Source organism: Streptomyces sp. CNX435 (assembly GCF_059570575.1).
Genome location: NZ_JCANTA010000025.1, coordinates 1 through 57417 on the forward strand (window position 1 = coordinate 1; position 57417 = coordinate 57417).

Consider the following 57417-nt stretch of genomic DNA (forward strand, 5'->3'; position numbering starts at 1 on the left):
CTGCGGCTGACCGCCTTCGCCACCAACACCACCGGCATCCCCATCGCCGCCCTCGAACTGCGGCACCGCCAGCGCGCGAGGGCCGAGGACCGCATCCGCGCCGCCCGCGCCACCGGCCTGCGCAACCTGCCCCTGCACGACACCACCCAGAACCAGATCTGGTTGGAGATCGTCCAGATCGCCCTCGACCTCCTCGCATGGATGCCCATGCTCGCACTGAAAGGCGAAACACGCAGGTGAGAGCCCCGCCGGCTCCGGCTCCGCCTCTTCTCCGCCGCCGCCCAGATCGTCACCACCGCCCGCCGCCGGCACCTGAGATTCACCCGCCACTGGCCCTGGACCAACGTGATCACCGACGCCCTGGCACGACTCGAAGCTCTCCCGAACCCCGGCTGACCAGCACGTTCCCATCCCCGCGAGCAGCACCACCCGACCGGAGCCGTGGAACCCGGCGCCCACCCGACGCGACAGCCGGGCCATCAGCCTCACTACCACCAGCCCGAACACCGAAACGGCCCGCCGAACAAACCGACGGACCGTCACGAAAGATCGAGGCTAACTAATGGTGCGCCCTGCTCACCGCATCGAACGGTGCGCTGAATTCAGGGTGATCCGCCAAGAGGGTCGTGATGACGACGGCTTCTGTTCTGTCAAGGGTGGCAGTCCGGGCACCGCTCAGGAATTCTGCGCGCCCTGACCGCGCATGGCGTCCGTGCCGACCTCGTCATAGGTCTCGGAGGGTTCGCTGAGCACGGCGTTCTTTGCGGCCCGGCCCGACGTCCAGGGCGTCGAGGACCAAGCCCTCATGGGAACGCACCAGTGTGGCGTTCAACCTTTCGGCTGAATCCGGTTCATTCGCCGCCGCCGCTGCCTGTCTGGGGCCCATCGCCCGGCCACACTCCAAGCGGGTAGACAGCCTTTCCGCAGGCGTCGACCCGCCCCGCGGTCCGAACGCTGCTGAGAGGAATGCGTCTTGTGATGGTGCTGATGATGTTCCTGGGAGGGGTCGGCGGAGCCGTATTGCGTTTCGGCCTCGAAAAGGCGCTCTTCAAGGTGTGGGCCGCTGATCCGCTTCCGTGGGCCGCATTCGTGCTGAACTTCAGCGGCTGCTTCGCGCTCGGTTTCCTCCTGGGGGACCTGATCACGAGCAACCAGCCCAGTTCGGTCTATGTGCTCCTGGGCGGATCAGTAACAGCTTTCAGCATCTTCGGGCACGAACTTCTCAGGTTGACGCAGAGCGGACTGTATGGAATTGCCGGGCAGAGAGCGTTCACCGGCTGGCTGGTGGGCACTGGGGCAGCCACCGCTGGTGTGCTGACGGGGATGTAGGCGGCTTGACGCCTGGAGTCCTGACCCTGCCGTCACAGCGGGCAGCCGCCGGCGCGACGAGATGACGGATGCCGCGGCAGGACACCTGGGTGGGGCCGACACCGCTGCCTACTCCTCGTCGGAGGTGGTGGGGCGTGTTCGGCCGGGTTCTGGAAGCTCGCCCATCTGGGCCCGGAGGTGGAGCACGTCGCCGATGAAGAGGTCGTAGACCAGTACCCCGATCACCCCGCCGACGAGGGGCCCGACGATTGGAATCCACCAGTAACTGCTGAACGCCCCGGACAAGCTGCCCGGAAACGCCAGATCCTTCCAGCCCGCCATCCAGGTGAGCAGGCGCGGGCCGAAGTCGCGGGCCGGGTTGATGGCATAGCCGGCGTTCGCCCCGAACGACATGCCGATGGCCGCGACGGCGAACCCGATCAGCAGCGGACCGAGGTTCGCCTTCACCGCCGTGTTGCGCAGGTCGATGAGAGCCACGACCAGCATGACCAGGAAGGCGGTACCGACGATCTGGTCGATCAGCGGGCCCCAGATGCCGCCCTGGAAGTACGGTGCCGGGAAGGTGGCGAAGATCGAGAACGAGGCGAGTGTGTGCCCGCCCGTCTTGGGCCCCTCCATGGCGTCGTCGAAGGCGTTGATGGCGTCGTGGTACACGGCGTAGACCAGCGCCGCCCCGGCCAAGGCGCCGAGCACCTGTGACGCCCAGTAGGGGACGACCTTGGCCCAGGAGAACCTGCGGCGCACTGCGAACGCCAGCGTCACCGCCGGGTTGATGTGCGCTCCGCTGACCCCGCCGGCCACGTACACCCCGAAGACCACGGCCATCGCCCAGCCCCAAGTGATCAGCAGCCAGTCCCCGGCTCCGAGGAAGAACGTCGTGGGCCCCTCGGTACGGCCCGAACCGGGCAACGCCGCCACCGCCACCGCCACCACGCCGCAGCCAAAGGAGATGAGGACGAAGGTCCCCAGGAACTCCGACAGGCATTCACCCCACAGGCCCGCGCGGCGTCTGAGCCTAGAGGGTTTCACCAGAGGTCTAATCTCCACGGCCATGCGAGCCTCCTAGGGTTTTCTGCAGTCACGTCCGAACGCAGTAATCACGTTGTAACGCGGCTTGCAAGCCGCGGCAACGCGAAGGGGCCTTCGAGGCGCATGCAGACGGGGGAAGGGCAGGTCTACCAATCCGCACGTGACAAGACCATCAACACCTACCGGTGACGAGGCATGGATGAGTCATCTGACCCACTGAGTGGTGAGGTCCACCTATACGGGAAGGCGTACCATTCCACCCGGGATCAGACCGTGGCCCACTTCAACCTGCACATCGGCACTGCGGCAGGGCGGACTGCCTCCGGGGAAATCGATCCTGCCCGTGCGAAGGAGAAGTCCGATCCACGACTTGAACCGTAGAGTGCGGCACTGACAAGTACCGCGCGGTCTCGGTGCGGCCGAGTCCATTGCGACTTTTCTAGCCCGACGCGGCGGAGGTGCGCGCCCGGCTGGCAAGACCGCGCGGTGGTGTCCTGCGCCTGGCCTACGTTCACCGCGAGGCCACCGCGGGCGGTCTCCCTGTACTTCACCTACAACACAGCCGTGGGCTCAGACTACGGGTTCACTCGAGTGGCCGGACTTGGGGGTGGCCGGACGCCTTTGGAAGGGGTAGACAGTACTGGAAGAGTGGGACGCCGTGTCGGCCCTAAGCCAGTGAAATACACCCTTTGGGGTAGTTAGCGCTGGGCTCGTGAGACCGCTGGGACGGGGTGTCGTGATCACCCTTGAACGTGTCACCCGCCCGTGGTCGACCCAGGAGCGGCTGCTCGACGCGGCCGAGGACCTCTTCGCCACCCGCGGCTGCGCCGCCACCTCGCTTCGGAACGTCACCGAGACGGCCGGCGCGAACGTAGCCGCCGTCAACTGCCACTTAGGCTCCAAGGAGAAGCTGCTGCGCGCGATCGTCGAGCGCGCCATGGACTCCGTGAACGCCGAACGCTGCGACTGCTGGACGAGGTGTAGGTGGGCGGGCGGCGGACGAGTGCGGAGGAAATTCGTGCGCGCCTTCGTGTCGACCGGAGACCGGATCGGGGAGAAGGCAGGGGAGCGCGGACCGGCGGTGGCCCGGTTTCTCGCGCGTATCATGTGCGAACCCGACCCGGCCATCCGGCGTCTCTTCGGCAGCGAGGTCGGCCGGGGCGAGGGGCAGTACCTCGACGCTTTGATTCGCGGCCCTACCTCGCGTGCCGCGTGACGAGGTCGCGCTCCGCTATCGCGCCATGGTCAGGCTGCTTGCGCTGCACCAGTCGGGGAGTCTCGCCGACCTCGCACCGGGGGAGCGGCCCGAGTCGGAGGTCGGCGGCGTCGAGAGTGGCCCGGAGCGCCTGATCGCACTGCTGACCGCGGCCGTCAGCGCTTCGGCGTCGTCAGGAGCGCGTCCAGCCGCGGGGTGAACTCCTCGTGGCTGACCTCGCCGCGGGCGTATCGGTCCTTGAGGATTTCCACGGCAGGCTCGTCGGGTGCTATCTGCGGCGCGGCGGCGGGCCTCGCCGTATGGGGCGGGCGCAGCAGGGGAGCGAGGGCCAGTCCGGGCACCGGCCATGCGGAGAGCGTGCCGCCGCACGCGCCATCTCAGCTCGCCGCCTTCCCCGCGACGCCGATGATGCACGGACTCGCGGGCTGCGGGCGGCCGTTGATGAGGAAGTCGAAGCGCCGGATGTGCTCGATGGTGAAGCCGCGTCCTTGATGGCCTGTTCGGAGTCGCGGGTGAGGTTGCAACCGCCGCCGAGCAGCGGCCAGACGATGTTGAAGCGGCGCTGCTTGCGGGCGAAGCGGGGGTCGGCGGAACGGTCGACCAGGCACCGAACTCGGCGGGCATTTCCCGCCACTGCCCGCCTCCGAAACCGCCACAGCACCCCCTCGAACTGCTGCCGCAGCCGCACCGGGTACGGGCCGTACTCGCCGATCGACAGGTGCGGTTTTCGATGAACTCCCATTCCACGTCGGCCAGTTGCGCACATGTCACGCAAGACGATCTATCGGATCGAAGATCAGCGCGAGGGGAAAACCCGCTCATTGATCACTACCCGATACGCACCCTAGCCCAGGGCCAGCCGCGTGTAGTGAGTGACGGCGCGGGCGTAGTGGTCGACTCGCCCCTCGGACACAGACCTCCCCCGAATGCTGCGGATCCAGATCGGCCCCGACCCGCCCCCATAGGCGTTCGGGCGGGGATCTGATTCGAGGCGGGGGAAACGTCGCTCTGGAGCCAGGATCGCCGGACCGCCTACCGGACCGCGTGAACCGCGGCGAGGCCGAGCCCGCGGCCATCGAGCGGTCGCAGCAGCGCTTCGACAACCACTACGGAGGCGGTGCCAGTGCAGGTCAGCTTCGTCAGGAGGGGGCTGGGGCTCGTCCCGGCCCTACCGGCCTGCTCGCGGCGCCGCTGACCGGCTGACGCCGGGCTGGATCTACGGGTGACCCGCCATGGCGATCCTGACGCACGGCGCGCCCCTCAGTCCGCCGGGGCGGTGGAGCACGCCGTGTAGTGGGAGAGGAAGACGTCCACTCCGGCGGCGACCGTCTCGTCCAGATCGGCGTCGTCGACCTCGCGGTCCGGCAGGAAGGTCCGGATGAGCTGGGGTGCCCCGATGGTCATGCCGACGAGCTGGCGCATGGCTCGCTCCGGGTCCGGGACGGTGAGCACACCCCGCTTGTCCAGCTCGGTGAACGCCTCGATCAGGGGGGTGTCCATCATCTCGTGGGTGATGCGGTACCACAGCGCCCCGAGCTGCGGAAAGCGGTTGATCTCGCCGATGACGAGGCGGCGCAGCGGCATGATGTCCTCGCACAGCACGCGCCGGGCCCACGGGCCGATGTAGTCGATCAGTGCGCGACGCAGGTCCGGCGCCTCGGTGATCTTCGAGCTGTGCGGCTCCAGACCGGTGTACGCGTTGATGAGGATCCCGCCGTTGACAGCGAGGAAGAGCCGCTCCTTGTTGCCGAAGTGGTTGTAGATGGTGGGCTTGGACACCCCGGCGCGCCGGGCGACGGCGTCGACGGAGGTGGCAGCGTATCCCTCGCGCAGGAACTCCGCCGCAGCCGCGTCGATGATCGCCTGCCGCTTGCGTTCCGAGGAACTCACCGGTGTGGCGAGGATCGGGATGCCGTACTCGTCGAGGTCGGGGGCGGGTGTCTCGGCGGCGTTCTCCGCGGTGCCAGGAGGAACCATGGTGCCAGCATAAACTAAACCGTTTGGTTTCTGCCGGTGCGCGCTGCCGCCCTGGTGACCGACATCGTCGCAAGCGGGAAGAGAGCCGCGGCCCCCAGGGCCGGGGCGAGTCCCACGACGGGTGTCAGCATGGCCAGCAGCGCCGGGCCGACCACGCTGCCGAACTGGAAGGCGAGGTTGAACAGGCCGATCGCCTGCGTCCGCAGCGGGTGGGGCAGGGTGGCGGTGGCGGAGGCCACCAGGACGCCCTGGGCCGCCGCCGCGGCGAACGCGCCCGCCGCGGCCCCCAGTAGCAGCACCGGAGCGGCGGGAGCGAGGCCGGCCAACAGGGCGGCCGTCGCGGCGGTGACGGTCAGCGCGAGCGCGGTACGTCGGAAGCCGAGCCTGAGGTGGACCCCCGCCATGGCCCAGGAGAGCGCGGCGCCGGTCACGGCGGCAGGAACCAGCACCGTGCCGACACGGGTCGGCGCCCATCCCGTCTGCGCCGCAAGCAACTGCGGCGCGGCGTAGATGAGCGCGAAGTTGATGGTCGCGATGCTCAGCACCAGAGCCGAGGAGACCACGAACGGGCGGTTTCCGATGACCGGCGCCGGCAGGAATCCACGCGGCCGGGCGCGCACCCGGAAGGCCAGCGCCACCACGGCGCCGAGCCCGATCGCCGCGACTGCGAGCAGAGCCGGCGCGGACAGGCCGCCCGCGGGTCCCTGGAGCGCGAGGAAGACCGCGGTCACGACCGCCGTGAGCAGACCGGCGCCGGTCGCGTCGAAGCGTTCGGAGGCGGGGGCGGGCGCACCGCCGGCATGGCGCGCGATGGCCGGGGCGGCGACCAGGCTCAGCGCCGGGAGCGCCAATGCGACCCGCCACGAAGACGCCTCGGCGACCGCCGAGCCGATCAGCGGGCCGGTCGCGCCGGACATGCCGATGCCCGCGGTGATCAGCCCGAGGCGGCGTTGCCGCGCCCGCTCCGGCTCCATCTCCCGGGCGATGCCCATGGCCAGGACGACCGTCGCGCCCGCTCCGGCGGCCAGCGCCGCGCGGCCGGCCACCACCGCGGGCAGCGGCGGTGCCGCCAGTACGAGGCCGGCACCGAGCGCCAGCAGCGTGCAGCCCGCCGCCAGCGCGACGCGCCGGCCCAGCCTCCCGGCCAGCGCGGCGAGCAGCGGCATGCCCATCGCCATCCCCCAGCCGTAGATCGTGAGCAGCCAGGTGGCCGCGCCGATCGAGGTGCCCAGGTCGTCGGCGGCAGTGGGCAGCAGCAGGCTCGTCGCGGAGATGCCCAGCGAGACCGGCAACGCCATCCCGACGAGCGCGACGACGCCGGCCGACGGCGAACCCGGCGTGGCGTGCGAGGCGGAGGTCGTGGAGCGGGCCGTGCCGGCCGGGCGACCTGGGCGGTGAGCGGCGGACGTCATCATGCACAACCAAACTATACGGTTCAGTCAGATGATTGAACTATACGGTGTGGTTGCTCTCTTTTACCACACGGTTTAGTGTGGTTCGCATGACCGGAGACATCACTCCCCCCTCATCGACGGGCGGCCTGCTGACCCTCGACGCAACGCCGGCGGCCATCGGCGTCGTCGCGGCGCGTACGGCGGTCGTCGTAGTGGACATGCAGAACGATTTCGGCGCCGAAGGAGGCATGGTCGACCTTGCCGGAGACGACCTCTCAGTGCTCCGCGCGACGATCGGCCCCACCGCCCGCGTCCTGGCCGCCGCGCGCCGAGCCGGCATACAGGTCATCTACACCCAGCACGGGTATCGGCCGGACCTGTCGGACATGGGTCCCCAGGACTCCAAGAACTGGATCATCCACGAGGCCCTGAACGTCGGGAAGCGCGTCACCGAGCCCGACGGCTCGGACAGTCGCATCCTCGTCCGCGACACCTGGAATACCCGGATCGTGCCCGAACTCGCCCCCGAGGACGGCGACATCGTGCTCGGTAAGACCCGCTTCAGCGGGTTCCACAACACCGAGCTGGACGCCACCCTCCAACGCCTCCGCGTCCGCAGCCTGCTGGTGGCCGGATGGACCACCAGCGACTGCGTCGAGGCGACCGTCCGGGACGCGATGCTGCGCGACTACCGGACCATCCTGCTGGCCGACTGCACCGGCGAACCGCACGGACCGGCCCACTACGCGTCAACCGTCGGCCTCATCGCGAAGATGCACGGATGGGTCTCGGACTCGACCAGCTTCCTCAAGGCGCTCCGGGAGCGAGACGAAGCCACGGCCAACGGACCAGGACACCGTGAAGCGGCACGACCGGTTGCGGGATCACCGGCGGGGCCGGAAGCGTAATGGCGGCGTCCCGATTCACGTGTGCGCCGCCTCGGAGAGCAACGGCGCCACGGCGTAGCGGGTGTTGGCCCACACCACGTACAGCAGCGGGGCCAACGCCACGAGCAGGCCGACGACCGGCTGCAGCAGCACGACGGCGGTCGCGAGGCCCAGCAGGGCCACGTTGGCGACGGCGAGGTACCAGCGCCGCGCGACCACGGCCAGGCACGGCCACAGCAGGCCGCGCAGCCGGGGAGCCGCGCCGGCCGGCCGCGCCGCGAGCACCGTGACGACGGCGATCACCGCGGCGCCTACCAGCACCGCCGAGGTGGCGAACAGCGGTACCAGCGCCGGCCCCCAGGCGGTTCGCGCCAGCACCACGGCGTCCGCGACCAGCACCCCGGCCAGTCCGGTGCCGAGCACCCAGACCGCGACCGCGCGCCCGCCCGCGCGGCGGTACGCGCCCCAGAACGGGCGCAGCACCACCGGCGAGCCGTCCTCGTCCAGGGCGGCGAAGCAGCCGAAGACACCGGCCAGCGCCGGCGCGCACAGACAGGAGAGCACGGCGAAGAACGGCCAGGACGCGAGCGGGTCCCGTACGACCGCGAGCGCCGCCAGCAGCGGCGCGATCGCCAGCGCGAACTGGACGTTGGCCACCAGGCCGACGTAGACGACGCCGAAGACCCGGTCGTACGTCGCCTGCGCGGCCGGGCGGAACATCCCGCGCGTACCCGGGCGGGCGGTGGGCCGGCTCATGGCGCTCACCCCTTCATTCCGGTGGTGGCGATGCCGCGGATGAAGTATCGCTGGCCCAGCAGGAAGATGACGACGACGGGCAGCACGGAGACCACCGCCCCGGTCATGATCATCGCGTACCGGGCCTCGTACAGGCCGATGAAGGAGCGCAGGCCGAGCTGGACCGTCCACAGGTCGTTGCTGGAGAGGTAGATGAACGGGCCCATGTAGTCGTTCCAGGTGTTCACGAACGTCAGCAGGGCCAGGCTCGCCAGCGCCGGCTTCGACAGCGGCAGCATGATCCGCCAGTAGATGCCGTACTCGCTGAGCCCGTCGATGCGGGCCGCCTCCACCAGTTCGTCCGGGATCGACATGTAGTACTGCCGCATGAGGAACACGCCGAAGGCGCTGAACGCCTGGAGCAGGATGATCGCCCAGAACGTGTTCGTCAGCCCGGCGTCCTCCATCATGATGTACTGCGGCACCATGTACGCCTGCCAGGGCACCGCGATGGTGCCGATGTAGGCGAGAAAGAGCGCGTCACGCCCCGGGAAGCGGACCTTGGCGAAGCCGTAGGCGGCGAAGCTGCCGGTGAGCACCTGCAGACAGGTGATCACGACGGACAGATACGCGGAGTTCTTCAGATACTGCAGCATCGGGATCTCGTCCCAGATCTCCGAGTAGTTCGACCAGCGGAATTCCTCGGGTATCCACTGGACGGGGATGGCGAAGACCTGGCTGTCGCGCTTGAGCGACGAGGAGATCATCCAGACGAACGGGACCAGGACCAGCGCGGCCACGGCGAGCAGGCCGGCGTAGGCCGCGACGGTGCGGACCACCCGGCGGGCGGACCGGCCGCGGCGCGGCGGCGCGGCGGGGGCTTCGGGAGGGGCACCGGGCGACGCGGCGGTGCCCAGCAGGGCGGTCATCGGGCGTCCCTCCGTTCGTTGAGGCGGAACTGGACGACGGTGATGGTCAGCACGATGACGAACAGCACCAGCGCGATGGCCGAGGAGTAGCCGTAGTCGCCGTCCCTGATGCCCTCGCGGTAGACGAGTTGCGCGAGGACGAGGGTGCTGCGCCCCGGTCCGCCGTCGGTCATCACCACGATGAGGTCCAGGATTTTGAAGCTCTGGATCGTCAGCATGACGAGGACGAAGAAGGTGGTGGGGCGCAGGCCGGGCAGGGTGACGTGCCAGAAGCGCTGCCAGGCGTTGGCGCCGTCCACCCGGGCGGCCTCGTAGTACTCGGTGGGGATGGTCTGCAGGCCGGCGAGGTACAGCACCATGTAGTAGCCCATGTCGCGCCAGACGCTCGTGATGATGACGGCGGGCATGGCCCAGTCGGTGTCGGTCGTCCAGCCCGGCGGGTTGGCCGCGCCCAGCGCTTCCAGGCCCTGGTTGACCGGCCCGGTGGTGGGGTTGAAGAGCATGTTCCACACCACCGCGACGGCCACCAGCGAGGTGATGTAGGGGAAGAACGCCACGGTGCGGAAGAACTTCGCGCCGCGGATCTTCCGGTTGAGCACGATGGCGAGCGCCAGCGACGCGACGAGCGTGAGCGGGATGTGGCCGCCGGCGTAGAAGAGGGTGTTGGTGAGGGCGACCTGGAAGTTCTCGTCGTCGAGCATGCGCTCGAAGTTGTCCAGGCCGACCCATTCCGGTGAGCTGACGGCGTCCCACTCCAGGAACGCCAGCGCGAAGGCCGCGACCACCGGAACCAGCGTGAACAACGCGAACCCGATGAAGTTGGGCAGGATGAAGCTCCACCCGATCAGCGTGTTCCGCCAGGTACGGCGCCGCTGGATGCTGCGGCGGGACCGGCCGGCGGGGGCCGGTGTCGTCTTCTGCGGGGATGCTAGAGCCATGATCGTGGTCCTCGTCCTGGGGAGCGGCGGGCCCGGACCCGGCCGGGCCCCGCGCGGCTCGGGCCGGCTAGTCGAGGACCTCGTCGCGGACGCGGTCGCTCATCGAGCTGATCCCGTCCTCGATCGACTTGTCGCCCACCATGATCAGTTCGTGCTCCTCCATGAGGATCGTGTCGACGTCGGCGGTGTACTCGCTGACGGGCATCTCCAGGGCGACCTCGTCGGGCTCGAACGCCTCGGCCGACAGCTTGTCGGTGGGCATGCCGTCGAGTTCGAGGTACGCCTGCGTGAGCTCGGTGGACTGCAGCGCCGGCACCACGCCGACCTCGGTGATCGCCTCGGCGCCAGGCCGGCCGGCGGCGAACTCGACGAACTCCCGGGCCACCTCGGAGTTCTCCGCCTTGCTGTTGACGCCGAACGCGGTCGGTGAGCCGAACGTCGTCGTCGAGGTCGCACCCGTGCGCTGCGGCAGCGGGGCCATGCCCCACTCGACGTCGCTGTCGCCGTTCTTCTTCGCCTTCATGACGTGCGCGGCGAACCAGGTGCCCATGGGGAGCATGGCGGCCTTGCCGGACTCGAACATCGTGTTGTAGTCAGCCTGCTGGGCGGTGGCCGTGCCGAAGTCGAGGGTGGTTCCGGAGTCCTGCAGCTCCATGGCGGTCTCGTACTGCTCGGTGAAGAAGTCGTAGTCGCCGCCGAGTTGGTCGCCGCCGTTCTGGGCGGCGGCGACGGCCTGGACGACCGAGCGCCAGACGTGCTGGTACGTGCCGTAGACCTTCTCCCCGCCGCTGCCCTCGGTGAGCTGCTCGGCCAGGTCGACGTACTCGTCCCAGGTGAGGTCCTCCGGGTAGTCCACCCCGGCCTCGTCGAAGAGCTTCTTGTTGTAGTAGAGCAGCCAGAAGTCCTGCCGGTAGGGCAGGGCGTAGTACGAGCCGTCGCTGTCGAACGCCTCCAGGCCGGCGAGGTCCTTCTCGCCGCCGGCCGGCATCGCGTCGGTGACGTCCTGCAGCTGGCCGCGGCTGGACCAGCGGGCGTAGTCGGTCACGTTCTTGACGGTGATCACGTCGGTGCTGTCACCGCCCGCGAGCATCGTGGTCACCTTGTCGGGATAGTCGTCCGCCAGGATGTCCACCGGTTCGATCGTGACCTTGGGGTGCGTCTCCTCGAAGGCGTCGAACAGCGCCTGGAACTCCGGGGTGTCCTTCAGGTTCCACACCGACACGGTCAGTGTGGTCTTCCCGTTCCCGTCGCCGGAGTCGCCGCCCGAGCCGCAGCCGGTCAGGACGAGGGACAGCGCCGACAGCACGCCCAGGCCCCTGACCAGGTGTCGCGGCCCTCCGGCCGCCCTTCCCCGTGTCCTTGGAATCCTCATCGATCCGTTTCCTCTCCACAGGTCCCGTCCCCGAGGCCCGCCCCCGAGGTCCCGAGTCTTGATGGGGTGCCCTGCCGCCACGGCCCTTCGGGGGCCGGCAGGTCGATCTCGGTCCGGCTGCCGTCGGGCCAGCCGATGTGCACGGCGCCGGCGGTCAGCCGGACGTGCGGCGGCGCGGCCTCGCCGGTGCCGGTCAGCCCGTACAGCCCGATCGCCGCGGCGTGCCAGCGGCCCGGCGCCACGGGGCCGGTGAGCCAGGGCGTCAGGCTGTGGCCGCCGAGCGGGCTCGCGTCGTCGTCGGCGCTGGTGCCGGCGTCGTCGAAGCCCTCGACCGCCTGGGCGACGGAGGCCAGCCGTGCGGTACGCGCCTGGGCCCGACTGCCCGGCTTCGCACGCCCGTCGATCGCCTCGCCGGCCAGCGGCCAGCCGCCGACGCGCAGCCGGACGGCGGCGGTCAGTGCCCCGGGTACGTCGGGCAGCGGATCGACGCGCACGCAGCGCACCTCCCAGGCGCCGCGCAGCGCCGAGAGGGTCGTGACGGCCGCGGCGTCGGTCGCCGCCCCGGGCCGGCCGGAGCCGTGGTCGCGGCCTCCGGGCTCGGGTTCGAGCCAGTGCGCGCGGGCCGTCGAGGCGCCGATCGCGACGTCGCCGATCCGGCCGGTGTGCAGCATCCGCATGCCCGTTCTGTGGGTGGCCCGGCGGCCGGCGTCCAGCAGGACGACCGACTGGTCGACCGGTGACGTCCACGCCTCCTCCGACAGCAGCGGCGCCGTCCCGGTCGAGTAGCCGAGCCGGGCGTAGAGCGGTGAGTCGCCGTCCCGGGAGCCGGGCAGGGCGTGGTCGGTGCCGTGGTTGACCACGCGCACCAGCCCGTCCCGCCGGGTGCCGCTGACCAGCCAGCCCGGGGCGCGTACGACCCGCGTACGGTCCTCCCGCTCCACCGGCAGCGGCTCCTCGGCGGCGCGCCACACCGGATGGTCGGGGCCGAGCGCGATACCGAGCATCCCCTTGGCCGCCCAGTACGGCGAGGACGGTCCGGAGTAGCTCTGCGCAAGCCGCCGCCACTCGTGGTGCCAGCCGCAGGTCAGCAGGCCGCGGTGGTCGGGGACGCCGTGGGCGTCGAAGTGCGCCATGATGCCGGAGGCGGCGCGGCGCAGCTGTCCGGGGCGTACGGTCCGTACGCCTGCCAGCGCCCCCGCCCACAGCGGGGCGGCGGCGGCGAACCGGTAGATGAGGCTGCGCCCTTGGACGAGCGGGGAGCCGTCGGCGCCGACGAGGTGCAGGTAGTCGTCGAGGAACCGCTCCAGCCGCAGCCGGTCGGTCTCGCCGCGCGCGGCGGCCTGCTCCGCGCCGCCCGCCATGCGCGCCCAGAGCACCGGGTAGAGGTGCAGCGCCCAGCCGCCGTAGTGGTCGAAGCCGCGCTCGTCGCCGTCGGCGAACCAGCCGTCCCCGCGGTAGAAGGAGTCGTGCGCGGCGAGGTCGGCCTCGATGTCGGCGGCGGACCAGGGGCCGCCCACGGAGCGCAGGAAGGTCTCGACGACGATGCGGAACCAGACCCAGTTGCAGCGGGGGTAGTCGTCGTCCCCGACGACGGGGGCGAGGTAGTCGACGATCCGCTCCTGGACGCCGGCCGCGAGCCGGTCCCAGAGCCACGGCCGGGTCATGTCGAGGATCAGGGCGAGGGCGGCGGCCTCGACCTTGGCCTGCGGGTGCTCGTCCGGCCGGGGCCAGCGCTCCGCGGCGCCGGGGTCGGTGCCGGCGTCGAGGCCGCGGGCGTACCACTCGGCCAGCCCGTCCGGGTCGCGGCCCTGCTCCCCCGCCAGCCGGAAGCCGGCCAGCAGGAAGGTGCGGGCGAAGCCCTCCAGCCCGTCGACGGCGGTGCCGTAGCCGCCCGGGGGGCCGGGGAGGGTGAGGCGGGCGTGCCGGGGTGAGGCGTAGGGGCGTACGGCGTGCAGCATGCGGTCGGCGAGCGCCGTCCAGCGCTCGCGGGTCCAGCCCGTGAGGGGGGCGAGGGCGGCGTCGGTGGCCCGGGCCGGGGTGCTCATGCGCTGGCCGCGAACTCGTCGGGGTTGACGGGCGCGTGCGGCGGCCGTCCGGACAGGAAGCGCTCCAGCTCGTCCAGGGCGCTCTCGCTCATCCGCCGGGTCTCCGCGCCGAGCGAGCCGGCGATGTGCGGCGTGATCATGACATTGGGCAGCTCGTACAGCACCGAGTCGGCGGGCAGCGGCTCCGGTTCGGTGACGTCGAGGATGGCGTCCAGCCGGCCGGAGGCGCACTCGCGCTCCAGGGCGGCGGTGTCGAGCACGGCTCCGCGCGCGGTGTTGATGACGGTCGCCCCGTCGCGCAGCAGGGCGAGTTCGGCCGCCCCGATGAGGTGCCGGGTGGCGGGCAGCGACGGCACGTGCAGGGTGAGGACGTCGCAGCCGCGCAGCAGTTGCGGCAGCTCCACCAGTGCGGCGCCGGCCGCGGCCACCTCGGCGGCGTCGGCGTACGGGTCCGCGACCAGGACGTCGACTTCGAGGTCGCGCAGCCGCTCCAGCACCCGGCGGCCGACGTGCGAGAGGCCGACGACGCCGATCGTGCGCCCGCGGTTCGACAGTTCGCCGCGGCGCTCGCGGTAGGCCCAGTCCGCGCGGTGCGTACGGGCGTCCTGGGCGAGGAACGGCGCCTTCTTCCCGGCGAAGACGACGGCGGCGAGGGTGAACTCCGCGACGGGCACGGCGTTGTGCTCGACGGCGTTCGTGACCAGCAGCCCGCGTCGCCACACCTCGTCGGTCACCAGCTCCCGCACGCTGCCCGCGCAGTGGAAGACCGCCCGCAGCGACGGCGCCGCGGCCAGCCGCTCGGCGGTCAGCCGCGGACAGCCCCACGACGTGAGCAGCACGTCGACCTCCGCCAGCCGCCGCCGGGCCCGCGGGGTGTCCAGGTCGTCGGTGACGACCGGCTCGGCGAGCCGGACGAGTGAGCGCAGCCGGCGCAGCTGCGGGTCGTGGAACTGCACGCGAAAGGTCGCGGGATCCATGAGCAGCAGGGCCTGGGATGGGTTGTTGATCGTCACGCCGGTCCTCACTCGGGGGAGGGGAGCAGTGAGCAGTAAGCGCTTAACGCGTGATGGTCGGCCGATCATCTCCGATCGTTTTTTTCACGTCAAGAGCTAGAAACTTCATATACGATCAGATCTGATCACTCTGTTCACCACCCGACCTGCGGCACCTTCGCGATCAGGATGGACGTGCTCGAATGACGACTCCAGGCTCGTCGGCCCCGCTGCCCGACGAACGCCGCGCCCGCATGCTCGACCTGCTGCAGCACCGGGGAACCGTCCGGGTGAACGACCTGGCGGCCGAGCTGGACGTCTCGGTCATCACCGTCCGTCGCGACATCTCCCTGCTGGCCGACCAAGGTCTCGTACGGCGCGTACGCGGCGGTGCCACCCTGCGCGACGTCGCCTCCGCCGCCGGGGAGGCGCAGCCCAACGGCGCGCAGCCGACCGCCCCGGAGCCGGGCCCGGAGGCGCCGGCCGCGCCGGGCGCCGCGGAGCAGCTGACCGTCGGCATGGTCGTGCCCTCGCTCGACTACTACTGGCCCGACATCATCCGCGGCGCCCGGGAGGCCGCCGCGGGCGCCGCCGCCCGCATCGTCCTGCGGGGCGCCACATACGAGGCGGCCGACGAGCGGCGACAGTTGAACCGACTTGTCGACACGGTGGGGGTCGACGGCCTGCTGGTGGCCCCGACCACGTCGGGCGGAGAAGGCGAGGAGCTGGTGCGCTGGCTGCAGGCCACCGACACGCCCGTCGTCCTGGTCGAGCGCAGCGCCGCCATCGGTCCGTACCACGAGGTCATGGAGTCGGTCGTCAGCGACCACGTGCTCGGCGCGGCCATGGCCGTCCGGCACCTCGCCTCGCTCGGCCACCGCCGCATCGGTCTTGTCACCACCGTCAACAGCCCGACGTCCCCGCATATCCGCCGCGGTTGGCACCAGGCATGTACGGAACTCGGCCTCCGGCTGGCCGGCACCCCCGACGCGCAGACCGTCGACCAGGCGCAGCCGGGCTGGCCGCAGGCGCGTGACGACCTGCTCGACCGGTGCCTGGCCTCGGGGACGACGGCGGTGCTCATGCACTCCGACCCCGAGGCGATCTCGCTGGTCGAACGGTGCCAGGAGCGCGGCATCGACGTACCCGGCGACCTCGCTCTCGTCAGCTACGACGACGAGATCGCCGAGCTGTGCGACCCCCCGCTCACCGCCGTCCGCCCGCCCAAGGCGGCCGTCGGCCGGGCCGCGTTCGCACTGCTCGCCGGACGCCTGCGGGACCGCGAACCGGAGCGGCCGGCGCACCGCATGGTCATCGCGCCGCGGCTGATCGTTCGTTCCTCGTCCGCCTGACGGCTCCGCCGGGTATCTGTCTCCGGCGTCCATGTCGCCGTCCCCTCTCATCCCGCCGGTGAACGCGTGCACGTGGCGGTGCCCGCGGCACCTGCCGGCGGGCCGTGGCCCTCGGGACGGCACCCCGGCCCGGTGGGGCGGACCGGAGTGCCGTGGCTGGTCAGGGTGTGGCCGGTCGGGGACTGCCGGTCAGTTGTCGAGGGCCCAGGCGTGGTGGAGGCGGTCGACCATGCTCTGGTTGCGCACGGTCAGCGACAGGTCGGTGCCGCTGCCGCCCAGTGCGAAGAGGGAGTACCAGTCGTAGTCGGGGCGCTGGGTGTGTTTGCCGCCCAAGGCCGGCCAGTACACCGACCCCATGCCGTGCTCGCGGGCGGTGTCGGTGCCGGCCTGGATGTACCGCACGAAGTTGTCGCCGCTGTTCGCCTGGTTGTAGTCCCTGCCGTCGTCCATCGGGGCGCCGAACTCGTCCAGGACGGTGCGGGAGCCGCAGCCGCCGATCTTCGATTCGAACTCGGCCACCCACTCGTCCTTGGTCTTCTCCTCCGAGTAGAAGAACTCGTACAGGTGAAGGGAGAGGTACGTCCCGTCGAAGCGGCTGTCGGCGCAGACGCCCGTGACGTCCTGGTTGTAGCCGGTGCCGCTGATGAAGACCCGGTCCTTCGGGAGCGACGGGCGGTCGGCGAGCCAGCCGGCGGCCACCTCCCTCCAGTCTGCGGCGCTGTAGCCGTGGGGCTCGTTCATCGGCTCGAAGAAGACGTTGTCGTTGGACTCCCACCTGCCCACCGCCGCGTCCCACATCGCGTTGAAGGCGTTCATGTCGTCGATCACGCCGTTCGGTGAACCGCCCTCCCATGCGGAGAGAATGACCTTGAAGTCGGCGTCGGCGGCGGCGTCGACGGCTCCGGCGTAGGCGTCCCCCCACGCTGTGCCGGGCACGGAGTCGGCATTGACGGGTAGCCGGACCGTGTTGGCGCCGATCGTCCTGCGGAAGCCCTCGACGATGGCGGTCGCCTTGGCGTAGGCGGTGTCGTAGTCGTCGGACTCGCTCAGCCCTTCGGGGACGACGGGGCCGTCGGTGAAGTTGTCGCCGGGCATGGCCCAGTTCACGCCCTTGAAGTCGGCGGCGGCCAGCGGGCCGGGCGCCGCGGCCGGCTCCTCTCCGGCGGCCGTCGAGTACGTCACTCCCGCGACGAGCACGGAGGCGAGCACGGCGACGGCGGCGGCCGGTGCCCGGCGGCGGGAGCGCGTACGGGTGGGGGGTGTGGCGGAACGGCCCCGGTGAGAGGGGTGTTCGGCAGGGGAGGTGGACATCGGTGTCCTTTCGGGGGGTGGTGGGGGGCCGGGTTCGAGGTCGTTACGGGCCGACCGCGCCCGGCTCCCTCCCGGGAGCCGGGCCCTCGGGTACCGGTACGCCGAAGTCCGGGGTGCCGTCGTCGCGCCAGCCCAGGGTCTGCAGCCGCGTGTGGCGGTTCGGGTCGTCGAGCGGGTCGCCGTCGATCTCGCGGTACTGCCGCGCGTGGTAGACGAGTACGTCCTCGGTGCCGTCCTCGGACACCGTGAAGCAGTTGTGGCCCGGACCGTACTGCCGGTTGTCCTCGCTGGTGGCGAAGACCGGTTCGGGGCTCTTGGCCCAGGAGGCTGGGTCGAGGAGGTCGCTGCCCGCCGCGGCGGTGAGCAGCCCGACGCAGTAGTTGGCGTCGGTGGCGCTGGCCGAGTAGGTGAGGAAGACCCGGTCGTTGCGCTGCAGCGCGTACGGCCCCTCGTTGACCCGGAAGCCGACGCACTCCCAGTCGAACTCGGGAAACGACAGCTCGACGGGGGTGCCGGCGAGGGACCAGGGGGTGTCCATGGCGGCGAGGTAGAGGCAGCTGTTGGCGTCCCGGTCGGGGTTGGCCTGGGCCCAGCACAGGTAGCGGGTGCCGCCGTGGGCGAAGGTGGTGGCGTCCAGGGAGAACGTGTCCAGGTGGGTGGTGAGCCGGCCCAGTTCCTCCCACGCGCCGGTGAACGGGTCGGCGGCGGTGTTGCGCAGCACGTAGATCCGGATCGCCCAGACGTCCTCCGCGGCTCCGGCGGCGAAGTAGACGTACCAGGCGCCGTCGATGTGGTGCAGCTCCGGTGCCCAGATGTGCGCGCCCATCTCGCCGGTGGCGTGCCGGGTCCAGATGACGGTCTCCCGCGCGGTGGACAGGCCCTGCAGGCTCTCCGAGCCGCGCAGCACGATGCGGTCGTACTCGGGTGCCGTGCCGGTGAAGTAGTACAGGCCGTCGGTGTGCCGGGTGATGTGGGGGTCGGCCCGCTGCGTGATGAGCGGGTTCACGTACGTGGCCGCCGGGGCGGCGGGGCGGGCGGGCCGGGCCGCGGCGGTGCCGGCGGCGGCGAGACCGCCGCCCGCGACCCCCGCGGCCAGGGCGCCCCTGATGACTCCCCGGCGGCTCGGGTACCGGTGGTGTCGTGCGCGTGTGCCTCCGCTGCTCATGTCGCTGCTCCTTGTCATTGCGCCGGTACGGCCGACTCGGCACCGGGCGCCGCCGGTTGCCCGGAGCCGGAAGTGCCGTCGGGGTTCCAGGAGGTGAGCGCGGTCGTCAGCACGGTCCAGCGGGACGGCATGGGGGGTGCCTTTCTGCGCGGGTAGGTGGGGGGTGGGGGGGTGGCGCCGCGGGCTACCGTCTCGTGAGTGATCCGGGCCGGTCCGCGGGCGCGCGTTACCAGCGCTCCAGGACCCGGGCCTCCTCGGCGGAGGTCAGGTTGAGGACGAAGCCGTGGCGCTTGTGCGTGTCGCCCAGGTCGTAGTCGCCGACGCGCTGGAAGTTCCCGGTGTCACCGAGGTTCGTGGACGTCAGCGGCATGTAGCCGGCGCCGGTGGCGTACTGGTCCAGCCACAGCGTCCAGGCGTTCCGGTCGTTGAACTTCGTCCACATCGGGCCTTCCACGTCACCGCCGGTGAGGCCCATGTGCGACAGGTCGCCGATCCTGGTCCAGTCGCCGAGAATCGAGTTGCCCGCCTCGATGGTGAGCTGGTCGTCGCGCGAGGCCCGGTAGTAGCGCCACCCGCCGGTGCCGTCCGGCACCTCGATGATCTGGGTGTCGATGATCTCCTGGCCGCCAGGACGGTCGATGTAGATCTGAGGTGTGGTGACGCTGCGGAAGTCGCCGGTGCGCGCGTACCAGATGCGGTGCTTGCGCACTCCGTCGACGGTGGAGTTGGTGGCCCAGTACAGGACGTAGTCGCCGGTCTCGGCGTCGTATATCGCCTCCGGGGCCCAGGCGTTGCCCGCCTCGGGGATGTCGCCCGCCACGTCGAGGAGCCGCGGCTCCGACCAGTTCACCAGGTCGGTCGACTCCCACACCACGATCGAGGTGCTGCCGCGGTTCGCGGCGTCGTCCCACGAGGTGCCGCTGCCGATGTGCAGGTCGGTCGCGATGATCCAGTACTTGTCGCCGCCGGGAGACCTGACGACGACGGGGTCGCGGACGCCCTCGGTGCCGACCGTCGTACGCAGCACGGGCCGGCCCTCGTTGAGGTCGTTCCAGTGCAGTCCGTCGTCGCTGTGGGACAGGTAGAGCTGCTCGCCGTCGGTCTGCTCACCGGTGAAGTGGGCCATGAGATAGCCGGTGTACGTCTCCTGCGCGCTCGCGCTCCGCTGCCCTGTCACCTGGAACGAGGCGACCAGCAGACAGACGGCGGCCAGCAGAACGACGACGCGGGTAGCCACGTAGCGCATGGGCTTGTCTTCTCCTGATTCGTGAGTAGGCGGCACCGGGCCGGCACCCGTCGGGGCGGCCGGACCGGCGATGCGGCCTGACAATCATGCACATGACATTGATGACGTACGCGGAAGAGGCCGGGGGGGTACGGCTCTTCGGGGCGGAACCGGCGTCGCACTTCGCCGCCTGAGGGATCACCTCATGCCGCGACCGCCACGCCGGACTGCGGGAAACGCCATCGGCGTCGCAGAACCGTACAACTCGAACAAGTCGCGTACGTTTGCGTCAACATCGGGCCGACGTCCCAAGTATCGACGCCCCGCACTCCGGGTCAACCCCTCGCGGCGAGATCGTTCGACGACACGAGCGCGGTTCGAAATATCGACCGGGTGGAGAGTCGAGTGTGCGGGCTGTTGGGTGGAGGTGTGCCGAGGGGAGGGTAGATTTCCGGTTCTGCCACCCCGGATCCCGAAGAGCCGGGGATCCCTCCGCACCCGCCCCTCCTGGAGTCACGTTGTACACCGCACACACCGACCGCTACACGACCATGCCCTACCGGCGCATCGGACGCAGCGGGCTGAAGCTCCCGGCGCTTTCCCTGGGCCTGTGGCACAACTTCGGTCCCGACCGGCCGGCCGGGACCCAGCGGGCCATCCTGCGCCGCGCCTTCGACCTGGGCGTCACCCACTTCGACCTCGCCAACAACTACGGCCCGCCGCCCGGCGCCGCCGAATCCGCGCTGGGCGGGTTCCTCAGAACGGACTTCGCGCCGTACCGCGACGAACTGGTGATCTCCACGAAGGCCGGCTACCTGATGTGGCCCGGCCCGTACGGCGAATGGGGTTCGCGCAAGTACCTGCTGTCCTCGCTCGACCAGAGCCTGACGCGGCTCGGCCTGGACTACGTCGACGTCTTCTACTCGCACCGCCCCGATCCGGACACTCCGCTCCAGGAGACGATGGGCGCGCTGCACTCGGCCGTACAGCAGGGCAAGGCGCTGTACGTCGGCGTCTCCAACTACTCGGCGGAACAGACCCGCGAGGCCGCGCGCATCCTGGGCGAACTCGGCACTCCCCTGCTGATCCACCAGCCGCGCTACTCGATGCTCGACCGCCGGCCCGAGCACCAGGGACTGCTCGACGCCCTGGACGAACTGCAGGTCGGCTCCATCGCCTACTCACCGCTGGAGCAGGGGCTGCTGACCGCCCGCTACCTCGACGGCATCCCCGAGGACTCCCGCGCCGCGAGCGACAGTCCGTTCCTGAATACGGACGCGGTCACCGGGGAACTGGTCGCCCGGCTGCGCACCCTGGACGACATCGCCACCTCCCGCGGCCAGTCCCTGGCCCAGATGGCGCTGTCCTGGGTGCTGCGCGGGGGCCGGGTGACCTCCGCCCTGGTCGGGGCGAGCAGCCCGGAGCAGCTGGAGGACGGTGTCGCGGCCGTGCACAACCTCGACTTCGACGACCGGGAGCTGGCACGCATCGACGCCGCGCTCCAGGCATAGGCCGCCGCGGGTGCCTGTCAGCCCGGGTCGGCGGCGGGTGGGGCAGTGCTCTCGCGCACCACCAGCCGGGTGGGCACCAGCGTGACCCCCCGCTCCCGGGTACGGGTACGGAGCTGCCGCAGCGTGCTCTCGACGAGCAGCCGGCCGACCTGCCCGAAGTCCTGGTGGACCGTGGTGAGCGGAGGAGGGAAGCACGAGGCGTCGGGGATGTCGTCGAAGCCGACGACGCTGACCTCGCCGGGGACGGCGCGGCCCGTCTCGTGCAGCGCGCGCAGCACGCCGAGCCCCAGCTGGTCGTTGGCGGCGAACACGGCGGTGCAGTCCGGGTCCTCGGCCAGCCGCAGCCCCGCTCGGTAGCCGGACTCGGCGGACCAGTCGCCGCGCAGCATCGGGGGCGCCGGGCGGCCGGCCGCCGCCAGCGCGGACCGCCAGCCCCCGATCCGGCGCTCGGCGGCGTACGAGTCCTCGGGTCCGGCCACGTGCCACACCGTGCGGTGGCCGAGGCCGAGCAGGTGCTCCACCGCGGTCCGGGCCCCGCCGGCCTGGTCGGTGTCGACCACGCTGAACCGCTCGCCGGCGTCGGAGTCGGCCACGACGACCAGTGTGTTGGGCGGCAGGTCCAGGGTCGCCGCGTCCAGCAGGTGGACCTCCAGAATGGCGATGACGGCGTCCACGGCCAGCTCGCCGAGGCGGGAGAAGGCGCCGCGCACCTCGTCCTGCGTGGGGACGGCCACGGGCAGCAGCGTCACCGCGTAGCCCTCCTGGGCGGCGGACTGCGCGATGGCGTCCAGGGTGCGTACGTTCCCGGTAGTCGACAGCGTGAAGGTGACGACGCCCAGGGTGCGGAACTCACCGCGGCGCATGGCACGTGCCGCGCTGTTGGGGCGGTAGCCCAGCTCCTCCATCGCGGCCAGCACCCGGCGCCGGGTCTCTCCCCTGACACCGGCGACCCCGTTCGAAACGCGCGAGACGGTCTGCCCGGAGACCCCGGCCAACCGGGCGACGTCGAGCATGGACGCGCCCTGGCGGGGCCGCGGCCCCCGGCCGCGCCCGCCGGGAACCCAGGATCCGTCCGTCGCAGACCCGCCGTCAGTCGCTTTCACGTCGCCCCTGCGATCGCCTGTGTGAGTTCATGTGGACGTGACGACTCCCCCTGCCCGCGCCGCCCCGGTGCCGGGGCGGCCACCCGCTGCCTCGTCCAATTAAACACAACGCCGGCGGGGTTACCGGTCGGGATCACGGGCCGTGACGCCTCGTTGCGTACGAAATAACGAACAACGATCGTATTCACGGACGTTCGGGGTGCGCGGAGTCTTGACCGTGGACATCGGAAGTCCATACTGGGCGTCACCGCGCCGACATGTTGACGTAAACGTCTCCTCCTGAGAGGCAACCCCCACATGACACCCAACGGCCTGCGTCGGAGGCCCGGCGTAGCGTTCGCGTCGCTCATCGCCGTCGTGCTCGCGCTGATCACGACCTGGACCGGGTCCCCCGGTGCCGGCGCGGCCGGCACCCGCGCCGCGCCCACCGCGGCGCAGGCGAACAACCCCGTGCTCCCCGGCTACAACGCCGATCCCAACATCGCCGTCTTCGGCGACCGCTACTACCTGTACGTGACGACCGACGGGTACGAAGGCTGGGGCAGCACGTCGTTCAAGGCATGGTCGTCCGCCGACCTGGTGAACTGGCGCGACGAGGGCACCATCCTCGACCTCGGCCCCGGCGTGGCGTGGGCGGACGACCGCGCCTGGGCGCCCACCATCGCCGAACGCGACGGCACGTACTACTTCTACTACACCGCCGAAGCCATGATCGGCGTCGCCGTCAGCGACTCCCCCACCGGTCCCTTCACCGACACCGGCCAACCGCTGATCGAGGCCAACCCGGACGGCAACGGGCAGGCCATCGACCCGGCCGTCTTCACCGACGGCGACGGGCAGTCCTACCTCTACTGGGGCAACGGCTCCGCCTGGGTCGCCCCGCTGGAGGACGACATGACCACCCTCCGCGAGGACGGGATCCAGCGCGTCGACGGGCTCGACGAGTTCCGCGAAGGCCAGTTCATGGTCGAGCGCGACGGCACGTACCACCTCACCTACTCCATCGACGACACCCGCAGCGAGGACTACCGCGTCGGCTACGCCACGGCGCCCGGCCCCACCGGGCCGTTCACCAGCCACGGCGTGATTCTCCGCAAGGACACCGACCAGGGCATCCTCGCCACCGGCCACAACTCCGTCCTCCAGATCCCCGGCACGGACGAGTGGTACATCGCCTACCACCGCTTCGCCGTCCCCGACGGCGACGGCACCCACCGCGAAACCGTCATCGACCGGATGCGGTTCGGCCCCGACGGGCTCATCGAACCGGTCACGCCGACGCACGAGGGCGTGCCGCCCCGGCCGCTCGGCTGACGGCCCTCCCGGCGGCCGGCGCGCCGGTACCCGTCGCCACGGGGCCGCTCAGCGCCCTGCCGCGTAGCCCTGGGCACCGCGCGGGTTTGCCGCCGCCTGGAGGACGCCGCTGTCCGGATCACGCGTGACGACCGAGAGCCGGCCCTGGCTCCACGGTCCCGAGACGGTCACGTCGTGGCCGCGTTCGCGCAGCTCGTCGACGACCGCCGGGCCCGCTCGTTCCTCGATCACCAGTCCCCCCGGCGTCCAGGTCCGCGGCCAGAACGAACTCGGGACCGCGGTGGTGTGGAACGCCGGTGCGTCGATCGCCTCCTGCGGATCCAGCCCGAGGGCCAGCGTGCGTACCAGGTAGAGCAATTGCCACTGGTCCTGGCAGTCGCCCCCCGGCGTGCCCAGCGCGGCCACCGGGATGCCGTTGCGCAGCAGGAGGGTGGGGGTCAGGGTCGTTCGGGGCCGCCGCCCCGGCGCCAGGCGCGCCGGGGCGGCCGGGTCCAGCCAGGTCATCTGGAGCCGGGTGCCCAGCGCGAAACCGAGGTCCGGCACAGTGGGAGAGGACTGGAGCCACCCACCCGACGGTGTGGCGGAGATGATGTTCCCCCAGCGGTCGACGACGTCGACGTGGCAGGTGTCGCCGCGGGTCTCCCCGGTCTGCCGCACGGTGGGTTCGCCCACGCCGTCGGCCCGTACCGCGTGCCGATCGGAGACGAGCGGTGGCGTGTACGGTGCGACGCCGATGTCGCCGGGCCGGAGTGCGGTCGACGCGACCGCGCCGATCAGGCCGGCGCGCTCCTTGCCGTACCGGGGGGACAGCAGTCGGCGGACCACGGCCTCCGCGGCCCCCGGATCCAGGTGCCCGTAGAACGCCTCCCGGTCGGCCATGGCCAGCTTCAGTGCCTCGGTGAGGGTGTGGATTCCCTGCGCGGTCGACGGATCGATCTGCTCGTCGGCGAGGTGGTCGAGCATGGTGAGGGCCTGCAGCAGCACGGGCCCCTGGGACCACAGGCCCGCCTTCGCCACCGTGGTCCCCCGGAACTCGGCGGTGACCGCGGGTTCGAGGGACGGCTGGAAGTCGGCGAAGTCGGCGGCGGTGATCACTCCGGCGTGGTCCCCGCCCGAGGAGTGCCGGTGCGGCACGGCCGCGAACTCCGCCACGGCGGCGGCGACGAATCCGGTTCGCCAGGCGTGCCGCGCGGAGTCGATCCGTGCGGTTCTCGTCTCGCCGGCCCCTTCGGCGGTCAGCCGGCGCAGGGTGCGGGCGTAGGCGGGGTTGACGAGGGTGGCGTGCGGCTGCGGGACCCGGCCCCCGGGCATCCACTGCGCGTACGACGTCGGCCAGTGCGTGCGGAAGAGGTCCTCGACCGTGGCCAGGACGCGCGCGAGCTGGGGTACGACCGGAACTCCGCGTTCTGCGTAGTCGATCGCGTAGGCCAGCACGTCGGCGAGCTCCCAGGTGCCGAGTTCGGCGAGCAGCCACAGCCAGGAGTCGACGGCGCCCGGGACGGCGGCGGCGAGGGCGCCCGCACCCGGCACGTGGTCCAGCCCTTCGGCCCGGAAGTGCTCGATCGTGGCTCCCCGCGGGGCGTGGCCCTGCCCCGCCAGTACGCGCGGCGACGGGTCCGCGGCGGTGGCGAGCACGGCGACGAGGTCGCCGCCCGGCCCGTTGAGGTGGGGTTCGGCGACGTGGAGGACGAAGGCGCCGGCGGTGGCCGCGTCGAAGGCGTTGCCACCGCGCTCCAGTACGGACTGGGCCGTCGCGGATGCCAGCCAGTGCGTCGACGCGCACATACCGAAGGATCCGCGCAGCGTGGGGCGCGTCGGGTGCGGGGCGGCGTCGCTCGGTGACGGTTGCTGCCGCGCCATCAGGACGGCGCCGTTGAACAAGGCATGCGCCTCAGATTAGACGAGCCGTCCGGGCGCCCGGCGACAACGGTTCGAGCCGTCGGACCGCTCGGGCGGCGGCCGGCGTGATGCCGGCCGCCGCCCGCTGCGCCCGCCCCACGACCCTGCGGCCCTACGGCCATCGGCGCAGCGCCGCCCGCGCCGGCAGGGTGACCGCGAGCAGCGCCAGTCCGCCCGCGGCGGCCACGAAGGCCCCGTACACCAGCGGGGGCACGTACGGCCCTTCGCCGGTGATGCCGTTCATCATCGGGATCAGGGTGGCCGCGGCGATCGCGGAGCCGACGGCCACGCCCACCGCGGAGACCAGCGCGCTCGCGACGGCGCCGTTCACCCGAAGTCGGCACCGAGCACCTGAATGGTGGTGGGCAGCAGGGCGACGCACAGCACGAACGCCACGGCCCAGGGCAGCAGCCGTACCCACCGACGCGAAGCACCCGCGAACAGCGCGCGCGGGGGCTCCTGCACCACTGGCTTCATGACGCCCAGCCTATGCACGGCGGAACGGCGTCAACCGTGGACCTCGACCCGGTCGGTCCGAGGGGCCGGCCCGTACGCGGACGACATGTCGCGGAGGGTGCGCCGGCGAAGTGGGCCTCCAGGTGGCGGGACCGCACAGGACTCGCAAGGCCGTGACGGGAACCGAATACGCACCCCGTGTGTCTGTAGGACATGTGGCTGATCTGCGCTTGCTGGGCCCCGTCGAACTTCGAGGTCCGGGCGGTGACCGGATGGATCTCGGACCGCCCCGGCAGCGCCACCTCCTGGCCGTGCTGGCGCTGTCGCTCGGCCAGCCCGTGGCGCTGGAGACCGTGATCGACCAGGTGTGGGGCGAGGATCCACCGACGAACGTCCGCAGCCTCGTCTACACGTACGTCTCCCGCTTGCGGCGTGTCCTCCTCCGGGCGGGCGCCGCCGCCGTCCCGCGCCGCAGCAGCGGCGGCTACGTGCTCGATCTCGCTCCCGAAGAGGTGGACCTGCACCGCTCGCGGGCGCTGGCCGGCCGGGCTCGGCAGGAGAAGGGGCGGGCCGTGGAGTTGCTGCGCGAGGCCACCGCGCTGTGGCGCGGCACTCCGCTGGCGGGCCTGCGCGGCGACTGGACGGCGCGCGTACGGGCGGGACTGGTGCGTGAGCGCGTCATCCTCCTCGGCGAACGCTTCGACGCCGAGCTGGCGCTGGGCAGGCATGCCGAGATCGTGGAGGAGCTGTCCACCGGGGTCGTCGAGCACCCCTCGGCCGAGCCCTTGACCGCCCAGCTCATGCTGGCGCTGTACCGCGCCGGACACCCGGCCGACGCGCTCGCGGTGTACGACACCGCCCGGAAGCACCTGGCCGAGGAGATCGGTGAGGACCCGGGCCCGGTGCTGCGCGAGCTGCACCAGCGCATCCTCCGCCGCGATCCCGCGCTGGACGGCCACGCCGTCCGCGATCCGGCCCCGGCAGAGCCCGGGACCGAGCCCGCCCCCGTGGTACGGCCCGCCCAGCTTCCGCCCGACGTCGCCGGGTTCACCGGCCGGGAGGACCACCTCGACCGCCTCGACCTGCTGCTGCCCGGCGCCACCGGCACAGCGGCCGTCGGCGTGCTGGTCGGGACCGCGGGGATCGGGAAGACGGCGCTGGCGGTGCACTGGGCCCACCGGATGGCCGACCGGTTCCCCGACGGGCAGCTGTACATCAACCTGCGGGGCTTCGACGCCTCGGGGATCGTGGTGGCGCCGGAGCAGGCGCTGCGCGACCTGCTGGAGGCGTTCGGCGTACGCGAGGAGCAGTTCCCCCCGGACACGGACGGCCTCTCGGCCCTGTGGCGCAGCGTGCTGGCGGGGCGGCGGGTGCTGCTCATCCTCGACAACGCCCGTACCGTCGAACAGATCCAGCCGCTGCTGCCGGCCGCCGCGGGCTGTCTGACCCTCGTGACCACCCGGTCCGAGCTTCCCGGTCTCCTGGCCGCCGGCGCCACCCGGCTGGGCCTGAAGGTGTTCACTCCCTCCGAGGCGCGGCAGATGCTGGTCCACCGGCTCGGTGCCGACCGCCTGACCAGGCAGTCGGAGACGGTCGACGACGTCATCGCGCGCTGCGCCGGGCTGCCGCTGGCGCTGGCCGTCGTCGCCGCCCACGCCGCCGCCCGTCCCGACTTCCCGCTCGCCACGCTGGCCGGACAACTGCGGGAGGAGGGCGGCGGCCTGGGAGCCCTGTCCGGCGGAGGCCCGGGCGCGGACATCCGCGCGGTCTTCTCCTGGTCCCACAGCGGACTCAGCCCCGAGGCGGCCCGGCTCTTCCGGCTGACCGGCCTGCACGCCGGCCCCGACCTGAGCCACAGCGCCGCCGCGCACCTGGCCGGGCTCCCGCCCCGCCGCACGTGGGAGCTGCTGTCCGAACTCACCCGCGCCCACCTGCTCACCGAGCCCGCCCCGGGCCGGTTCACCAGCCACGACCTGTTGCGCACCTACGCCGCGGACCTCACCCGGCACCTCGATCCCGAGTCGGAACGGCACGCGGCCCTGACGCGGGTACTGGACTACTACCTGCATTCCGCCCACGACGCCTGCCTGGCCACCGGAATCCACCTCAACCTGGAGCCGCCCGGCCCACCGCTGCCCACCACCACCGCCGAGCCACTGCCCGACGCCGCGCGGGCGATGGACTGGTTCGTCGCCGAACGCCGCACACTGGCGGGGGCGGTGGGCCTGGCCGCGCGGACCGGCTTCGACGCGTACGCGGCCCGGCTGAGCCGGCGGCTGACCCCCTTCCTCGACCGCCAGGGGCTGTGGCACGAGCAGGCAGAGATCCAGCACCTCGCCGTCCAGGCCGCGCACCGCCTGGCCGACCCCGTCGAGCACGCCCGCGCGCTGACCGACCTGGCCCGCGCGTACATCCGGTCCGAGCGCATGGAGCAGGCCCAGAGCAGCCTGAAGCAGGCACTCGAACTCTTCCAGGCCGCGGACGACACCCGGGGCCAGGCTCGTGTCCACAACTTCCTCGGCTACATTCGCGAGGAGCAGGAGTTCTACGACGAGGCCCTGCGCCACTCCCTGCAGTTCCTCGACCTCGAGCGCAGCGCCGGCAACGAGGCCGGTCAGGGCCGGGCGCTCAACTCCGTCGGCTGGCGGTACATCCTGTGCGGCCACCACGAACAGGCGCTCCCGTACCTCCGCGAAGCACTCGCGCTGCAGGAACGCATCGGCGACCGGCACGGCTCCGGCCTCACCCTCGACAGCATGGGTCTCGCCCACCACCGCGCCGGCCAGTGGCACCAGGCCATCGCGTACTACCGGCAGGCGCTGGAACGGTTCGAGTCACCGGCGGCGGCCGACCGCCTGGTGACCGCCACCACCCTCGACCGCCTCGGCGACACCCACCACAGCGCGGGTGACCTCGCGGCGGCGCGCGACGCCTGGCAGCGCGCCCTCGGCATCTACGAAGAGCTGCAGCACCCGCAGACGGAGGAGTTCCGCGAGCGGCTCGACAAGATGACGGCGGCGATCTCCACGGAGTGAGGCGGCGGCCCCCGGGCGTCGCCGTCGGCCGCCGGCTCCGGTGGTGACGTCCGCGGGGCCGGGCGCCGGGTGCGCGGCCGGCCCGGCCGCCCCCGCGGGGGGCGGGAGGTGGCGCTTACCGCTCGGCCAGGTGGACGTCGACGCCGCTTCCCGCGGCGATCAGCCCCGCGTAGCCGTTGACCTGCTGCGGAGCAATGCCGGGCGCACTGCTGACGATCTCTCCGGTACGGGCGTTCCGCACCGCCAGCTTCTCCCCCACTTCAAGGTACAGGCGGTCCTCGTACGAGGCGGAGACGCCGCCCTCCCACTCCCCGGGCGGGAGTTCCCACAAGACCTCTCCGCCGGCGGCGTCCAGGCCGATCGCCCTGCCGCGCTCCTTGTCCTCCTTGGCGTCCTCGTCCTCCTCGTCGCTCGAAGCGAGCACCACTGTCGTGCCGCCCTCGCTCTTCCAGCAGGACATTCCACTGACCAGGCCGTCATCGCGGGTGTGGGTGACGTCGCCGGTGTCCACCTCGATCAGGCGCGGGCCCTGCTCGTCTTCGAAGTCCTCGACCGCCAGCCACGGGCCGCAGGGAGCGATCGAGGCGTACTTCGAGATGTCCTCGTGCCACGTGGGCTCGCCGTCCGCCAGCATCGCTCCCCGCAGTCGTATCCCGCCGCCGTCCCGGAACGACATGCCCGCCAGCTCGTCCCCGGAGCCTGCCATGGCCAGGAAGTCCTCCTTCTGCCAGACGAGCTTCGGCTCGTCGAGGTCGATCCCCAGCGAGGCCACCATGCGGTCGCCCTTCGCCACCTGGACGACCGCCCTGCCGTCGTGGGCGTGGAGCACCGGCGCGGAGAGCTTGTCACCGCTCTCACCCGCCAGGACCGCCGGCTCGACGAGCAGTCTCCACAGCCGCTCGCCCGTCTCCGCGTTCGCCGCCAGGACCTCCACCGCCGTCTCCTGCCGCTCCCCCCGGACGGGTACGGCGGCCACGACCGCCGGGGCGCCGCCGATCCGGGTGAGCAGCGGTCGGGGCAGCCTGCGCTGAGCGCCCTGCTGCTCCAACTCCGCGGCCTCGTCCGCGTCTCGCCCCCCGGGCGACCCCTTCCACGCCTCGTGCAGCGGCTGCCGCTCGGGCCGCAGGCGCGCGACGTCGTCGCCGGTGTTCAGGTCCATCATGGTCAGGCCCGTCTCGTCCGCGACCCAGACGTTCTGCCCGTGCAGTGCGACCGGCGGGTATTGCACCGGCCCGGTCTCGATGGAGAAGGCGGCCTCGGACGCGAACGCCGTGGCGGCGGGAGGCTCCTTGGCAGGGGTGTTGGACGACTGCCGGGGGCGGCCGGGGCGTTCCTCAGGGTCGCCGTCGCCGCCGCATCCGGCCGCCGCCGCCAGGGCCAGCAGAGCGGCGGCGGCCAGGGCACGGGAGGAGATGCTCGTACGTGTGCTCATGCGGGTGTCGTGTCTCCCTCGTACGCGCCTGTGGGCAGGCCACGGGCGGTGCCGACCAACGTAGCGAGGGCTGCTGGAGAAAACCTTGACGAGATCTGACATGACTGGTGACAGGCCCGGTCGGGTGGTGGCCCTAGCGGTATCCCCGGTAGGCACCGGTCCCGGATCGGGGGGCGGAGCGGGGTAACCGGTGCCTGCGGGATGCGGCGTGGACGTAGTGGTCCAGGACGCGTTGGACGGCGTCCCGCCGGTCGGCCGCGGTGTCGTGTGCGTGGGCCAGTTCGGCGGCGTAGTCGCGCAGCAGGTCGTGCACGGTGAACCAGTCGGGAGCCGGCTCGGCGAGCAGTCCGGCGCGGGTGAGTTCGGCCAGCAGCGCCCTGGCCCGCTGCGGGTCCAGGCCCGCCAGGCCGGCCGCGGCGCCGGTGCTCAGCTCCGGGCCCGGGTGGAGCCCGAGCAGTCGGAACAGCCGGGCGGCGGCGGGGCTGAGGTGACCGTAGGACCAGGAGAACAACGTCCGGATGTCGGCGACGGAACCGCTGCCGGCCGCGTACGGCGCCCGGTCCGCCGGTGTCGCGGGCGAACGCCCCGGTGGAGCGGCGAACTGGGCGGTGTGCTGGACGGTGTGCTGGGCGGCGGCGAGGCCGAGCGCCAGCGGCAGGCGTACGCATCCGTCGACGATGTCCGTCACCGTCTGCTCCCCGGTCTCCGCGCCCGCCTCCCCCAGCAGCCCGGCCAGCATGCGCCGCGCCTCCCCGGCGTCGAGCGGCGGGAGGACGATCTGGTCCGCGCCGGTGGTGGCGACGAGGAAGGGCATCTGCCGGCGGCTGGTGACCACGGTGGCGCAGCCGGGAGCACCGGGCAGCAGCGGCACCACCTGGTCGGTGTCGCGGGCGTTGTCCAGCACCAGGAGGAACCGCCGTCCGGCCAGCAGGCTGCGGAACAGTGCCGTGCGGGCGTCGGTGCTCTGCGGCAGCCGGCCGTCGGTGATCCCGAGGGCCTGGAGGAAGCCGGCCAGCGCCGCGGCCGGCCCGGTCGGAGAGTCCGCGGTCGCGTAGCCGCGGAGGTCGACGTACAACTGCCCGTCCGGAAACGCGTCGGCCACCCGGTGCGCCCAGTGCAGCGCCAGGGCGGTCTTGCCCACGCCGGCGCGGCCGGCGATGACGCAGACCGCCGCGCCGTGCGGCGAGCCGGCGGCCTCCTCCCTCATCCGGCCCAGCCGGTCCAGGCGTTCCACGTACGCCTCGCGTCCGACGAACCCGGCGACGTCGGGGGGAAGTTGCGGCGGATGCACCGGGGGGTCGGCGTCGGGCCCGCCGTCGTGGACGGAGATGCGGATGGTGTGGTGGGGCGCTCCGTTCTGCTCCCGCCGGTTCCCCGACCGGTGCCGGAGGTCCTGGCCCAGGTCCAGGGCGGGGTCTCGGCGCAGCACCTGCTCGTGCAGCCGGCGCAGCTCCGGTCCGGGTTCCTCGCCGATCTGATGGACGAGGTGGTCCCGGGTCCGGGTGTACGCGTGCAGCGCGTCGGCCTGCCGGCCGGACCGGTACAGCGCGAGCATCAGCTGCCCGGTCAGCGGCTCCGCCAGCGGGTGGTCCACCACCAGGGCCGAGAGCGCCGTCACCGCCTGCGCATGACGGCCGAGGTGCAGCTCCAGGGCGTAGCGCTCGGTCAGCAGGGTGACCAGTTCGCGCCGGAGCCCCACGCGCATCTGCTCCGCCCACCGTCCGCGCAGCCCGGCCAGCGGTGTGTCGCGCCACAGGGCGGCGGCCTCGCCCAGCAGTTCCGCTGAGCGCAGCGGGTCGCCGGACTGCTCCTGCCGGGCCCGGCGAACCAGGCTCCGGGCGCGGTGCAGATCCACGTCCTCGGGGTCGACGGCCAGCAGGTAACCCCCGTTGTCCCGGCGGATCTCCGCTGCTCGCGTGCTGCCCGCGCCGGCCTGCCGCAGCGTCCGGCGCAGCCGCGAGACGTAGGTGTAGACGACGTCGCGCATGTCCTTGGCCGGCTCGTCGCGCCACACGCGCGCGATCAGTGTCTCCACGGGCACCAGCCGGCCCGGGGACATCGCCAGCACGGCCATGACGCACCGCTGCTGCGGCGGCCCGAGCGGGTACGGGCGGTCTTCGGCGCCGTACAGCTCGACCGGCCCCAGCAGCCGCAGGTCGATCATCCCGTCAGCCCTCGCTTCCGCGCCGCCGCGGGCGCCTCCCGGTCCCCGGCCGGTGGCCGGTCCGGTTCCGGGCCGTCGGCGGCGGGGTGACGACCGGCCGGCGTGTGTGCGACGCCGGCGCGCCAGACACGGCGGATGTTGCGGGTGGCGCGGATGTCGGCGAGCGGGTCCCCGTCGAGGAGGACCAGGTCGGCGCGGAGCCCGGGCGCGACGGCGCCGCGGTCGGTCAGGCCGAAGGCCCGGGCCGCCCGGCTGGTCGCCGCGCGGAGGGCCTCGGCGGTGCTCAACCCGGCGTCGACCAGGAGTTCCAGCTCGTGGTGGAGGCTGGTGCCGCCGTCGGGCTGGAACGGCACGCCGGCCGTGTCGTTGGTGTCGGTGCCGGCGACGACGGGAACCCCGGCCTGCCGGAGCAGAGCCACACTGCGGCGCGTACCCGCGAACCCTTCCGCCCGTCCGACCGTTGCCGCGATGCCTTCCATCATGGTCAGGGTGGGTACCACGGTGCAGCCGCCGGCGGCGATCCGCTCCACGACGGCGGGGTCCAGGGGTGCGCCGAGCGGGAGGTGGGTGATGATGTCCGCGCCGGCGTCGAGCGCCTGGACGACGGCCTCCTGGGACGGCGCGTGCACCACGACGCGGGTGTTGCGGGCGTGTGCCGCGCGGGTCAGGGCGGTGATGGTCTCCTGGTCCGGGCCGCCGTCGGCCGGGTCAGCGATGATCTTGAGGTAGTCGCTGCCGGCGGCCAGCCGTGCGGCGACGAACGCCTCGGCCTGTTCCGGGTGGGTGACGACGGCGTCGTCCGGCATGGTGGGGATGCGCGCGTGCATGCCGCCGGACCCGATGGCGGGGGTGCCCGCGCTGCGCACGTCCTGTCCGAGCATTGTGCCGCGCAGCGCGGTCAGCCGCTCCGGGGGGTAGGTCCCCATGTCCAGCGCGGTGGTGACGCCGTACGAGCAGAGCTTGTCCGGCGTCTCGCCGCCGCCGAGGTGGACGTGCGCGTCGATCAGACCCGGCAGCAGCACTCCGCCGTGGTGATCGGCATCGGCGCGGTCGGTGCCGGTGTGGTCGGTGACGGCGTGGTCGGTGCCGATCACGCCGTCGGCGATGACGACCGTGCGTGGTTCGGTCAGCCGGTGCCCGTCGAAGACCCGTACACCGGTGAGGGTGACGCGATCGGTCATGGCCTTCGTACCTTCTTCCGCGTTGGTGCTTGTGTGTGGGCGGGTGTGGGCGGTGGGAGTGGTCCGTCGCGGTGCGGCGTGCGAAACGACCACCACAGCGCGGCCAGCGCCACCAGTCCGGTGGTGAACGCGGCGTAGCCGATGCCGCCGCGGCCGGCCAGGCCGTAGCCGAGCGAGCCGACGGCTCCGCCGGTGCTGATGCCGAGGTAGATGGTGCTCTGGTGCAGTCCGAGGACGACGGGGGCCGTGTCGGGCGCGGCGGCGACGAGCCGCAGTTGCTGCGGCACGTTGACCATCCAGTGCAGCATCGCCCAGGCACCGACGCCCAGCAGCGCCGGCGGCATGGCGACCGCCACCAGCGGGACCGCCAGGACCGCCACGACCAGTCCCGGAGCGACCAGCGCGATCGTCCGGTCCGGGCCGAAGCGGTCCGCCAGCCGGCCGGCGAGCAGGTTGCCGGCCACGGCGCCGGCGCCGAAGACCAGCAGCGCGGGGAACAACCGGTCCGGGTCGCCTCCGGTGGCCTCCAGCAGCACCTCGTCGATGAAGTTGTAGACCGTCCAGCTCGCGGTCAGGCACAGCCAGGTCGCCAGCAGCGTGGCGAGCACCTGCCGGTCGCGCAGCGGTGCGACCCGCGTGCCGAGCGGTACCACGGGCGAACCGGCGAGAGCCGGCAGCAGCCGGAGCGCGGCCATCGGCAGCGTGGCGACCAGTGCGAGGAGGCCGAGGACGAGCCGCCAGCTGGTCGCACCGCCCAGCCACGCGCCCAGCGGCAGGCCGAGGACGATCGCCGTCGTCAGACCGCCCACCACCACGGCCACGGCGCGCCCCTGCCGGCCGGCGGGGGCAAGGAGGCGCGCGACCGCGAGTGCGTTGGCGGTGTACACGCCGGCGCCTACGCCGGCGAGCACGCGCGCCCCGACCGCGCCCGGGAAGTTGGCCGCGACCGCGGTCAGGGCGTTGCCGATGCCGAACACGGCCAGTGCGGCGAACAGCAGCTGCCGCGGCGGCCGGTGCCCGGCCAGCGCGGTGAGTACCGGGCCGCCGAGTGCGTAGGCGAGCGCGTACACCACGACCAGCTGGGCGGCGGCGGTCCGGCTGACGTCCAGGTCCGCGCCGATGTTCCCGAGCATGGGCGCGATGACGAACGTCGAGACCCCGACAACGAAGTTGCCGGAAGCGAGCGCGAACAACTTCACGTTCACGGGCCCCTCCATTCCGCCACGGCGGGCGACCTCCGGATAAGCAGTTGAACTCTTCAACTACATCACGAGCCTACCCGACTGGTTGAAATCTTCAACTGTTACGCTGGCGCCATGAGTGGCACGCGGTGGCTGGACGACGATCAGCAGCGCCACTGGCGCTCCTACGTGGAGGGGTCGGCGCTCCTGGTGGACGTGCGCGATCGCCGGCTACGCGACCGCCACAACCTCTCGCTGGCCGACTACGAGATCCTGATGCGCCTCTCCGAAGCGCCCGAGGGCCGCATGCGCATGGCCGAACTCGCGGAGCTGTCCTACTACTCGCGCAGCCGGCTCTCGCACACGGTCTCCCGGCTGGAGTCCCGCCGCCTCGTCAGCCGGTGCGGCGACGCCGACGACAAGCGCGGTGTGGTCGCGTCGCTGACCGAGACCGGGCAGGCGCTGCTGGTCGAGGCCGCCGAGGACAACGTGGAGACCGTCCGCGAGCATTTCGTGGACCTGCTCAGCCCGGCCGACCTGGAGACGATCGGCCGGGCCTTCCGGACCGTGGCGGAAAAGATCCACCGATCCGCCGGGGAGCGGGACGAACCGCGCGGTCAGAGCAGGTCCGGGACGGAGTAGCCGCCGCGGCCGGCAGGCGCCGTGACCCGCCGCCGAGGCCGAGGTGCGGCTTCTTCCGGGTGCGCTTGTGCTGGTGAGGGGTTGCTTGCGCGGCGGTCAATTCCTGACTCCGTTCCTGGATCCGCTTCGTGCGGTGCAACCCTGTCGGGTCGACCTTGACGCGGACCTGGACGGAATCTGTCAAGGCGCTGGCAGGGCCCTGTCACGCCGACCCGGCGGCACCGGCCTGCCGGGGACGCGGGTGGCCCCGGTGACGCGGCGAAGTGCGCGACTTGGTCGTCGAACCGGGCCTTTTCCGGAGTGTGCCACGAATACCTTGACGAATTCCTTCACAGAACCGGACACCCCTCGCGACGACACCGAAGCGTCAGAACTGACCGTTCTCGAAGAGCTGATCCGCGCCGTCATGACAGCAGGCGGCGCTCCTTATACCGCTTTCAGGCGGGTACGGGGCTCGTCGGCGGCCGGGTGGCGGAGGTCCTCCAGGATGCGCAGTGCCTGGGTCCACGACGCCCGGGCGGCGGCGGAGTCGCCGATGCCGAGCTGTGCGTCGCCCAGGGCGGTGTGCGCCTTGGCGGCGTTGACCGGGTCCGCCGCGTCGGGAGACTCCAGCAGTTCCAGCGCGCGCCGCAGGCAGGCGATCGCCTCGTGCGGATCGCCCAGGCGGTGATGGGCACGGCCCAGGGTGTCCCAGGTGACGCCCATGAAATACCGGTCGCCCACGCTCTCCTGCACGGCCAGCGCCTGGCGGGAACGGGCCAGGGACAGCGCGGGCTTGCCGAGCAGGCCGTAGATCCAGCCGATGAGGTTCAGCTCACGGCCCTCGCCGCGGCGGTCACCGGCCCTGCGGAAGAGGGCGAGGGACTTGCGTGCGTGCCTGAGGGCCGGTGCCAGGTCGTCGCGTGCCTCGTACACGTTGGCCATGTAGTGGTGGACCCCCGCCAGGCCGACGAGGTCGCCGCTGCGGTGGAACAGCTCGTAGGCGCTGTCCAGATGCTTGCGGGCCTGCTCGATACTGCCCAGGCGGAAGGCGGAGCGGGCATGGTCGCACAGGACCGCGGCCAGCTCGGCGTCGCCGGCGGGGTCGCCGGACGTCCGGCGGGCCGCCGCGAGAACCGTCTGCTGCAGCCGGCTCTGCTCGATCCAGCGCCCGTCGCGGTCGAGGTAGTTGCCCAGCCGACTGCCCAGGCCGACGACGTGGCCGTCGCGGCCGGTCGCCTCGGCGAGTCGTACGGCCTCGGCGAGCGTGCGCCGCTCGGTGACGAACCAGGCGAAGGCCGCGGTCGCGTCGGCGAGGGCTTCGGGTGTGACGTCGGGCGGGGGCGGGCCGAGGTCCGTGAGCCGGTCGCGGTGCGCCCAGAGCACCCGGCACGAGGTGTGGGCCGAGTGCAGGTAGTAGTCGAGCGCCCGGCACTCGGCTGCCCGGCGCTGCTCTTCGCCTTCCTCTTCGCGCGCCAGCTCGGCGGCGTAGTCGCGCAGCAGGTCGTGCACCGCGAATCTGCCCGGCGCACGCTCGTCGAGCATGCTGGCCCAGGTCAGCTCGCGCAGCAGGGCACGGGTCTGCGGCAGCCCGGTACCGGCCAGCGCGGCCGCCGCGCCGGTGCCGAACTCCGGCCCCGGGTGCAGGCCGAGGAGACGGAACAGCCGGGCGGCGGCAGGGCTGAGGATGCGGTACGACCAGGAGAACACCGTCCGCACGTCCGCCATCAACTCGTGTCCACCGGAATCGGGAGTCCGGTCGGCCAGCGCCGCGAGCGTGACTCCCGGACGGGCGGCCAGGTGGGCGGCGGCCAGGGCCAGGGCGAGGGGCAGTCGCTCACATCCGTTCACGATCTCCGACACCGCGCCCGCCCGGCCCTCCACCTGCCCGTCCGCCAGGCGCCGGACGAGCAGTTGGTGCGCCTCTTCCGTGCTGAACGGCTCCAGCACGATGTGGTCCGCACCGGTCGCGGCCGTCAGGCCCGGAAGCCGGCGCCGGCTGGTGATCACGGTGGCGCAGCCCGGGGCCCCGGGGAGCAGCGGCAGCACCTGCTCGTCGTCGCGGGCGTTGTCGAGCATCACCAGCACCCGCCGGCCGGCCAGCAGGCTGCGGAACAGCCCCGTGCGCGCGTCGGCGCCCTCCGGGATCCGGCTGTCCGGTACCCGCAGCGCCTGGAGGAACCCCCGCAGTGCCTCGGCCGGCTCGGTGGGGCTGTCCGCCGCGGCGAACCCGCGCAGGTTCACGTACAACTGCCCGTCCGGAAAGTGATCCGCCGCCCAGTGGGCCCAGTGCACCGCGAGCGAGGTCTTCCCCACCCCGGCGGTGCCGACCACGGCGCAGATCGCCGCATCCGGCGGACCGCCGCCCGCCCCCGGCAACAGCCGCTCCAGCCGGTCGAGATACGCCTCCCGCCCGGTGAACCCGGCCACGTCCGGCGGCAGCTGCGCGGGGCGTACGGCCGGCATGGCGGCGGCAGAGCGGGGCGGGCGCCGGCCGCCGGCGAGTGGGCTGGCGCCGGGCTTCTGGTCGCCGGCGGGCGGGCGGGCGCCGGGCTTCCGGTCGCCGGCCGGAGAGTCCTGCGGATCCGCGCCGTGGTCCAGGCCGGGGCTCCGGCGGAGGATCCGCTCGTGCAATCGGCGCAGCTCCGGGCCCGGCTCCTCGCCGATCTCCGCGACGAGCGACCGGCGTGTCCGCGCGTACACCTGGAGGGCGTCGGCCTGCCGCCCGGAACGGTACAGCGCCAGCATCAGCAGCCCGGCCAGCGGCTCCGCCAGCGGGTGCTCCACGACCTCCGCCGACAGACCCGCCACCGACTCCTCGTGCCGGCCCAGCTCCAGCTCGATGTCGTACCGCTCGGTCAGCAGGGTGACGCGCTCACGCTCCAGCGCGGCCCGCACCTGCTCCGCCCACTGTCCGCGCAGCCCCGCCAGGGGCGTGCCGCGCCACAGCGCGGTCGCCTCGCCGAGCAGCGTCAGCGCCCGCTCCGGGTCGTCGGCCCGCGCCGCCGCTCCCTGCCCGGCCAGGGCGCGAGCGCGCTGCAGGTCGATGTTCCCGGGTGCGATATCGAGGACGTAACCGCCGTTGCCGCGGCGCAGTACCGGAGCGTCCGGGCCGTCCTCCGCGGCGGCCTGCCGCAACAACCGGCGCAGCCGGGAGACATACGTGTACAGCGCGTCACGCGCGGCGCCGGTCGACTCCTCGCGCCAGGCGTGCTTGATCAGCGCCTCCGCCATGACCGGCCGACCCGGGGTCATCGCCAGAACCGCCAGCACGCACCGCTGCTGGGGCGGCCCCAGCGGGTAGTGCCGCCCGTCCGCCCCGCGCAGCTCCACGGGACCCAGCAGTCGCAGTTCGGTCACTCCGTCGATCCTCCCGTTCCTCAGCCGCCGCACACCGGGCTACGGCAGTGGGCCTGCCCGGCGACGGTGCGCCGTCGTCTGTACGACGCCCGGCCGCGGCGGGAGGTAACGCCGGCGCCGGCAGGCGCTCACACGGCATCCACCATGTCCCGGAGCGTAACGTCGAGTGGGGTGGGGGTGAGGTCGAAGGTGCGCTCGGTCCGCGTGGAGTCGAGGACGAACGGTCGGCGGAACTGGTACTGGATCTCGGGCAGCTCCCGGATCATCGGCGAGAACAGGCCACCGGCGCGGAGCATCCACCCTGGCATAGTACGCAACCTCGGCGCCCGCGCCCCGGCCACCTGCGCCAGACGCCCGGCCAGGGCCCGTACCGACTGCGGCGGTGGCGTGGGCGCGTGCCAGACGCCGCCCCACGCGGCATCGTCCCGGGCCACGGCGACCAGGGCCCGGGCGGCGTCCCGCGTGGCCGTCCAGCTGTGCGGTACGTCCAGGTCCGCCGGCACCAGTGCCGTCCGGCCCGCCAGCACCCGGGGCACGACGGCGGCGGTGAAGACGGAGACCGCGCCGGCGCCGATGAAGTCGGAGGCGCGCACCGTGGCGACGCGCACCCGGCCGGCTTCGTGCGCGGCGAGCGCCTCCTTCCAGATCCCGGCGCGGACGCGGCCCTTGACGCTGTTGGGGGCCGGCGGCAGATCCTCCGTCATGGGTCCGTCCACCTGCCCGTACGCGTAGACGTTGTCGAGGAGGACGTAGTCCGCGCCGGTCCGCTCGGCGGCGGTGAGCTGGGCGGCGGCCAGCGGCGGGAACGCCTCGGCCCAGGTGTGGTAGGGCGGGGCGGCGCAGTTGAACAGCGTGGCGGCGCCGTCGGCGAGCTCGGTGAGCCGGTCGGCGTCGGAGGCGTTGGCGGCGACCCGCTCCACGCCGGGGTGCTCGGGGCCGCCACCGCCGCGGGTGATGAGGCGGACCCGGTGGCCGGCGTCCGCGAGCAGGCACGCGGTGGTGCTTCCGGTGGCTCCGGCGCCCACCACGATCACCAGGGACATAGTCAACTCCTTTGACGTTGCTGGTCCCACTGCGCGGGAGCCGGAGGCCGTAGAGTAGCGGCACGAGCAGCAGGCCACAGGAAGATCGGGCCATGACGGCCGGGCCGCCGGCGAACGGGGGACGCGTGTCGCGCGAAGCGGCCGGTGCCGAGGCACGGATGAAGGGGATCACGTTCCCCGCCTGGCGCGGCGAGCACTACGTCACCCTGGCTGAACTACTGGTCCGCCTCGGCAGCTTCGGCCTGGACCTGAGGTGGCGCGTCGCGTTCGACGAGGTGGTCGATCCCCGCTGTGCCGAGATCCGGAGACGGTCCGCCGGCGGCGGTATGGACGCGTTGACGCTGCTGTCGCTGACCACCCCGTCCCTTCAGCTCATCGACGCCGAAGCACGCGGGTTCGCGAAGGACGGGCCGGTGGTCGTCCTGACCGAAGTGGACAGCTCGTCGTGGGACGTCAGGGCCGTCGACGAGCGCGTCCTCGGCGAACTCCGTCGCCACTACCCCGACGCAACGGACCTCTGAGCGGGTTACCGCGGCCAGCCCGCGGACGGCGAGGCGGAGTTCTCACCCTCGTACCGCTCGGTTGTGGTGCGAGTTCGCGTGCGCTTGCACGTCGTCGCCGCGGCCATGGCGACAACCGTACGCGACCGCGGCCGACGCGAGGAGGGCTCCGGGCGGCGGGGCCTCGTGTATCCGCTTTGTATGGCCGCCTCCTTCAATCGCCGGGTCACCGACGACAAGGGGAGAACCATGCGCAGACGTTTCCGCCCACTGCTCGCCGCGGTGAGCGCGGCCGCCGCGGTGGCCGTCGCGACCCCGGTCGCCATCGCCGCGCCGCAGGCCGGTACGTCGGCGGATAGCGCGGCGCCGCTGGCCCGGCCCGGGTTCAGGATGCCCTTCATCTGCGGCCAGACCTGGCGCGGCAACAACTGGAGCGGGCACAGCCCGGGCCACTCGATCGACTGGAACCACTACGACGCGAACGGCAACCCCGACGACCTCGGCCGCCGCGTGCTCGCCAGCGCGGGCGGCGAGGTCGTCGCGTCGTACTACTCCACCGGCGACGGCTACGGCAACACCGTCGTCATCGCCCACGGCGACGGCTGGCGGACGCGGTACGCGCACCTGAAGGAGCGCACCGTCGCGCGCGGCGCGCACGTGAACCGCGGCCAGGTGATCGGGAAGGTCGGCGCCACGTCCGCGATCTACGAGTTCAGCCCGCATCTGCACTACGAGCAGATCCACGACGGCTCCGTCGTCGTCGCGGTCGTCCAGGGCGTCCGGTGGAACGACTTCCTGGACCGGCGGCTGAAGAGCACGAACGGCTGCTGACGCGCGTCCGCGTGGAGCGGGTGCGGCGGTCTCCCGCCGCGTTCGCTCTACGCGCGTCACCCCTGGCCGGAGTGCAGCGCCCGCAGCTTCGCGTGCACCGACTCGGCCCGGTCGTGCGCCTCCAGCCGGCGCCAGGTGGACAGCGAGCGGTGGAAGTAGTGCCGCGCGGTCTGCACCCGTCCCGTCGCGTGGTGCAGCTCGCCGAGCAGGCAGGCGAGGCTCGCCTCCGCGCGCCGGTCGCCCAACTGCCGCTGTACGGCCAGCGCGTCGGCCAGCAGCGCGGACGCCTGTCCCGCGTTGCCGCGGCGCAGGCACAGCTCGCCGATGCTCTCCTGTACGTAGGCCGCGCAGTGCGTGTCGGCGAGGTCGCCGAAGATGTCCAGGGCGCGCTCCAGCTCCGCCTGTGCCAGGTCCGGCTCGCCACGCAGGTCGTGCAGGACGGCGATGCGGCGGCGGACCTGCGCCTCGCGGTGGCGGTCGCCGAGGTCGCGGGCCAGCTCCAGCGCTCCGTCCAGCCACGACGCCGCGGCCCGCGGGTTCTTCCGCTCCAGCCATACGGACGCGATCGCGTTGCGCGCGACCGCCTCGCCGTGCCGGTCGCCGACCTCCCGGAACCCGCGCAGCGCGGCGGTGAACGTCGCCAACGCGGCGTCGAGGTCGCCCAGGATCCGGTGCACGGATCCCTCGCCGGACGCCGCCACCGCCTCCCCGGCGGCGTGGCCGGCCGCCCCGAAGAGCGCGCGGGCCCAGGCGAAGGACGTGCGTGCGTCGGCGTAGCGGTCGCGGTAGAGGTGCAGCTGGCCGATGTTGCGGAGCAGCGCCGCGGCCCGCGCGTCCGACGGGGTCGGTATCGCGTCGAGCACCAGCTGGTGCGTGCGCAGCCAGTCCGCGTAGTAACCGCGCAGGTCGAAGAAGCTCGCCAGCTCCAGCGCGAGGTCGGCGGCCTGCGTGACGCGGCCGAGCCGCAGCGCGGACTCCACCGTGGCGACGAGGATCCGGCGCTCGGTCTCGAACCACTCGACGGGACGGGCCCGCACGGCCCGGGTGATCTCCGCGCTCGGCCCGGCGGGCCAGAGCGGCCCGTCCGGCCCGTCCGGCCCGCCCGGCGCGGGCTCTCCGCGCACGCCGAGGAACCGCGTGGGCATCGCCGCGTTCGCGGCGCGGGCGAGTGCGGTCAGGGCGTCGACGATGCGGAGTTGCTGCCGCCGGCGCACGGTGAACGTGTCGGCGTCGGCCAGTTCACGCGCGTAGCAGCGCAGCAGGTCGTGCATGCGGTAACGCTGCAGTCCGAGCCCGTCGGTGCCCACGGCCTCGATCAGGTGCCGGTCGGCCAGCGTGGTCAGCGCTTCGGCGGCGGCGTCGTCGGCGGCGTCGGCATCAGCGACGTCGGCGTCGGCGCCGCCCATGGCGACGGCGACGAGCCAGCCGCCCACCGGCTCGGCGGGCAGCCGGCCGAAGGCGCGGAAGGCCGTGGCCGCGGCCTCCGGCAGGTGCCGGTAGCTCAGCTCCGCGCTCGCCCGCACCTCCAACTCGCCCGCCTGCAGCTGGTCGAGCCGCCCGCGCTCGTCCTGCAGCAGGTCGGCCAGCGTCGCCGCGGTCCAGGCCCGGCGGTTCGCCAGCCGCGACCCGGCGATCCGTACGGCGAGGGGCAGCGAGCCGCAGCCGGCGAGCACCCGGTCCGCGCCGGCCGCGTCGCCAGCCAGCCGGTCCGGCCCGGCGACGGCGCCGAGCAGGGCACGCGCCTCGTCCTGTTTCAGCTCCCCGAGCGAGAAGTGGTGCGCCGGCAGGTCGGGCATCCGGTGGCGGGAGCTGACGAGCACGGCCGACCCTCCGGTGCCGGGCAGCAGGGGGCGTACCTGCGCGCCGTCGGCCGCGTCGTCGAGCACGATGAGGAAGCGGCGCTGCGCCAGGCGCGAGCGGAGCAGCGCGGCCCGTTCGCTCCGCTCGGCGGGGACGGTGCTGTCGACGACGCCGAGGCCGCGCAGCATCTCGGCCAGGACGTCGGCGGGGTCGCGCGGCCGGTCGCTCAGCCCGCCGAGGTCCACGAAGAGCTGGCCGTCGGGGAACGCCGCCCGGGCCCGGTGCGCCACGTGCACCGTCAGCGCGGACTTCCCCGACCCCGGCGGGCCCGACATCGCCACGACGACGGGCCGCCGGTCGGCCGCCGCCAGCAGCTTCTCCAGCGCGGCGGTCTCGGCCGTCCGGCCGGTGAAGTCCGGTACGTCCATGGGTAACTGGCACACGGGCGGGAGCGCCGCCGCGTGCCGCCGGCCGGCGTACCCGCCCACCTCCTCGCCGACCGCCCGCAACGGCCTGCTCGGCTCGGTGCCGAGTTCGGCGGCGAGGATGCGCTCGGCCTCGGCGTAGGCGGAGCGCGCCTCGGTGGTACGACCGGAGTCGTGCAGCGCGCGTACGAGCATCCGCCACAGGTCCTCGCGCAGCGGGTCCTCGGTGAGCCGGGTGCGCAGCTCGGCCAGGAGGAGCGCATAGTCCCGCAGCCGCAGCCGGACCCCGAGGCACTCGTCGACCGCGGTCCCGCGCAGCTCCTCCAGCCTGGTCACGGCGGGGTCCCAGACCACGCTGGCCGGTACGTCCTGGAGCACGCCGCCGCGCCAGAGGCCGAGGGCCGACTCGTAGCCGTGCAGGGCGGCGACGTCGTCGCCGCGGTCGCGCGCCGCGCGGGCCCGGTCCAGGTGCCGCTCGAAGAGCAGGATGTCGACGTCGTCGGGCGCGAGGCCGAACGCGTAGCCGGACGGCTCCGTCCGCAGCCCCGCGGGGGAGATCCCCGCGGCGGACAGCGCCCGGCGCAGGGTGCGTACGTAGGTGCGGATGTTGGCGACGGCCGACGGGGGCGCCCCGCCCGGCCACAGCACCTCCGTGAGCATGTCCACGGAGACGAAGCGACCGGGCTGCAGCAGCAGTGTGGCGAGCACCGACCGCGGCTTCGGCCCGCCGATCCGGATCGGGACACCCGCCGCCCACACGCGCAGCGGCCCCAGGAGTCCGAACGTCGGCTCCCCCATCCACGTACCTCCGTGTCGGCGGCGTGTCGGCGGCGACGCGCCCCGGACCCGGAACCGCATCGCCGACGGCCTCGACAGTCATGGACATGACCCACGGTGTCAACCCCGCCCCGGCCCACCGGACGTGGCGCGGGAGCCGGGCGGGGCCGCACGGAGGCGGTGCCGGCGTCAGCCCGGGACGCGGTCGAGGAAGCCGAGTACGGTACGGATCCTGCCGTCCTCGGCCAGCGTCACGACGTCGAATCCCTGCACCGGCGCCGAGCCGTCGGGCGCGATCAGCTCCCAGGTGAAGCGGGCGGTGTCGTGGTGGCCGTCGACCGCGGGCGCGGGGCCGGGCGCAGGGTGGGGGGCTGGTCAGACGGCCCACATCGCGCGCCTGCGGTAGCGCGGCTCCCACAGCCTGCGGTTGAGGACCCGCACCGGCGGGGGCAGCTGCGCCAGGAACCGCTGCCGGTCGGCCGCCGGCATCGAGTCGGTGATCCACGGTACGTAGACCGCCGCGCCCCGCAGTCCCTGGCGCTCGCGCATCCGGCCCGCGAAGACGCGCCAGTCGGCCGGCGTCAGCACCTCCTGGATGAGCGGCAGCGCGCTCTTCTCCTCGTGGTCCAGGTGTTCCACGAGCGACGTCCGCAGCTCGTCCACCCGCTCGGCGAGGTCGTCCGCCGGTTCCTCCAGGGCCGCGTCGACGGCGGCGAGCAGCGGGTCGAGGCGGGCGTGCTCCGCCTCCATGTCCGCCAGCAGGAGCCGGTCGTCGGGCCGGTCCGCCACCTTGTCCGCCAGGCGCGGCCACAGGGCGGCGTCCTCGACGCCGTGGTGGAGCAGCAGTTGGTGCGTGAAGTTCGCCCAGCCCGCCAGGACCGGCGGGGTGTGCGCCGTGCCGGTGACCGCGGCGGCGTGGAGCCGGTCGAGGTCGCGGCGGAAGGCGTCGTGGGTCACGTACATCATGGTGAAGTCGATCGTTCCGGACGGCGTGGCGGTCATGCGGTGTGCCCTTCGGTGACGGGTGCTTCTTGTTCGGATACGGGTTCCGGGCCGACGGCAGGCACGCCGTGTCCGGCCGCGGACGGGCCGGTGTGGCGGCTGACGACGAGGCAGGCGGCGGCGCCGACGAGGAGCACGGCGACGGCGACCAGGACGGTGGGACCCATGGCGGCCACGAAGCCGTCGCCGAAGACCTGGCCGCCCAGCTCCTCGATCCGCGTGGCCACGTCCCGCGGTACGTCCGCCGGCAGGCCCGCGCCGCCCTCGCCCTGCGCGGCGGCCACGTCGGCGCCGGCCGCGCCGGTGTCGGCGAAGCCGTCGACGAACGGCTCGCGGTAGCCGGCGGGCAGCTCCCCGGCCCGGTCGCTGGCCTCGTCGGTGAGCGAGGAGGCGAGCCGGGCCTGCAGCACCGCGCCGATCACCGCACCGGCCAGGACGGACCCGACCTGGCGCAGCGCGTTGTTGACGCCGGAGGCCGCGCCCGACAGCCGGGCGGGCACGTTGCGCATCACCTCGGTGGCCATGGGGGCGAAGGTGCAGCCGGCGCCCAGCCCGACGAGCAGCAGCGGCGCCGCGATCTCCGCCCAGCCGGCCCCGGCGTCGGCGGCGGCGACCACCCACAGCAGCCCGCCCGCCCAGGCCAGCAGCCCGGACATCAGCACGTACTTGCCGCCGACCCGGTCGGCCAGCACACCGGCCGGGCCGGCCGTGATCATCGAGCCGAGCGCCATCGGCAGCAGCACCAGACCGGACTTCAGCGCGCTGAAGCCGAGCACGGACTGCAGGTAGATCGTCAGCGGCAGCAGCATGCCGACGATGCCGAACGACACGGTGACGCCGACGAGGTTGAGCACTGAGAAGTTGCGGTCCCGGAAGAGCGACAGCGGCACCAGCGGCTCGTCGTCCTGCCGGCGGTGCTCGTAGCGCAGGAAGACCGCGAGCAGCGCGGCGGCGGCGCCGACGAGCGTCCAGATCCCCGCGTTCCAGTCGTACCGCTCCCCCTCGATCAGCGCGAAGGCGAGGCAGAAGAGGGCGGCGGAGGCGAGCAGCACCCCGACGAGGTCGAACCGGTGCCGCACGGTGCGCTGCGCGCCCGGGATGACCGCCATCGCCAGGACGAGCACCAGCGCCCCGAGGGGCAGGTTGACCAGGAAGATCCACCGCCAGTCCAGTTCGCTGATCAGCACCCCGCCGACGATCGGCCCCAGTGCGCCGGAGACGCCCGCGACAGCGCCCCAGACGCCCATCGCCTTGCCGCGCTTGTCGGCGGGGAAGACGTCCGCGATGATCGACAGCGTCTGCGGCATGAGCAGCGCCGCGCCCAGCCCCTGTACGGCGCGGAACGCGATCAGCTGCGCCGCGTCCTGGGCGAGGCCGCAGGCCAGGCTGGCGGCCGTGAAGAGCGCCACGCCGGCGACGAACAGGTTCCGCTTGCCCCGCAGATCGCCGAGCCGACCGGCGGTGATCATCAGGACGGCGAGCGCCAGGGTGTACGCGTTGACGACCCACAGGATCTCGTCCAGCGACGCGTCCAGGTCGTCGACCATGTCGGGGATCGCGATGTTCACGATCGTCAGGTCGAGAAGCGTCATGAAGAATCCGAGGGAGAGCGTGAGCAGGATCGCCCACGGATTCCCACGCCATTTTTGCAGCACGTTCTTTCCTTTCCGCCTTGCCGTGACCTGCCTCCAGGAGGGCGGCGGGGGCGAGGGGTGTGACATCCGGGCCGCCGGATGAGGCGTGGACCACACCGACGGCCCCGGATGTCACACTCGGGAGGGTGTGACCCCTCTGTAGGCGCGGGGAACCGCACTCACGCAGCAGGAGGGAACATGGCGCACGACACGGCGTCCGCGTCCGAAACGGCGGCCGAGCCGCGGCGGACCGGGACCCAGATCTTCGTCGACCACCGCGAGCTGCTGTTCTCCATCGTCTACACGATGCTCGGCAGCGTCGCGGACACCGAGGACGTGCTGCAGGAGACCTGGCTGTCGTGGACCGGGAAGCGCGCCCGGGCGGCGGCGTCCGCGCAGATCGAGAACCCGCGCGCGTATCTCGTACGAATCGCGGTCAACCACGCGCTCGCCCGGCAGGCCCGCATCCGCGACCGCCGCGAGACGTACGTCGGCGCCTGGCTGCCGGAGCCGCTGCTGACGGGGCCGGCCGGGGAGGGCGCGGATGCCGTGGACGCGGCCGAGCAGACGTTGCGCACCGAGTCGGTGTCCCTGGCGATGCTGGTGGTGCTGGAGACGCTGACGCCGCTGGAGCGGGCGGTCTTCGTCCTGAACGAGGTGTTCGGCTACGCCCACACCGAGATCGCCCAGGTCCTCGACCGCACGCCGGCCGCGGTCCGGCAGGTGGCCCACCGCGCCCGCGAGCACGTACGCGCCCGCCGCCCGCGCTACGAGGCGCACCCCCGGGTGCGCCGGGAGGCGACGGAGCGGTTCGTCGCCGCGGCGCTCGGCGGCGACGTCGAGGCCCTGATGGAGGTCCTGGCGCCGGACGTGACCGTGTGGACCGACGGCGGCGGCAAGAGCCGCGGCGCGGGGCTGCTCCCCGTGCGGGGCCGGGAGAAGGCCGCGCGCCTGCTGTCGGGCTACTCCTCGTCGCGCCGGCGGCCGGAGGAGTTCTCCGTCCAGTACCGGAGCGTCAACGGCGACCCGTCCGCGGTGGTGTACGCGGGCGATTCCCCGTACGCGGTGATGGTCATGGACCTCACCGCGGACGGCGAGCAGGTGTCGGACGTCTATATCGTTTCGAACCCCGAAAAACTCACCCACGTCCGCGCGCACGAAGACCCGGACCCCGCCTGACGGTTCGACCGGGGTGGGTGGGGGCGTGCACTCGGGCGGTCGATGGCTTGCGGAGGTGTCACGGGGGGCCGTTGCCGGGCGAACGGCTACCGGGACGTTTCCGGGGCCCTGCCGGGAGGAGGCGGTGGTGGAGTGCTACGGCCGTGAGGTCGCACGGCGCCCGCCGGACGCCGACGGGGCCGCCGGCTCCGTGCGCGTACGCCGGTACGACACGCGCCGGGACTGCCGCTAGCGGGTGAGTTCGGCGGGGTGGTCGATGCGGGTGAGCTTGTGCGGGTTGCGTACGACGTAGATCCGGGTGATCTTCCCGTCGGCCAGCTCCACGCTCACCGCGGCCGGCTCGCCGCCGAAGTCGAGCCGGCCCGCGGGGGTGCCGTTCAGCAGGACGACGGCGGTCTCCAGCGGCAGCCGGTTCGCGTTCGCGAGCAGCTCCGCCACCCGCCGGGCGCCGTGGACCGGGGTCAGCACGGCGGCCACGATCCCGCCGCCGTCGGCGACCATGACCACGTCCGGGGCCATGACCTCCAGCAGCTCCTGCAGCTCCCCGGTGCGCAGCGCGACCAGGAACCGCTCCAGCACCCGCCGCTGCTCGGATCTGCTCACCCGCACCCGCGGCCGGCGGGCCGCCACGTGCAGGCGGGCGCGCCGGGCGATCTGCCGCACGGTGGCCGCCGGCTTGCCGACGGCGTCGGCGATCTCGCCGAATGGCACGTCGAAGACCTCGCGGAGCACGAACACCGCCCGCTCGGTGGGCCCGAGCGTCTCCAGCACGGTGAGCATCGCCATCGACACGCTCTCCGCGAGCACGACGTCCTCGGCGACATCGTGCGTGGTCAGCAACGGCTCCGGCAGCCATTCGCCGACGTAGTCCTCGCGCCGGCGCGACAGCGTGCGCAGGCGGTTGAGCGCCTGCCGGGTGACGATCCGTACGAGGTACGCCCGCGCGTCCCGCACCTGTGACCGGTCCACGCCGTCCCACCGCAGCCAGGACTCCTGCAGGACGTCCTCCGCGTCCGCCGCCGACCCGAGGATCTCGTAGGCGACGGTGAACAGCAGGTTGCGGTGGGTGACGTAGGGGTCGTCGGTCGTGCTCTTCATGCCGCGGCGGGACCCTCACGGTGCTCGGGGCTTCCCGGGCCGCCGGGGCGGGTGGCGAGTGGGATCTCGCAGGCCGCGGAGTAGCCCTGCGACGTGATCCCGTGCGCGACGTTGACCCGGGTGGCCAGGTTGACGAACCCAATGTAAGCGGTCAGTTCGACCAGCGCCGCCGGGCCGAGCTGCCGCAGGAGGCTCGCCGACTGCTCGTCGGTGACGGTCGGCGGCGTGGCCGACATGGCCTCCGCGTACCCCAGCACCTCCCGCTCCAGCGGCGAGAAGACGTCCGACTCCCGCCACCGCGGCACCTGGCTCGCCTTGGCCAGGTCCAGGTCCTCGTTCTGCGCCTGGAAGTAGCCGGCGTCGAGGCACCAGCCGCAGCCGACCTGCGCGGCGACCGCCATGTGCGCGAACGACTTCAGGCTCGCGTCGGCGGCGTTCCACTCGGCCAGCCTCGCCGAGAACTCCAGGGTGGACGTGGCCACGTCGGGGTTGTTGTACGACACCTCGACGGGCTCGGGCACGCTGTCGAACCGCTGTGCCACGGCCGCCTTCAGCTCGGCCGGCAGGTCCGCCTTCGGAATGCGTACGGTCACGGTCTCTCCCTCGTCAGATGATCCGGTCCCCATCCAGACACCGCCCGCGGCCCGGGCGTGACATCGGGGGGCGCCGCATCCGGGCCGCGGGCGCCTGATCGGGAGACGAGGTCCTGCTCGCTGCGGGCCGCCGCGCCGGGTCCGCCGCCGTCGGACCCTCCGCACGCCGCCACCGGCGGCAGTACCGCGGCTGAGGCGGCGGCTGCCGGACGGGTCGGCTCAGGTGCCCGCTTCGGTTTCCAGACCGGCGGCCTTGGCCGCGGCCCTGTCGGCCGCCCTGCGGGACTCCCGGGTGGCCCGGGCGGTGGCGGTCAGGGTGCGCCGGGCCCGGGCGAGGGTCTCGCGGGCCTCGGTTTCGGCCTTCTCGGCGGCCCTCAGCCGGTCGGTCAGCTCGGCGACGTGGGCGGTCGCCTCCTCCAGGCGGGCTTCGGCCGCGTCCCGCCGGGACTCGTCGCGGCGCAGGTCCTTGTCCCGGTCGCGGGCCTCGCGGTCAGCGGCCCGGGCTTCCTTACGGGCCCGGGTCAGCTCCTCGGCGCGGGCCTTGCCGGGGTCCCGGACGACCTTGAGGTGGCGCTTGCGGGCGGGGCGGGCGGCGGAGGTGGCCGGGGTGGCCGACGCGGCAGCGGTGCCCGCGGCGACCGGGAAGCCGGGCCGGGTGGTGAGGGGCCTGGCGAGGTGGCCGGTGGCCCACTCGCGGGCCGCGTCGGGGTCGGCGAGAACGGCGTGGAGGGTCGTCTCGACCTCGTGCTGGACGGCGTCGCCGACCGGCTGACCGGCCTCGGCGGCGAGCCTGCGGGCCTCGCGGGCGAGCTTGGCGACGAGGGCGTTGCGCTGCCGGGTCAGCTCGCGCAGCTCCTCGCCGGCAAGCCCCTCCTGCGCCGCGCGCAGGCCCTCCCCGAGCCGGCGCAGCGCGTCGACCTGCTCGGGCGCGGAGCGCACCAGCAGGTTGCCGGCCCACGCGGCGAGCGTCGGCCGGCGCAGCGCGGCGATCTCCTTGGCGAGCGCGGGCTCCTTGGCCGTACGCGCCGCCGCGACGTGCCGGCCGCGGGCGGCGACGAACTCGCCCGGCGGCAGCGCGTACAGCTCGTCCGCGACGCTCTCCAGGTCCATCGGTCACCCATTCTCCTCCCGATCCGCCCATCGGGCTTCTAAAGAAACCTTTCTAAAGATACCTTTAGATGCATGCCGGACCGCATCGACCTCACCGACGCCCGCGCCCTGCGCGCCTACGCCCACCCCACCCGGATGGAGCTGGTCGGCCTGCTCCGCCGCCACGGGCCGCTCACCGCCACCCGGGCCGCGGAGCTGACCGGGGAGTCGGTCGCCGGGTGCTCGTACCACCTGCGAATGCTCGCCAAGTACGGACTGGTCGAGCAGGCCGGCGGCGGGCGCGGACGGGAGAAGCCGTGGCGGGCCACGGCTCGGTCGACGCACTGGGAGGCCGCGTACGACGACCCCGCCGCGACGGAGGCGGTCGGGGACCTGACGATGGCCCAGGTGGAGGCGTACGTACGGAAGCTGGGCGCCGCACTCGCCGTCCGCGACCGGCTGCCGCGCGCGTGGCAGGCCGCGGAGTACTCCGGCGACTGGAGCCTGTATCTCACGCCCGCGGAGCTGACCGGGCTCACCGAGGAGATGACCCGGCTCCTGGCCCGCTACGACGACCGCTTCGAGGACCCCGCGCGCCGCCCCGAGGGCGCCCGGCTGGTCAGCATGCTCCGGCTGGCCTTCGTCGACCCGGCGGCCCCGGCGGCCCCCGCGGACCCCGCCGGCGAACCCTCGCGGCGACCGCAGGGCCCGCAACCCCCGTCATGACCCTCGCCGACCGCCTGCCCGCCGTCCCGGAGCTGCTCCGCAACCGCCCTTTCCGCCACTACTGGGCCGCCCAGAGCGTCTCCCTCCTCGGCGACGAGGTCCACCGCATCGCCCTCCCCCTCGCCGCCGTCCACCTCCTCGGCGCCGGCGCCGCCGACGTGGGCCTGCTCACCGCCGCGGCGCTGCTGCCCGCGCTGCTGTTCTCGATCCCCGCGGGCGCCTGGGCCGACCGCCGGCGCAGCCGCCGCCGGGTGATGATCGCCGCCGACCTGGGCCGGCTGGCCGCCGTCGCCTCCGTCCCCGTCGCGTACGCGCTCGACGCGCTCACGCTCCCGCACCTGTACGCGGCCGCCTTCGCCGTCGGCACCCTCGGCGCGCTCTTCAACGTCTGCGCCGGCACGGTGTACGTCGCGCTGCTCCCCGTCGAGCGCTACGTACAGGGCAGCTCACTGCTCAACGGCAGCCGGGCGCTGGCGTTCACGGCCGGGCCGGGGGTGGGCGGCGGTCTGGTGCAGGTGGTCACGGCACCGTTCGCGCTGCTGCTCGACGCGCTCAGCTACCTCGTCTCGGCGCTCCTCCTCGGCCGCATATCCCCCGCCGAACCCCCGCCCGCCGCACGGGAGAAGAGGCACGCGACGGCGGGCATCCGCTGGGTGCTCCGTACGCCCGCGGTGCGCGCCTGCGCCACCGCGACGGCGACGCTCAACTTCTTCAACTTCATCTTCCAGGCGCTGTTCGTGCTCTACGCGACGCGGGAGCTGGGCCTCGGCCCCGGGCTCCTCGGCGTCGTCCTCGGCGCCGGCGGCATCGGCGGCCTGGTCGGCGCGGTCCTCGCGGCCCGGATCGTGGCGCGGTTCGGGGTGGGGCCGGCGATGACCGCGGGGTTTGCCGGGTTCAGCGTGCCGCTCACCCTGGTTCCGCTGGCGCACGGGCCGACGCCGCTGGTCGCCGGGATGCTGCTGGCCGCGGAGTTCGCCTCCGCGTTCGGCGTGATGATCCTCGACATCTCGGCGAACTCCTACTTCGCCGCGGCCATCCCCGACGAGCTGCGCTCCCGCGTCCTGGGCGCCTTCCAGACCGTCAACTTCGGCGTCCGTCCGCTCGGCGCCCTCGCGGGCGGGGCGCTCGGCAGCGCCCTCGGGCTGCGCCCGACGCTGTGGGTGGCGACGGTGGGCGCGGCGCTGGGCGTGCTGTGGCTGCTGCCCTCGCCGGTGCCCCGTACCCGGCGGCTGCCCGACCGCGCCGCGACGGCCTAGCGGGAGCGCTCGCAGACGGAGGCGGGCCAGCGGCCCGCCATCACCCTGCCGAGCATGTCGCGGAACGCCTCGCGCTCACTGTCCGTCAGCGGCCCGAAGAAACCCGACTCGACCTCCGTGGCCACCTTCTCCGCCGCCGCCAGCGCCTTCCTGCCGGCCGCGGTGAGGTGGAGCTGATACCGCCGCCGGTCGGCGGGGTTGCGCTTGCGCTCGACGTGCTGGTTGCGCTCCATCTCGTCGACCACCGCGACCACCGTGGTGGGGTCGAGATTGAGCAGATGGCTCAGGTCCTTCTGGGACAGCTCGGGTCCGCTGGCCATCGTCGCCAGCATGAGGAAGTAGCGGCTGCGCATACCGACGCCCGCCACCAGCCTCTGCTCGACGTCCTCGTCCAGCAGCATCGCCGCCTTGTGGAGCAGGTATCCGGGGCGCTCGGCGACTCGGAAGTCGCTCCGGAGCCGCTGTGCCTGCTCATGCCCGGCGGTGCTGTGGAGCGCCACGAGCCGAACCCCCTTCAACCGTTTGGAATCTCCACGATCGAAGGTACCAAAGGTTTGACGTACGGAATCTCGATAATCTATGTTTCCATCGATTGACAATCCATTCGATTGGAGAACCCGCGCATGCCCGAGGAACGCACGCCGTCGCCCACGAGGTGGTGGACCCTCGCCACCGTCTCGCTGGGCACGTTCATGCTGATGCTCGATCTGAGCGTGGTGGCCATCGCCCTGCCGCAGATCCACGACGACCTGGACAGCAGCTTCGCGGACCTACAGTGGGTGTTCGACGCCTACGCCCTCACGCTGGCGATCTTCCTGGTGGCCGCGGGCACACTGGCCGACCAGCACGGCCGCAAGCGCCTGTTCCAGCTCGGCTTCGCCGTCTTCACCGCCGCGTCGCTCGCCTGCGGGCTGGCCGGTGACGCAACGGCGTTGAGTTCCTTCCGCGCCGTCCAGGGGGTCGGTGCCGCGATGATGTTCGCGGTCGGTCCCGCCATGCTCGGCCACGAGTTCCGCGGCAAGGAACGGGCAACCGCCTTCACCGTCTTCGGCGTGGCGATCGGCCTCGCGGTCGGTACCGGCCCGCTCATCGGCGGCTCGCTGATCGAGGCCATGTCGTGGCGCTGGATCTTCTACATCAACGTTCCGATCGGGATCGTCGCCATGCTCGCCGGCGCGCTGCGGGTGCGTGAATCGCTCAACCCCCGGGCACACCCCACCGACTGGGCCGGCCTCGCCACCTTCAGCGTCACGCTCGCCGCACTCGTCTTCGCGATCATCCGGGCGCCCGAGGAAGGCTGGACCAGCGCCCCCACGGTCACCCTGTACGTGCTGAGCGCGGCCTTCCTCGTCGTGTTCCTCGCGATCGAGCGGCGCCTGGGAGAGCGCGCGATGATCGACCTCGCCTACTTCCGCAACCCCACCTTCGTGGGCATCTCCCTGGTCGCCATGGTCGGTAACGCCGCGGCCCTGCCGTCGGTGTTCTTCGAAACCAGCTACCTGGAGAACGTGCTGCAGCACGACGCCTGGGAGACCGGCCTGCGCTTCCTGCCGCTGACGGGTGCGATGTTCCTGGCCGGCGCGCTCATCGGCGGCATGATCGGGAAGGTGCCGTTCCGGGTGCTGCTGGGCGGGTCCACCATGGTCATGGCCCTCGGGCTGGTGTTCCTCGTCAGGGCGGAGGCCGACTCGGCCTGGACCGTCCTCCTCCCGAGCCTGATCATCGCCGGTTTCGGCATGGGCGCCTTCAACCCGGCCCGGGCCGCGCTGGCCATCGGGGTGGCGGAGCCGGCCAAGTCGGGCCTGGCTTCCGGCATCAACGAGACGTTCCAGCAGATCGGGATCGCGGTCGGTATCGCGGGCGTCGGCGCCTTCTTCCAGCACACCGTGACCGAGGAGTTCGCGGCCTCCGCGGTCGGCAGGCGGCTGGGGTCCGACGCCGCGGAAGAGGCCGGCCACGGCATCAGCGCCGGCGGTGTCGACGTCGTCGCCGAGGGGGCGGGCGCGATGCGGGACCCCGTGCGGGAGGCGGGACTGGACGCCTTCATGTCGGCCTTCCGGGACGCCATGGTCCTCTGCGCCGGCCTCGGCTTTCTCGCCGCGCTGATCGGCTTCCTCCTGCTCCGTACGAAAGACCTGCACTCCAGCGCGCTGTCGACCGTTCCGCCCGAGGTCGACGAGGACGGCAACGCCCGTCGGCCGGACGAGCCCGGCGCTGACGTCGCGGTGGGGCTAGGCTGATCACCGATGTTCAGTCCCGAGGGCCCGACCCTTCTTGAGCTGACCGTGCAGGCGATGTCCTCCACGGAGCGCGGGTACGACATGCTGGCGCCGAAGTTCGACAGCACGCCGTTCCGCACCCCCGACCGCGTGCTGGACGCGTTCGCCGCCGTCGTCGCGCCGTTGGGGCCGTTCGCGGGCGGCCTCGACGTGTGCACCGGCACGGGCGCGGGCGCGGGGGTGCTGCGGCGGCTGTGTACGGAGCGGGTCGTCGGCGTCGACTTCAGCGCCGGGATGCTCGCCGAGGCGCGCGGCGCGTACGCGGACGTGGCCGCGGCCGGTCCGCCGTCGATGCGCTGGGTCCGCTCGGACACCCTGGCCCTGCCGTTCGCGCCGGCCTTCGATCTGGCGGTGAGCTTCGGCGCCTTCGGCCACTTCCTGCCCGCGGAGCGCCCGGCGCTCTTCGCCCAGGTGTTCCGTTCGCTGCGCCCCGGCGGGTACTTCGCCTTCCCCGTCCCCGCGCCGCCCCGGGTGGGGTCGCGGGGATACTGGGCGCTGTGGGGATTCGACACCGTGATGCGCGTACGGAACGCTCTGTGGCGCCCGCGGTTCGTCATGTACTACCGCACGTTCCGCCTGCCCGACGTGCGCGCGGACCTGGAGCGCGCCGGCTTCGCGGTGCAGACGGCGGCGCTGGACGAGCTGGGACGGCGGCCGGACGGCAGCCCGCGCGCCCGCGCGGTGCTCGCGCGGCGTCCCTGAGCGACCGGGATGCATAACTGCTCGGTACCAGAGGCATATTCAACTTCAACAATCGCTTTCCCTGTACACGTTGACTCCTTCGATGCGAAACTGAAGGGCGCGACCTGATCATCCCTGGGAGCCCGATGCCCGCGCCACGCCTGTCGGAGACGAACTCGCTGCCGGCCCCGTCGCGAGGCGGCCCCACCGTGCGCCGCATCGTCCTCGGCAACCAACTGCGGCGGCTGCGCGAGCAGAACAACGTCACCTTCCAGACCGCGGCGCGCACCATCGGCGCCTCGCAGCCCAAGCTGAGCCGGCTGGAGCTGGGCCGGGGCGGCTGCAAGGAACACGACATCGCCGCCCTGCTGACGCTGTACGGGGTGGAGGACGAGACCGAGCGCGAGCACTACCTCGCGCTGGCCCGCGGCGCCAACACCACCGGCTGGTGGCACCAGTACAGCGACGTCACGCCCACCTGGATGGAGACGTTCCTCGGCCTCGAAGAGGCCGCCTCGCTCATCCGCTCCTACCAGGCCCAGCGCATCCCCGGCCTGCTGCAGACCGCCGACTACGCGCGGGCGTTCGCGCAGATCGCGTACCCGAGCGCGGACGAGGCGGCCATAGAGCGCCACGTCGACCTGCGGCTGCGCAGGCAGCAGATCCTGGGCCATGCCGAACAGCCCGCGCGCTACTGGGTGGTCCTCGACGAGGCAGCGCTGCGCCGCCCGCTCGGCGGACGCGCGGTGATGCGCGCGCAGATCAAGCACCTGCTGGGGATCCTGGAGCTGTCGAACATCACCGTCCAGGTGGCCCGGCTGGCCACCGGCCGCTTCGCCGCCGTCGTCAGCCCGCTGACGATCCTCCGCTTCGCGGAGCCGGACCTGCCGGACGTCGCGTACATCGAGCAACTGACCAGCGCCCTCTATCTCGACAAGCGCAACGACGTCGAGCGCTACCTGCTGACGATGGACGGGCTGTGCGCGGCGGCGGAGAAGCAGGAGGGCAGCCAGAAGCTGCTGGAGGAGCTGCTCGCCGAGTACTACTAGTCCCGGCCTCCGGTCACGGCATCGGGCCCCGCGGCGGCGGGCGCGCCGAACCACCGCGGCAGGTGGTCGAGGAGATCGGCCTGGTCCTCCCCCACCCAGGCCACGTGGCCGTCCGGGCGGAGCAGCACGGCGGGGACGTCCAGTTCCTCCGCGGCGTCGACGACGTGGTCGACGCGGTCCGCCCAGCCCGCCGCCGACAGCCGCCCGGTCCGGTCGAGCAGGAGCCCGCGGCCGGTGCGCATCAGCTCGTACAGCCGGCCCCGCGTCAGCGCCATGTCCCGCAGCCGGCGGCCGAGCAGTTC

46 protein-coding genes and 4 pseudogenes (1 of these 50 only partly in view) are annotated in these 57417 nt (G+C 72.7%); 17 read left to right on the plus strand and 33 right to left on the minus strand.

Annotated elements, in window-relative coordinates; genetic code table 11:
• A pseudogene (locus T328_RS30045) lies at positions 1–396 on the plus strand (transposase); the annotation flags it as partial.
• Between the two features lie 582 nt (positions 397–978).
• Complete coding sequence (locus T328_RS30050; protein WP_496499366.1) at positions 979–1329, plus strand: fluoride efflux transporter FluC; 351 nt, start codon at positions 979–981, stop codon at positions 1327–1329.
• A gap of 108 nt (positions 1330–1437) precedes the next feature.
• On the opposite strand, the gene T328_RS30055 is transcribed toward T328_RS30050, so the two are convergent.
• Positions 1438–2382 (minus strand): MIP/aquaporin family protein, encoded by a 945-nt coding sequence (locus T328_RS30055; protein WP_496499367.1) that lies wholly within the window; start codon positions 2380–2382, stop codon positions 1438–1440.
• 712 nt (positions 2383–3094) lie between these two features.
• Between T328_RS30055 and T328_RS30060 the strand changes: the two genes are divergently transcribed.
• Positions 3095–3574, plus strand: coding sequence for a TetR/AcrR family transcriptional regulator (locus tag T328_RS30060; RefSeq protein ID WP_496499368.1), 480 nt, complete (start codon positions 3095–3097; stop codon positions 3572–3574).
• Positions 3575–3729: 155 nt separating this feature from the next.
• On the opposite strand, the gene T328_RS30065 is transcribed toward T328_RS30060, so the two are convergent.
• The 4 genes and pseudogenes from T328_RS30065 to T328_RS30080 all read right to left on the minus strand — a co-directional run bounded on the left by T328_RS30065 (position 3730) and on the right by T328_RS30080 (position 6966).
• Positions 3730–3915: an SHOCT domain-containing protein gene (locus T328_RS30065; RefSeq protein WP_496499452.1), complete on the minus strand. Its 186-nt coding sequence runs from the start codon at positions 3913–3915 to the stop codon at positions 3730–3732.
• Positions 3916–4165: 250 nt separating this feature from the next.
• Positions 4166–4345, minus strand: a pseudogene (locus T328_RS30070) (transposase); the annotation flags it as partial.
• A gap of 489 nt (positions 4346–4834) precedes the next feature.
• Positions 4835–5551 carry a TetR/AcrR family transcriptional regulator gene (locus T328_RS30075; protein WP_496499369.1) on the minus strand — a complete coding sequence of 239 codons (717 nt, stop codon included), beginning with the start codon at positions 5549–5551 and terminating at the stop codon, positions 4835–4837.
• 14 nt (positions 5552–5565) lie between these two features.
• Positions 5566–6966: an MFS transporter gene (locus tag T328_RS30080; RefSeq protein ID WP_496499370.1), complete on the minus strand. Its 1401-nt coding sequence runs from the start codon at positions 6964–6966 to the stop codon at positions 5566–5568.
• 86 nt (positions 6967–7052) lie between these two features.
• Between T328_RS30080 and T328_RS30085 the strand changes: the two genes are divergently transcribed.
• Positions 7053–7853, plus strand: coding sequence for a cysteine hydrolase family protein (locus T328_RS30085; RefSeq protein ID WP_496499371.1), 801 nt, complete (start codon positions 7053–7055; stop codon positions 7851–7853).
• Positions 7854–7868: 15 nt separating this feature from the next.
• Here the strand turns inward: T328_RS30085 and T328_RS30090 are convergent, their stop codons facing one another.
• The 6 genes from T328_RS30090 to T328_RS30115 all read right to left on the minus strand — a co-directional run bounded on the left by T328_RS30090 (position 7869) and on the right by T328_RS30115 (position 14864).
• A complete protein-coding gene (locus T328_RS30090) occupies positions 7869–8588 on the minus strand; it encodes a hypothetical protein (RefSeq protein WP_496499372.1) in 720 nt (239 codons plus the stop codon).
• 5 nt (positions 8589–8593) lie between these two features.
• Positions 8594–9496, minus strand: a complete 903-nt coding sequence (locus tag T328_RS30095) for a carbohydrate ABC transporter permease (protein ID WP_496499373.1) — start codon at positions 9494–9496, stop codon at positions 8594–8596.
• A complete protein-coding gene (locus T328_RS30100) occupies positions 9493–10434 on the minus strand; it encodes a carbohydrate ABC transporter permease (protein ID WP_496499374.1) in 942 nt (313 codons plus the stop codon). Before T328_RS30100 ends, T328_RS30095 begins: the two co-directional genes overlap by 4 nt.
• 67 nt (positions 10435–10501) lie before the next feature.
• A complete protein-coding gene (locus T328_RS30105) occupies positions 10502–11740 on the minus strand; it encodes an ABC transporter substrate-binding protein (RefSeq protein WP_496499375.1) in 1239 nt (412 codons plus the stop codon).
• A gap of 62 nt (positions 11741–11802) precedes the next feature.
• Positions 11803–13851, minus strand: coding sequence for a DUF2264 domain-containing protein (locus tag T328_RS30110; protein WP_496499376.1), 2049 nt, complete (start codon positions 13849–13851; stop codon positions 11803–11805).
• Positions 13848–14864: a hydroxyacid dehydrogenase gene (locus T328_RS30115; RefSeq protein WP_496499377.1), complete on the minus strand. Its 1017-nt coding sequence runs from the start codon at positions 14862–14864 to the stop codon at positions 13848–13850. Before T328_RS30115 ends, T328_RS30110 begins: the two co-directional genes overlap by 4 nt.
• 182 nt (positions 14865–15046) lie before the next feature.
• Here T328_RS30115 and T328_RS30120 point away from each other — a divergent pair, with 182 nt between their 5' ends.
• Positions 15047–16195 (plus strand): substrate-binding domain-containing protein, encoded by a 1149-nt coding sequence (locus T328_RS30120; protein WP_496499378.1) that lies wholly within the window; start codon positions 15047–15049, stop codon positions 16193–16195.
• A 189-nt stretch (positions 16196–16384) separates the two neighbouring features.
• Here the strand turns inward: T328_RS30120 and T328_RS30125 are convergent, their stop codons facing one another.
• From T328_RS30125 to T328_RS30135, 3 genes are all read right to left on the minus strand, one after another.
• Complete coding sequence (locus T328_RS30125) at positions 16385–17506, minus strand: cellulase family glycosylhydrolase (protein WP_496499379.1); 1122 nt, start codon at positions 17504–17506, stop codon at positions 16385–16387.
• 43 nt (positions 17507–17549) lie between these two features.
• The gene (locus T328_RS30130; protein WP_496499380.1) at positions 17550–18671 is read right to left on the minus strand and encodes a glycoside hydrolase family 43 protein; all 1122 of its coding nucleotides are present in this window, start codon (positions 18669–18671) and stop codon (positions 17550–17552) included.
• 226 nt (positions 18672–18897) lie between these two features.
• Complete coding sequence (locus T328_RS30135) at positions 18898–19917, minus strand: glycoside hydrolase family 43 protein (protein ID WP_496499381.1); 1020 nt, start codon at positions 19915–19917, stop codon at positions 18898–18900.
• A gap of 497 nt (positions 19918–20414) precedes the next feature.
• Here T328_RS30135 and mgrA point away from each other — a divergent pair, with 497 nt between their 5' ends.
• The gene (gene mgrA, locus T328_RS30140) at positions 20415–21407 is read left to right on the plus strand and encodes an L-glyceraldehyde 3-phosphate reductase (RefSeq protein WP_496499382.1); all 993 of its coding nucleotides are present in this window, start codon (positions 20415–20417) and stop codon (positions 21405–21407) included.
• 17 nt (positions 21408–21424) lie between these two features.
• On the opposite strand, the gene T328_RS30145 is transcribed toward mgrA, so the two are convergent.
• A complete protein-coding gene (locus T328_RS30145; RefSeq protein ID WP_496499383.1) occupies positions 21425–22420 on the minus strand; it encodes a LacI family DNA-binding transcriptional regulator in 996 nt (331 codons plus the stop codon).
• Between the two features lie 387 nt (positions 22421–22807).
• Between T328_RS30145 and T328_RS30150 the strand changes: the two genes are divergently transcribed.
• Positions 22808–23824: a family 43 glycosylhydrolase gene (locus T328_RS30150; RefSeq protein ID WP_496499384.1), complete on the plus strand. Its 1017-nt coding sequence runs from the start codon at positions 22808–22810 to the stop codon at positions 23822–23824.
• A 48-nt stretch (positions 23825–23872) separates the two neighbouring features.
• Here the strand turns inward: T328_RS30150 and T328_RS30155 are convergent, their stop codons facing one another.
• The 3 genes and pseudogenes from T328_RS30155 to T328_RS30165 all read right to left on the minus strand — a co-directional run bounded on the left by T328_RS30155 (position 23873) and on the right by T328_RS30165 (position 26200).
• The gene (locus tag T328_RS30155; protein ID WP_496499448.1) at positions 23873–25684 is read right to left on the minus strand and encodes a gamma-glutamyltransferase family protein; all 1812 of its coding nucleotides are present in this window, start codon (positions 25682–25684) and stop codon (positions 23873–23875) included.
• Positions 25685–25835: 151 nt separating this feature from the next.
• Positions 25836–26036: pseudogene (locus tag T328_RS30160) on the minus strand (ABC transporter permease); the annotation flags it as partial.
• Between the two features lie 14 nt (positions 26037–26050).
• Positions 26051–26200 (minus strand): hypothetical protein, encoded by a 150-nt coding sequence (locus T328_RS30165; RefSeq protein WP_496499385.1) that lies wholly within the window; start codon positions 26198–26200, stop codon positions 26051–26053.
• 251 nt (positions 26201–26451) lie between these two features.
• Between T328_RS30165 and T328_RS30170 the strand changes: the two genes are divergently transcribed.
• On the plus strand, positions 26452–29214 hold the full coding sequence (locus tag T328_RS30170) for an AfsR/SARP family transcriptional regulator (RefSeq protein WP_496499386.1): 2763 nt from the start codon (positions 26452–26454) through the stop codon (positions 29212–29214).
• A gap of 115 nt (positions 29215–29329) precedes the next feature.
• On the opposite strand, the gene T328_RS30175 is transcribed toward T328_RS30170, so the two are convergent.
• The 4 genes from T328_RS30175 to T328_RS30190 all read right to left on the minus strand — a co-directional run bounded on the left by T328_RS30175 (position 29330) and on the right by T328_RS30190 (position 35196).
• Positions 29330–30646 carry a hypothetical protein gene (locus tag T328_RS30175; RefSeq protein ID WP_496499387.1) on the minus strand — a complete coding sequence of 439 codons (1317 nt, stop codon included), beginning with the start codon at positions 30644–30646 and terminating at the stop codon, positions 29330–29332.
• Positions 30647–30779: 133 nt separating this feature from the next.
• Entirely contained in the window at positions 30780–32810 is a 2031-nt protein-coding gene (locus T328_RS30180; RefSeq protein WP_496499388.1) for an AfsR/SARP family transcriptional regulator, read from the minus strand.
• Positions 32807–33991: an amidohydrolase family protein gene (locus T328_RS30185; protein ID WP_496499389.1), complete on the minus strand. Its 1185-nt coding sequence runs from the start codon at positions 33989–33991 to the stop codon at positions 32807–32809. Before T328_RS30185 ends, T328_RS30180 begins: the two co-directional genes overlap by 4 nt.
• Entirely contained in the window at positions 33988–35196 is a 1209-nt protein-coding gene (locus tag T328_RS30190) for an MFS transporter (RefSeq protein ID WP_496499390.1), read from the minus strand. Before T328_RS30190 ends, T328_RS30185 begins: the two co-directional genes overlap by 4 nt.
• Before the next feature lie 111 nt (positions 35197–35307).
• Between T328_RS30190 and T328_RS30195 the strand changes: the two genes are divergently transcribed.
• Entirely contained in the window at positions 35308–35814 is a 507-nt protein-coding gene (locus tag T328_RS30195; protein ID WP_496499391.1) for a MarR family winged helix-turn-helix transcriptional regulator, read from the plus strand.
• A gap of 426 nt (positions 35815–36240) precedes the next feature.
• Here T328_RS30195 and T328_RS30200 read toward each other — a convergent pair whose 3' ends face one another.
• Positions 36241–39153, minus strand: a complete 2913-nt coding sequence (locus T328_RS30200; protein ID WP_496499392.1) for an AfsR/SARP family transcriptional regulator — start codon at positions 39151–39153, stop codon at positions 36241–36243.
• A gap of 128 nt (positions 39154–39281) precedes the next feature.
• A complete protein-coding gene (locus tag T328_RS30205) occupies positions 39282–40196 on the minus strand; it encodes an NAD-dependent epimerase/dehydratase family protein (protein ID WP_496499393.1) in 915 nt (304 codons plus the stop codon).
• 125 nt (positions 40197–40321) lie between these two features.
• On the opposite strand from T328_RS30205, the gene T328_RS30210 reads away from it, so the two are divergent.
• Together T328_RS30210 and T328_RS30215 are read left to right on the plus strand one after the other, a co-directional pair.
• Positions 40322–40717 carry a hypothetical protein gene (locus T328_RS30210; RefSeq protein ID WP_496499394.1) on the plus strand — a complete coding sequence of 132 codons (396 nt, stop codon included), beginning with the start codon at positions 40322–40324 and terminating at the stop codon, positions 40715–40717.
• Positions 40718–40945: 228 nt separating this feature from the next.
• Entirely contained in the window at positions 40946–41527 is a 582-nt protein-coding gene (locus T328_RS30215; protein ID WP_496499395.1) for a M23 family metallopeptidase, read from the plus strand.
• Positions 41528–41583: 56 nt separating this feature from the next.
• On the opposite strand, the gene T328_RS30220 is transcribed toward T328_RS30215, so the two are convergent.
• From T328_RS30220 to T328_RS30235, 4 genes and pseudogenes are all read right to left on the minus strand, one after another.
• On the minus strand, positions 41584–44550 hold the full coding sequence (locus T328_RS30220) for an AfsR/SARP family transcriptional regulator (protein ID WP_496499396.1): 2967 nt from the start codon (positions 44548–44550) through the stop codon (positions 41584–41586).
• A 168-nt stretch (positions 44551–44718) separates the two neighbouring features.
• Positions 44719–44871 (minus strand): annotated as a pseudogene (locus T328_RS30225) (nuclear transport factor 2 family protein); the annotation flags it as partial.
• A 33-nt stretch (positions 44872–44904) separates the two neighbouring features.
• Positions 44905–45531: a hemerythrin domain-containing protein gene (locus T328_RS30230; RefSeq protein WP_496499397.1), complete on the minus strand. Its 627-nt coding sequence runs from the start codon at positions 45529–45531 to the stop codon at positions 44905–44907.
• Positions 45528–47186: an MFS transporter gene (locus T328_RS30235; protein ID WP_496499398.1), complete on the minus strand. Its 1659-nt coding sequence runs from the start codon at positions 47184–47186 to the stop codon at positions 45528–45530. The genes T328_RS30230 and T328_RS30235 overlap by 4 nt, the downstream gene beginning before the upstream one ends.
• A 177-nt stretch (positions 47187–47363) precedes the next feature.
• Between T328_RS30235 and sigJ the strand changes: the two genes are divergently transcribed.
• Positions 47364–48344: an RNA polymerase sigma factor SigJ gene (gene sigJ / locus T328_RS30240; protein ID WP_496499399.1), complete on the plus strand. Its 981-nt coding sequence runs from the start codon at positions 47364–47366 to the stop codon at positions 48342–48344.
• Between the two features lie 228 nt (positions 48345–48572).
• On the opposite strand, the gene T328_RS30245 is transcribed toward sigJ, so the two are convergent.
• From T328_RS30245 to T328_RS30255, 3 genes are all read right to left on the minus strand, one after another.
• Positions 48573–49442: an RNA polymerase sigma-70 factor gene (locus T328_RS30245; protein ID WP_496499400.1), complete on the minus strand. Its 870-nt coding sequence runs from the start codon at positions 49440–49442 to the stop codon at positions 48573–48575.
• Positions 49439–50035, minus strand: coding sequence for a carboxymuconolactone decarboxylase family protein (locus tag T328_RS30250; protein WP_496499401.1), 597 nt, complete (start codon positions 50033–50035; stop codon positions 49439–49441). The genes T328_RS30245 and T328_RS30250 overlap by 4 nt, the downstream gene beginning before the upstream one ends.
• 219 nt (positions 50036–50254) lie before the next feature.
• Positions 50255–51145 carry a hypothetical protein gene (locus tag T328_RS30255; protein WP_496499402.1) on the minus strand — a complete coding sequence of 297 codons (891 nt, stop codon included), beginning with the start codon at positions 51143–51145 and terminating at the stop codon, positions 50255–50257.
• A 72-nt stretch (positions 51146–51217) separates the two neighbouring features.
• Between T328_RS30255 and T328_RS30260 the strand changes: the two genes are divergently transcribed.
• Positions 51218–51850 carry a helix-turn-helix domain-containing protein gene (locus tag T328_RS30260; RefSeq protein WP_496499403.1) on the plus strand — a complete coding sequence of 211 codons (633 nt, stop codon included), beginning with the start codon at positions 51218–51220 and terminating at the stop codon, positions 51848–51850.
• Positions 51847–53106 (plus strand): MFS transporter, encoded by a 1260-nt coding sequence (locus T328_RS30265; RefSeq protein ID WP_496499404.1) that lies wholly within the window; start codon positions 51847–51849, stop codon positions 53104–53106. Before T328_RS30260 ends, T328_RS30265 begins: the two co-directional genes overlap by 4 nt.
• On the opposite strand, the gene T328_RS30270 is transcribed toward T328_RS30265, so the two are convergent.
• Positions 53103–53606 carry a MarR family winged helix-turn-helix transcriptional regulator gene (locus T328_RS30270; RefSeq protein WP_496499405.1) on the minus strand — a complete coding sequence of 168 codons (504 nt, stop codon included), beginning with the start codon at positions 53604–53606 and terminating at the stop codon, positions 53103–53105. The two genes, T328_RS30265 and T328_RS30270, sit on opposite strands and share 4 nt — an antisense overlap.
• Before the next feature lie 123 nt (positions 53607–53729).
• Here T328_RS30270 and T328_RS30275 point away from each other — a divergent pair, with 123 nt between their 5' ends.
• The 3 genes from T328_RS30275 to T328_RS30285 all read left to right on the plus strand — a co-directional run bounded on the left by T328_RS30275 (position 53730) and on the right by T328_RS30285 (position 57115).
• On the plus strand, positions 53730–55346 hold the full coding sequence (locus tag T328_RS30275) for an MFS transporter (RefSeq protein WP_496499406.1): 1617 nt from the start codon (positions 53730–53732) through the stop codon (positions 55344–55346).
• A 6-nt stretch (positions 55347–55352) separates the two neighbouring features.
• Positions 55353–56087, plus strand: coding sequence for a class I SAM-dependent methyltransferase (locus T328_RS30280; RefSeq protein ID WP_496499407.1), 735 nt, complete (start codon positions 55353–55355; stop codon positions 56085–56087).
• Between the two features lie 188 nt (positions 56088–56275).
• The gene (locus T328_RS30285) at positions 56276–57115 is read left to right on the plus strand and encodes a Sco1979 family transcriptional regulator (protein ID WP_496499449.1); all 840 of its coding nucleotides are present in this window, start codon (positions 56276–56278) and stop codon (positions 57113–57115) included.
• Here T328_RS30285 and rox read toward each other — a convergent pair.
• Positions 57112–57417, minus strand: the end of a protein-coding gene (gene rox, locus T328_RS30290; protein WP_496499408.1) for a rifampin monooxygenase. 1167 nt of this gene lie beyond the right edge of the window; 306 of the gene's 1473 nt are visible here — the last part of the coding sequence; its start codon lies beyond the right edge, outside the window; it ends in the stop codon at positions 57112–57114. The genes T328_RS30285 and rox overlap by 4 nt on opposite strands.

Coding starts and splice junctions, on each gene's coding strand:
- T328_RS30050 (WP_496499366.1), top strand. CDS start 979: ATGGTGCTGATGATGTTCCTGGGAGGGGTCGGCGGAGCCGTATTGCGT.
- T328_RS30055 (WP_496499367.1), bottom strand. CDS start 2,382: ATGGCCGTGGAGATTAGACCTCTGGTGAAACCCTCTAGGCTCAGACGC.
- T328_RS30075 (WP_496499369.1), bottom strand. CDS start 5,551: ATGGTTCCTCCTGGCACCGCGGAGAACGCCGCCGAGACACCCGCCCCC.
- T328_RS30080 (WP_496499370.1), bottom strand. CDS start 6,966: ATGATGACGTCCGCCGCTCACCGCCCAGGTCGCCCGGCCGGCACGGCC.
- T328_RS30085 (WP_496499371.1), top strand. CDS start 7,053: ATGACCGGAGACATCACTCCCCCCTCATCGACGGGCGGCCTGCTGACC.
- T328_RS30090 (WP_496499372.1), bottom strand. CDS start 8,588: ATGAGCCGGCCCACCGCCCGCCCGGGTACGCGCGGGATGTTCCGCCCG.
- T328_RS30095 (WP_496499373.1), bottom strand. CDS start 9,496: ATGACCGCCCTGCTGGGCACCGCCGCGTCGCCCGGTGCCCCTCCCGAA.
- T328_RS30100 (WP_496499374.1), bottom strand. CDS start 10,434: ATGGCTCTAGCATCCCCGCAGAAGACGACACCGGCCCCCGCCGGCCGG.
- T328_RS30110 (WP_496499376.1), bottom strand. CDS start 13,851: ATGAGCACCCCGGCCCGGGCCACCGACGCCGCCCTCGCCCCCCTCACG.
- T328_RS30120 (WP_496499378.1), top strand. CDS start 15,047: ATGACGACTCCAGGCTCGTCGGCCCCGCTGCCCGACGAACGCCGCGCC.
- T328_RS30125 (WP_496499379.1), bottom strand. CDS start 17,506: ATGTCCACCTCCCCTGCCGAACACCCCTCTCACCGGGGCCGTTCCGCC.
- T328_RS30130 (WP_496499380.1), bottom strand. CDS start 18,671: ATGAGCAGCGGAGGCACACGCGCACGACACCACCGGTACCCGAGCCGC.
- T328_RS30135 (WP_496499381.1), bottom strand. CDS start 19,917: ATGCGCTACGTGGCTACCCGCGTCGTCGTTCTGCTGGCCGCCGTCTGT.
- T328_RS30145 (WP_496499383.1), bottom strand. CDS start 22,420: ATGCTCGACGTCGCCCGGTTGGCCGGGGTCTCCGGGCAGACCGTCTCG.
- T328_RS30150 (WP_496499384.1), top strand. CDS start 22,808: ATGACACCCAACGGCCTGCGTCGGAGGCCCGGCGTAGCGTTCGCGTCG.
- T328_RS30155 (WP_496499448.1), bottom strand. CDS start 25,684: ATGGCGCGGCAGCAACCGTCACCGAGCGACGCCGCCCCGCACCCGACG.
- T328_RS30165 (WP_496499385.1), bottom strand. CDS start 26,200: ATGAAGCCAGTGGTGCAGGAGCCCCCGCGCGCGCTGTTCGCGGGTGCT.
- T328_RS30170 (WP_496499386.1), top strand. CDS start 26,452: ATGGATCTCGGACCGCCCCGGCAGCGCCACCTCCTGGCCGTGCTGGCG.
- T328_RS30175 (WP_496499387.1), bottom strand. CDS start 30,646: ATGAGCACACGTACGAGCATCTCCTCCCGTGCCCTGGCCGCCGCCGCT.
- T328_RS30180 (WP_496499388.1), bottom strand. CDS start 32,810: ATGATCGACCTGCGGCTGCTGGGGCCGGTCGAGCTGTACGGCGCCGAA.
- T328_RS30185 (WP_496499389.1), bottom strand. CDS start 33,991: ATGACCGATCGCGTCACCCTCACCGGTGTACGGGTCTTCGACGGGCAC.
- T328_RS30195 (WP_496499391.1), top strand. CDS start 35,308: ATGAGTGGCACGCGGTGGCTGGACGACGATCAGCAGCGCCACTGGCGC.
- T328_RS30205 (WP_496499393.1), bottom strand. CDS start 40,196: ATGTCCCTGGTGATCGTGGTGGGCGCCGGAGCCACCGGAAGCACCACC.
- T328_RS30215 (WP_496499395.1), top strand. CDS start 40,946: ATGCGCAGACGTTTCCGCCCACTGCTCGCCGCGGTGAGCGCGGCCGCC.
- T328_RS30220 (WP_496499396.1), bottom strand. CDS start 44,550: ATGGGGGAGCCGACGTTCGGACTCCTGGGGCCGCTGCGCGTGTGGGCG.
- T328_RS30230 (WP_496499397.1), bottom strand. CDS start 45,531: ATGACCGCCACGCCGTCCGGAACGATCGACTTCACCATGATGTACGTG.
- sigJ (WP_496499399.1), top strand. CDS start 47,364: ATGGCGCACGACACGGCGTCCGCGTCCGAAACGGCGGCCGAGCCGCGG.
- T328_RS30245 (WP_496499400.1), bottom strand. CDS start 49,442: ATGAAGAGCACGACCGACGACCCCTACGTCACCCACCGCAACCTGCTG.
- T328_RS30255 (WP_496499402.1), bottom strand. CDS start 51,145: ATGGACCTGGAGAGCGTCGCGGACGAGCTGTACGCGCTGCCGCCGGGC.
- T328_RS30260 (WP_496499403.1), top strand. CDS start 51,218: ATGCCGGACCGCATCGACCTCACCGACGCCCGCGCCCTGCGCGCCTAC.
- T328_RS30265 (WP_496499404.1), top strand. CDS start 51,847: ATGACCCTCGCCGACCGCCTGCCCGCCGTCCCGGAGCTGCTCCGCAAC.
- T328_RS30275 (WP_496499406.1), top strand. CDS start 53,730: ATGCCCGAGGAACGCACGCCGTCGCCCACGAGGTGGTGGACCCTCGCC.
- T328_RS30280 (WP_496499407.1), top strand. CDS start 55,353: ATGTTCAGTCCCGAGGGCCCGACCCTTCTTGAGCTGACCGTGCAGGCG.